The 43,247-nt window shown below is 65.6% G+C and carries 39 protein-coding genes, 1 pseudogene and 1 riboswitch; of the genes and pseudogenes, 7 read left to right on the top strand and 33 right to left on the bottom strand.

The features are described from left to right. The 13 genes from ISS20_RS07625 to ISS20_RS07685 form a co-directional block, all read right to left on the bottom strand. The coding region (locus tag ISS20_RS07625) for a HipA family kinase (RefSeq protein ID WP_291435292.1) at nt 1-573 on the bottom strand (573 nt) is incomplete at its 3' end. Continuing rightward, nucleotides 570-1,649: an aminotransferase class I/II-fold pyridoxal phosphate-dependent enzyme gene (locus ISS20_RS07630; RefSeq protein ID WP_291435294.1), complete on the bottom strand. Its 1,080-nt coding sequence runs from the start codon at nt 1,647-1,649 to the stop codon at nt 570-572. The genes ISS20_RS07630 and ISS20_RS07625, both read right to left, overlap by 4 nt. Beyond that, nucleotides 1,646-2,587, bottom strand: a complete 942-nt coding sequence (gene cbiB / locus ISS20_RS07635) for an adenosylcobinamide-phosphate synthase CbiB (protein ID WP_291435366.1) — start codon at nt 2,585-2,587, stop codon at nt 1,646-1,648. Before cbiB ends, ISS20_RS07630 begins: the two co-directional genes overlap by 4 nt. A gap of 69 nt (nt 2,588-2,656) precedes the next feature. Beyond that, nucleotides 2,657-3,226: a cob(I)yrinic acid a,c-diamide adenosyltransferase gene (gene cobO / locus ISS20_RS07640; RefSeq protein ID WP_056747164.1), complete on the bottom strand. Its 570-nt coding sequence runs from the start codon at nt 3,224-3,226 to the stop codon at nt 2,657-2,659. 29 nt (nt 3,227-3,255) lie between these two features. Continuing rightward, complete coding sequence (gene cobN, locus ISS20_RS07645) at nt 3,256-7,437, bottom strand: cobaltochelatase subunit CobN (RefSeq protein WP_291435299.1); 4,182 nt, start codon at nt 7,435-7,437, stop codon at nt 3,256-3,258. Next, entirely contained in the window at nt 7,434-7,802 is a 369-nt protein-coding gene (locus ISS20_RS07650; RefSeq protein ID WP_291435301.1) for a DUF2149 domain-containing protein, read from the bottom strand. The genes cobN and ISS20_RS07650 overlap by 4 nt, the downstream gene beginning before the upstream one ends. After that, nucleotides 7,799-8,266 (bottom strand): hypothetical protein, encoded by a 468-nt coding sequence (locus ISS20_RS07655; protein ID WP_008906167.1) that lies wholly within the window; start codon nt 8,264-8,266, stop codon nt 7,799-7,801. Before ISS20_RS07655 ends, ISS20_RS07650 begins: the two co-directional genes overlap by 4 nt. Before the next feature lie 29 nt (nt 8,267-8,295). Continuing rightward, the gene (locus tag ISS20_RS07660) at nt 8,296-9,090 is read right to left on the bottom strand and encodes an ABC transporter ATP-binding protein (protein ID WP_146871354.1); all 795 of its coding nucleotides are present in this window, start codon (nt 9,088-9,090) and stop codon (nt 8,296-8,298) included. Continuing rightward, entirely contained in the window at nt 9,087-10,121 is a 1,035-nt protein-coding gene (locus ISS20_RS07665; RefSeq protein ID WP_291435310.1) for an iron ABC transporter permease, read from the bottom strand. The genes ISS20_RS07660 and ISS20_RS07665 overlap by 4 nt, the downstream gene beginning before the upstream one ends. Then, on the bottom strand, nt 10,118-11,020 hold the full coding sequence (locus tag ISS20_RS07670; protein ID WP_291435313.1) for an ABC transporter substrate-binding protein: 903 nt from the start codon (nt 11,018-11,020) through the stop codon (nt 10,118-10,120). The genes ISS20_RS07665 and ISS20_RS07670 overlap by 4 nt, the downstream gene beginning before the upstream one ends. Further along, nucleotides 11,020-11,622, bottom strand: coding sequence for a bifunctional adenosylcobinamide kinase/adenosylcobinamide-phosphate guanylyltransferase (locus ISS20_RS07675; RefSeq protein ID WP_291435315.1), 603 nt, complete (start codon nt 11,620-11,622; stop codon nt 11,020-11,022). The genes ISS20_RS07670 and ISS20_RS07675 overlap by 1 nt, the downstream gene beginning before the upstream one ends. After that, nucleotides 11,619-12,980, bottom strand: a complete 1,362-nt coding sequence (locus ISS20_RS07680) for a cobyrinate a,c-diamide synthase (protein ID WP_291435318.1) — start codon at nt 12,978-12,980, stop codon at nt 11,619-11,621. The genes ISS20_RS07675 and ISS20_RS07680 overlap by 4 nt, the downstream gene beginning before the upstream one ends. Nucleotides 12,981-13,122: 142 nt before the next feature. After that, nucleotides 13,123-15,006 (bottom strand): TonB-dependent receptor, encoded by a 1,884-nt coding sequence (locus ISS20_RS07685; RefSeq protein WP_291435320.1) that lies wholly within the window; start codon nt 15,004-15,006, stop codon nt 13,123-13,125. A gap of 81 nt (nt 15,007-15,087) precedes the next feature. Beyond that, nucleotides 15,088-15,327, bottom strand: a riboswitch (cobalamin riboswitch). Between the two features lie 157 nt (nt 15,328-15,484). On the opposite strand from ISS20_RS07685, the gene ISS20_RS07690 reads away from it, so the two are divergent. The 3 genes from ISS20_RS07690 (at nt 15,485) to ISS20_RS07700 (ending at nt 17,285) form a co-directional block, all read left to right on the top strand. Next, nucleotides 15,485-15,709 carry a hypothetical protein gene (locus ISS20_RS07690; RefSeq protein WP_015014799.1) on the top strand — a complete coding sequence of 75 codons (225 nt, stop codon included), beginning with the start codon at nt 15,485-15,487 and terminating at the stop codon, nt 15,707-15,709. Continuing rightward, the gene (locus ISS20_RS07695; RefSeq protein WP_291435325.1) at nt 15,706-16,077 is read left to right on the top strand and encodes a cell division protein ZapA; all 372 of its coding nucleotides are present in this window, start codon (nt 15,706-15,708) and stop codon (nt 16,075-16,077) included. Before ISS20_RS07690 ends, ISS20_RS07695 begins: the two co-directional genes overlap by 4 nt. Nucleotides 16,078-16,469: 392 nt before the next feature. Beyond that, on the top strand, nt 16,470-17,285 hold the full coding sequence (locus ISS20_RS07700; RefSeq protein ID WP_291435327.1) for a sulfite exporter TauE/SafE family protein: 816 nt from the start codon (nt 16,470-16,472) through the stop codon (nt 17,283-17,285). A gap of 69 nt (nt 17,286-17,354) precedes the next feature. Here ISS20_RS07700 and ISS20_RS07705 read toward each other — a convergent pair whose 3' ends face one another. From ISS20_RS07705 to hemN, 4 genes are all read right to left on the bottom strand, one after another. Continuing rightward, nucleotides 17,355-19,799 (bottom strand): EAL domain-containing protein, encoded by a 2,445-nt coding sequence (locus ISS20_RS07705; RefSeq protein ID WP_291435329.1) that lies wholly within the window; start codon nt 19,797-19,799, stop codon nt 17,355-17,357. Further along, nucleotides 19,796-21,118, bottom strand: a complete 1,323-nt coding sequence (locus ISS20_RS07710) for an HD-GYP domain-containing protein (RefSeq protein ID WP_291435367.1) — start codon at nt 21,116-21,118, stop codon at nt 19,796-19,798. Before ISS20_RS07710 ends, ISS20_RS07705 begins: the two co-directional genes overlap by 4 nt. Before the next feature lie 203 nt (nt 21,119-21,321). Beyond that, the gene (locus ISS20_RS07715) at nt 21,322-22,047 is read right to left on the bottom strand and encodes a sulfite exporter TauE/SafE family protein (protein ID WP_291435331.1); all 726 of its coding nucleotides are present in this window, start codon (nt 22,045-22,047) and stop codon (nt 21,322-21,324) included. Between the two features lie 5 nt (nt 22,048-22,052). Beyond that, nucleotides 22,053-23,435: an oxygen-independent coproporphyrinogen III oxidase gene (gene hemN / locus ISS20_RS07720; RefSeq protein ID WP_291435333.1), complete on the bottom strand. Its 1,383-nt coding sequence runs from the start codon at nt 23,433-23,435 to the stop codon at nt 22,053-22,055. A gap of 189 nt (nt 23,436-23,624) precedes the next feature. Here hemN and fnr point away from each other — a divergent pair, with 189 nt between their 5' ends. Then, nucleotides 23,625-24,347 (top strand): fumarate/nitrate reduction transcriptional regulator Fnr, encoded by a 723-nt coding sequence (gene fnr / locus ISS20_RS07725; RefSeq protein ID WP_015014806.1) that lies wholly within the window; start codon nt 23,625-23,627, stop codon nt 24,345-24,347. A gap of 110 nt (nt 24,348-24,457) precedes the next feature. Here fnr and ISS20_RS07730 read toward each other — a convergent pair whose 3' ends face one another. From ISS20_RS07730 to ISS20_RS07770, 9 genes are all read right to left on the bottom strand, one after another. Further along, nucleotides 24,458-24,751: a hypothetical protein gene (locus ISS20_RS07730; RefSeq protein ID WP_056064380.1), complete on the bottom strand. Its 294-nt coding sequence runs from the start codon at nt 24,749-24,751 to the stop codon at nt 24,458-24,460. Nucleotides 24,752-24,808: 57 nt separating this feature from the next. After that, on the bottom strand, nt 24,809-25,087 hold the full coding sequence (locus tag ISS20_RS07735; RefSeq protein ID WP_056064383.1) for a FixH family protein: 279 nt from the start codon (nt 25,085-25,087) through the stop codon (nt 24,809-24,811). Between the two features lie 64 nt (nt 25,088-25,151). Then, entirely contained in the window at nt 25,152-26,597 is a 1,446-nt protein-coding gene (ccoG, locus tag ISS20_RS07740; protein ID WP_291435339.1) for a cytochrome c oxidase accessory protein CcoG, read from the bottom strand. Nucleotides 26,598-26,678: 81 nt separating this feature from the next. Then, entirely contained in the window at nt 26,679-27,593 is a 915-nt protein-coding gene (ccoP, locus tag ISS20_RS07745) for a cytochrome-c oxidase, cbb3-type subunit III (protein WP_291435341.1), read from the bottom strand. Nucleotides 27,594-27,617: 24 nt separating this feature from the next. After that, nucleotides 27,618-27,755: a CcoQ/FixQ family Cbb3-type cytochrome c oxidase assembly chaperone gene (locus ISS20_RS07750; RefSeq protein ID WP_015014811.1), complete on the bottom strand. Its 138-nt coding sequence runs from the start codon at nt 27,753-27,755 to the stop codon at nt 27,618-27,620. Nucleotides 27,756-27,771: 16 nt separating this feature from the next. Then, entirely contained in the window at nt 27,772-28,404 is a 633-nt protein-coding gene (gene ccoO, locus ISS20_RS07755) for a cytochrome-c oxidase, cbb3-type subunit II (RefSeq protein WP_056747154.1), read from the bottom strand. Between the two features lie 18 nt (nt 28,405-28,422). Next, nucleotides 28,423-29,862 (bottom strand): cytochrome-c oxidase, cbb3-type subunit I, encoded by a 1,440-nt coding sequence (ccoN, locus tag ISS20_RS07760; RefSeq protein ID WP_056747153.1) that lies wholly within the window; start codon nt 29,860-29,862, stop codon nt 28,423-28,425. 64 nt (nt 29,863-29,926) lie between these two features. After that, a complete protein-coding gene (ccoS, locus tag ISS20_RS07765) occupies nt 29,927-30,064 on the bottom strand; it encodes a cbb3-type cytochrome oxidase assembly protein CcoS (RefSeq protein WP_010460651.1) in 138 nt (45 codons plus the stop codon). After that, the gene (locus tag ISS20_RS07770) at nt 30,064-32,571 is read right to left on the bottom strand and encodes a cation-translocating P-type ATPase (protein ID WP_291435369.1); all 2,508 of its coding nucleotides are present in this window, start codon (nt 32,569-32,571) and stop codon (nt 30,064-30,066) included. The genes ccoS and ISS20_RS07770 overlap by 1 nt, the downstream gene beginning before the upstream one ends. Nucleotides 32,572-32,679: 108 nt before the next feature. Between ISS20_RS07770 and ISS20_RS07775 the strand changes: the two genes are divergently transcribed. Then, the gene (locus ISS20_RS07775; protein ID WP_291435351.1) at nt 32,680-33,123 is read left to right on the top strand and encodes a universal stress protein; all 444 of its coding nucleotides are present in this window, start codon (nt 32,680-32,682) and stop codon (nt 33,121-33,123) included. 63 nt (nt 33,124-33,186) lie between these two features. On the opposite strand, the gene ISS20_RS07780 is transcribed toward ISS20_RS07775, so the two are convergent. Beyond that, a complete protein-coding gene (locus ISS20_RS07780) occupies nt 33,187-34,143 on the bottom strand; it encodes a LysR family transcriptional regulator (RefSeq protein ID WP_291435353.1) in 957 nt (318 codons plus the stop codon). Between the two features lie 67 nt (nt 34,144-34,210). On the opposite strand from ISS20_RS07780, the gene ISS20_RS07785 reads away from it, so the two are divergent. Next, nucleotides 34,211-35,752: an MFS transporter gene (locus ISS20_RS07785; protein ID WP_291435355.1), complete on the top strand. Its 1,542-nt coding sequence runs from the start codon at nt 34,211-34,213 to the stop codon at nt 35,750-35,752. Nucleotides 35,753-35,820: 68 nt separating this feature from the next. On the opposite strand, the gene ISS20_RS07790 is transcribed toward ISS20_RS07785, so the two are convergent. From ISS20_RS07790 to ISS20_RS07815, 6 genes are all read right to left on the bottom strand, one after another. Further along, nucleotides 35,821-37,395, bottom strand: coding sequence for a malonyl-CoA synthase (locus tag ISS20_RS07790; protein WP_291435357.1), 1,575 nt, complete (start codon nt 37,393-37,395; stop codon nt 35,821-35,823). 84 nt (nt 37,396-37,479) lie between these two features. Next, on the bottom strand, nt 37,480-38,283 hold the full coding sequence (locus ISS20_RS07795; RefSeq protein WP_291435371.1) for an enoyl-CoA hydratase/isomerase family protein: 804 nt from the start codon (nt 38,281-38,283) through the stop codon (nt 37,480-37,482). Between the two features lie 139 nt (nt 38,284-38,422). Continuing rightward, nucleotides 38,423-39,412: a tripartite tricarboxylate transporter substrate binding protein gene (locus ISS20_RS07800; RefSeq protein WP_056064424.1), complete on the bottom strand. Its 990-nt coding sequence runs from the start codon at nt 39,410-39,412 to the stop codon at nt 38,423-38,425. Nucleotides 39,413-39,479: 67 nt separating this feature from the next. Further along, nucleotides 39,480-40,979, bottom strand: coding sequence for a malonyl-CoA decarboxylase (locus ISS20_RS07805; protein ID WP_082522477.1), 1,500 nt, complete (start codon nt 40,977-40,979; stop codon nt 39,480-39,482). Next, the gene (locus ISS20_RS07810; RefSeq protein ID WP_291435362.1) at nt 40,976-41,644 is read right to left on the bottom strand and encodes a GntR family transcriptional regulator; all 669 of its coding nucleotides are present in this window, start codon (nt 41,642-41,644) and stop codon (nt 40,976-40,978) included. Before ISS20_RS07810 ends, ISS20_RS07805 begins: the two co-directional genes overlap by 4 nt. 376 nt (nt 41,645-42,020) lie before the next feature. After that, entirely contained in the window at nt 42,021-42,938 is a 918-nt protein-coding gene (locus tag ISS20_RS07815) for a LysR family transcriptional regulator (protein WP_291435364.1), read from the bottom strand. A 118-nt stretch (nt 42,939-43,056) separates the two neighbouring features. Between ISS20_RS07815 and ISS20_RS07820 the strand changes: the two are divergent. Continuing rightward, a pseudogene (locus tag ISS20_RS07820) lies at nt 43,057-43,247 on the top strand (EamA family transporter); the annotation flags it as partial.

Consider the following 43,247-nt stretch of genomic DNA (forward strand, 5'->3'; position numbering starts at 1 on the left):
CACCTGCGCGAGCAGCGTGGCCCGGGCCAGCAGCACATGGTCGGCAATGGGCGTAAAAGGTTTGGCGGGCAGGGCCACCGTGCCGTTCCAGGCGTGGTGAAAGGTCAGCGCCGCACCATGGTCGATGAGCCAGGGCTGGCGGTGCCACATCAGCAGATTGGTGTTGCGCGCAGTGCGGTCCACATTGCCCACCAGGGCATCGAACCACACGAGGCGCGAGGCAAAATCATCCGACACCACATCCACCGCCGGGTCGAAATTGAGCGCGCCCGAGAGGTAATCCAGCCCCACGTTCAGGCCACCGCTGGCGCGCACCAGGTCCTGGATTTCGGGGTCGGGCTCGGTCTGCGCCAGGGCGGGGTCGAGCTGGGCCAGCACGATCTCGGGCACGGGCAGGCCCAGCGCACGGGCGATGCCGCCCGCAATGATCTCGGCCAGCAGTGCGCGCACGCCCTGCCCTGCGCCACGGAACTTGAGCACGTAGGTGCCTAGGTCGTCGCCCTCGACGATGGCGGGCATGGAGCCACCTTCACGCAGCGGCGTGACGTAGCGATTGACGGTGATGGTTCTCACAAGGTCTCCCTCGATCCGATGGAATGCGGGATGGTACGGCCCGCAGGGCCCAAGATGGCCTGCCATGCAGCCTGCAGCGCATCTTGTGCGGCGGGCGCCAGCACCCCCAGGCGCACGGTGCCGGGCAGGCCGAATGACGCCGCATCGCGCAGCTTGATGCCGCCGGCGCGCAGCGCAGCCAGATCGCTCTGCAACGTGTGGGTAGCAGGCTGCACGCAGAAATAGTTGGCCAGGCTGCCCGCGTGCACAGCCCAGCCCAGATCGGTGCACAGCGTCTGCTGGCGCGCCTTCCAATCGCCCAGGGTGCGCAGGCTGTGCACCAGCCATTGCTGCACGGTGGCCTGCGTCCACGCCTGCAGCAGTGCCACGCCGTGGGCACCCACGGGCCAGGAAGACGCCAGGGCCGTCAGCCCCAGTGCCTGCTCTTCACAGTCTGGCGGCGCAATCGCATAGGCGGCACGTACACCCGTCAGCCCCAGGGCCTTGTTGGGGGTCCAGAGCTGCCAGCAGGCCGAGGGCATGAGTGGCGACGGCGCACCAACCCATGCGCCCTCCGCGCCGAGCCTCAGGGGGACATACGCGCAGTCGAGCACACGCCAGGCAACGTCGGCATCGCTTTGTCGCCAACCGCGCAACGAGGGATCTTCCACACCCAGAGGGCTGGAGGGCTCGCATGCCCATTGCAGGCCCGCTGCGGCGCCGCCGCCCCGCAGCACCTCCAGCCCGCGCACCTGCGCGGCCTGGGCGTAGTCGCCATAGCTGTGTGGCGGCACGGCCACCTGCACCGCGCCCTGCTGTGCGGCCAGCGCGGTGATGCGGTGGATGAACTCGCTGGCACTGGCCGCCAGCACGATGCGCCCTGGCGATACGCCGTGGAAGGCGCCCAGGGCCTCGCGCAGCGCCGTGTAGGCCGGGTCGGGGTAGCGCGTGGCGTCGGCCGCCTGCACGGCGTGCAGCGCCTCGGGGCATGGCCCGCAGGCGTTGCTGTTGGTCGAGAAATCAAACACCGGAACGCCCGCGGCGTCCGGGCCACCGTGCAACGGCGTGGGCGCAGAGAAACGACGCGGCGAGCTCATGCATGCGCCCAAGCAAACACCACCAGCACCAGCAACTGCAGGCCCGCCACCACGGGCACCATGGCCAGCACCACCTGCGTGCCCAGGCGTGCAGCGCGCCGCGTATCGAGCGGCCCCGCCCGGCGGCCCTTGCTGTGCAGCGTGTACACCCCGGGCTTGGCCAGGCGCACGTTCAACGCCAGTGCCATGGCCGCCATGGGCCAGCCGCTGTTGGGCGATGGCGTCTTGCGCGCCTGGCGGGCCAGCGTGGAAAACGGCAGTCCCCTGGCGACCACCGCCAGCAACAAGGCGGTGATGCGGGCCGGCACCCAAGACAGCACATCGTCCGCCCGCGCCGCCCACTTGCCCGCCCATTGCCAGTAGCGCCCGCTGCGCATGCCGGGGTAGCCCCACATGGCGTCGGCCGTATTGGCCATGCGGTACAGCGCAGCCCCCGGCAGACCCAGCAGCGCAAACCAGAACAGCGGCGCCACCACGGAATCGTTGAGGTTCTCGGCCAGCGACTCGATGGCCGACTCGCGCACCTGCACGGCGGTGAGAGCGCTCACGTCCCGGCTCACCAAGCGAGCCAGCTGCGCGCGCCCGGCGGGCAGCGACTGGCCCAGCGCCACCTCCACCGCCAGCACCTCGTCGTGCAGCATGCGCCAGGCCAGCAGGGGCTTGAGCAGCAGCGCCAGCATGCCGAGGGCAAGCCAACCCATCAGCGTCAACGCCAGGTGCTGCAACCACCAGGAAACTATCAAAACAATAGCAGCCAAGGCAATCCACACTATCGCCCCCAGCCAAAAACGCCGAAAGTCCTGTGCCACAGGCGTCAGCGGGGCCACCCGCTCGCCTCCCCAGTGCAAGGCCGTGCCCATCCACACCACCGGGTGCCAGCGGGCGGGCGGCTCCCCCAACCACCAGTCAATGGCCAGTGCCAGCAGCGGCACGCCCATCCACACCGCTGCCGCAGGCCAGCCCAGGCCAGGGAGCAGTAGCAAGGACCAGTGCTCGGACACAGTGGCTCAGTCTTCGATGCCGCGCTGCGCGGGAATGCCCGCCTTGAACGCGTGCTTGATCAGCTGCATCTCGGTCACGGTGTCGGCCAGCTCGATGATCTCGGGGGGGCAGCGGCGGCCGGTGAGGCACACGTGCACGTCCTTGGGCCGATCGCGCAGGGTCTGCAACACGCCGTCGAGCGGCAGCCAGCCGTAGATCAGCGGGTAGGTGATCTCGTCCAGCACCACCAGGAAATGCTCGCCCGACAGGATGGCGGCGCGCGCCTTTTCCCAGCCGTCGCGCGCGAGCTGGGCCGAGTGCTCCAGGTCCTTGCTCTTCCAGCTGAAGCCGTCGCCCAGGCCTTCGATGGGCAGGCCTATCTGCTCGAACATGCGGTGCTCGCCAAATCGCGCCGTGGGCACTTTCATGAACTGGAAGATCTTCACGGCCTTGCCCCGGCCATGGGCGCGGAGCGCCAGGCCAAAGGCGGCCGTGCTTTTGCCCTTGCCGTCGCCGGTGTTGACGATGACAAGGCCCCGGCGTTCGCCCTCGGGCTTTTCGTAGCGTTTTTCGGTGGGCGGGGTTTCGATCTGCATGGTGTCGATTCTTTCAGAGAGACCGGGCATCACACGCCGGCCGGTTGCAGCGGGGAAGACAACGAGGACGGACGGCGCGCCTGCCACGCGGCGCCCGCCATCGCCACCAGGGCCATGACCAGCAGGGCCACGATGCCGGCCATGCGCTCCACGGGGCTGGGCTCTTTGACGGCGTCGGGGGCTTTGCGCTCGGGCTGCCGCTCCAGTAACACGCCCATGGTAGGCACGGCGGGCGCGGAGGGTGGTGCTTCTGCCTGGGCGGGCGGCGCGGGCAGGTCAGCGGCGGGGGGCGCAGGCTGTGGCGCTGCCAGGGCTGGCGACTGCGGCGCCGCAATGGCCATACCTGCAGGCGGGGTCAGCTCTACGGACTCACCACGAGCCGCTCGCTCCACCCAGCGGCGCACGCTGGGCAGCTCGGCCGCCAGCGGCGCGGCACGCGTCAGCTCCTGGTACATCTGCGCCAGTTGTTTTTGCGTGTCGGCATCGGCCTGCCAATAGCCCTGGCGCTGCGCCTGCACCAGGCGCTCCAGCGACTGGGCATAAGCCTGCGGATGCTCTTTGAGCCACTCGGGCAGGCCCAGCTGGTGCTTGTCGCGCACCAGCACGTCGTAGAAGCTCTGCCAATGGTCGCTGCGCACCGTGTCGGGCGCGACGGCCTGCCAGCCCCAGGCGAACTGCACGGCCTTGAGCACCTGCAGCGTGCCCGAATAGCCCTCGGCCTTCTGCGCCTGGAGCCAGCCCGGGTGCAGGTAGCGCGACTGCATCTCCAGCGCAATGGCGCGCTGCGCGGTCTCGGTAGTGGGCTCGCCTGCATCCTGCAGCTGGGCCACATGCAGCTCCAGCCCCTGCGCTCGCCCCGCCACGCGGGCTGCGGCCGACAGGCCGCCCAGGTACTGGAACGGATCGTCCGAGCTGACCATGGCATACAGGTGCGAGCTGCGCGACAGGATGGCGGCATCGGCGCGGCGCAGGTGGGCACCCAATGCCTGAGCCGCCACACCGCCCGCCACGCCGGTCACCGGCTCGCCCGCCAGATAAGGCTGGCTCATGCGTTCGAGGAACATCTGGCCCAGGCGCGCATCGTTGGTTTGCAGCCCGTCGCTTTGCACCGCGTCCGACAGGCCGGTGCCGTAGTCGCCCACCGCATTGCCGAACGAGCGCACGCGCGCCAGTTGCTCGGCCTGCGCGCGGGGCACGCCCTGCTTGCGCAGTTCCTGGTCGATCTGCGCGGTATTGCGAGCGATCACGTTGCCGGGCTCGGCCGTGGCGGCCTGGGCCACCGCACGGTCCAGCAGCGCCATCAGCCCGGGGAACTGGTCACGGTACGAGCCGGTGATGCTCATGAGCACATCGACGCGCGGGCGTTTCAGCTCATCGGCGGGGATGGTCTCGACCCGCGCCGGGCGGCCCGAGTCGTCCCACACCGGGCGCATGCCCAGCGCCACGAGCGCCTGCGCTTCCATGATGCCCTGGTGGCGCAGCGTTTCGCCCGCCCACAGCGACAACGCCAACCGCTGCGGCGCCTGGCCACCATGGCGCGCCTGGTAGTCCTTGAACCAGTCGTTGAACAGCGTCTGCGCCACGGCATAGGCCTGGCGCGTGGGCAGGCGGCTCGGGTCCAGCCCCGTGAGGTTGCGGCCTGTGGGCAGGCTGTCGGGGTTGCGGATGGGGTCGCCACCGTACGCAGCGGGCAGGTAGCGCCCTTCCAGCGCAGCCAGCAAGCCGGGTAGCTCGCCTTCCGTGGCCAGCAGGCGCTCCAGCTCTTGCGCGCGCTGTGCCAGTTGCAGCAGCGCGGGCGTATCGATGGGTTGGCGCGCTGCGCGGTTGGGCACATGGTCTTGGGCGCGCACCAAGCCGTCCTGTGCTGGCGGTGCATCGGGCAGCGCGGGGCGCAGGTCCAGCACGCTGGCTGCCTGCGCATCGGTCAGCGCCACTTCGAGCCAGCGCGCGGGGCGTGCAGCCAGCACCGCATCGTGCTTGATCAGGAAGGCTTCGTCGATGTCTTCGCCCAGCGCCTCGATCAGCGGCTTGCGCAGCGCCTGCAGGACGGTCTCGCGCCGCTGCTCGGGCGCGGGTACGCGGCCGAACACGGCCAGGCCCTTGGGCTGCGAGCTTTGCGCGAGCTGGTCCAGGTAGGGGTGCAGGATTTCAAGAAAGCCGTGGAAGTCGGCCGCGATGCGCTCGGCGCTCCAGCCCAGGTCGTGGTGCAGCTGGTGCTCCACAAACTGCGCCACCAGCTGCTTTTCGAGCGCGCGGCGCGTGGGGCCTTCGTCCACGGTTTCCCATTCGTGCATCACCTCGTGCATGTGTGCCATGCGCGCCTCGAAGCCGGCCGGAGCGAACACGGGCGTGCGGTGGCTCACCAGCACAGCGCGGCCCCGGCGCTTGGCCGTGAGGGCCTCACCCAGGTTGTCCACGATGTAGGGATAGACCACGGGCAGGTCACCGAGCGGCAGCAGCGCGTCGTCGTGCACATCCAGCGCACGGGCTTTGCCACCGGCCCATTCCTGCGTGCCGTGGGTGCCGAAGTGGATGAGCGCATCGGCCTCCAGCTGCGCCCACAGGTACACGGCCAGGTAGTGGTGCGACAGCGGCGCCTTGGACTTGTGCATGAACGGGTTCTGGCCCAGGCGCAGGGTTTCTTCGCGCGGGGGCTGGGGCAGCACCGAAAGGTGACCCACCTGCAGGCGTGGGATGGCGAACACCTTTTCGCCCTGCCAATTGACCACGTAGCGGCTCCTTTCGGGAGTGCCCCAGTGCGCGTTCATGCGCTCGCGCACGGCCTTGGGCAAGGTGGCCAGATGCTGCTCATAGCGCGCCAGCGGCAGCGCGGCGGCCTGTCCGTTTTGCAGCAGCGCGCGCACATCGGCGCCGGGGTAATACGCGGCGAGCAGCGGCTTGAGCCCATCGATCCAGCCCTGCTCGGGCACCTGCTGCGTGCGGTAGCCTGCCTGGGCCAAGCCGCCAGAGACCTGCTCCAGGCTGCGCGGCACGTTGAGGAACGAGGCGCCAAAGTTGGTGCCGCCCGGGGGGTAGTTGTAGACCATGGCCACCAGGCGCTTGTCGGCGGCAGGTTGGGTCTGCAGCGCGATCAGGCGCCGTGCCTTGGCGACCACGGCCTGGGCCTGGCGTTCGATGAGGCGGAAGTCTTGCCCCTCGGCGCCGTGGGCAGCGACCAGGACCGGGTCGATGGCACCCGCCGCCTCAGGCTGCGCCAGATAGAACGGAACATCGGACAGCGACAGGCCCGTGTCGCTGACCTCCCACGCGGCGGCATCGCCTGCGCGGTAGGGCTGCGTGCCGAGCAGCGGCACGCCCCAGCGGGCCAGCAGCGGCTGCAGCGCGGCGGCCTGGGGCACGAGCTGGTGCAGCACCAGGACAGAGGCGTGCAGGCGGCCGGGTCCGGTGCCGCTCTCGGGGGGCAGCTCCAGCACCTCGGCCAGCGTCTGCGCCGTGACCTGCTGCCCAAAGGCGGCATAGGCGAACAGGCCTTGCTGGCGGAAGGTGCGCAGCCAGGCATCGAGCCATTCGGTACTGCCATCCACAAAATGGTGGCGGTGCACCAGCACGGCCACGGCGGGCAGGCTGCGCAGCGCGGGCTGGCCCTGGCGCCAGGCCTCCAGCGCGGCGGCGTTGGGGAGCAGGCGGGGCGCGTCGGGGTGGTAGATACCCCGGGGGGGCAGGATGTCGGGCGCGGGCAAGGCAGGCATGGCAGCACCCGCCACGGTGGCACGCGCCAGGGCAATGGCGTTCTTCAGGTTGCGCGGGCCACCGGCCTGCAGGTAGGCCACCATACGGGCGGGCGCATCCAGCGCAGACAGGTCGACGGCGGGCGTGCCCGCAGGCACCCAGACCACGCGGCCAGGGGTGCGCACAGCACGCGCATCGAGTTGCGGCCCCGCCATGCGGCGCAAGCGCGCCTCCACGCTGGCATGCGGTGCATCCACCCACACCATGGCGGCGCCTGCCAGTGCGCGCTCCAGCTTCTGGGCCTGGGCCGCGTCGAGCACCGCCGGGCCGGCCAGCGGGTAATCGATGTGCACAAAGCCCAGGCCCGCGTCGGAGGCCAGGCGCTGCACCATGGCCGTGCGTGGGGCGGTGGTGATGTCAGAGGTTAGCCAGAGCAACACGGGCGCAGACTGCGCGGCCTGCACCAGCGGCGCAGCCAGCAGCAGGCACCACAGTGCCGTGCGCAGGATCAGCGCCTTCATGGCTTGGCGGGGTCGGCCGCGCCAGCGCCCGCGTCTGCAGGCGCCACACCGGTTTCGGGGATGTAGACGATGTTACCGTCTTCGAGCTTGTAGGCAACGCCCGCACGCACGCCCTGCCCTTGCGCTGCGCTGCCAGCGCCCTTGAAGCGCACTTCCTTGCCCTGCTCGCGCACGACCACTTCCATGTCGGGCTGGCCGGGGTTGCGGATGATGGTGACGCTCTCATGAGCGCTGGTCTGGGTCTGCACGGCCACGGCCGTGAGCAACGCCACGACCAGCACCAGGAACACGTCCACCAGGTTCACGGCGGACAGCATCGGATCGTCGTCGTCCTCGGCCAAGACGTTCAAGTGGCGCAAGCTCATTGCGCCACCCCGCGCTCCTTGCGCACCACCAGCAGCTCGGCCAGCAGCCAGCGGCGGCGCACCGAGTACACCACCAGGCCCACCGACGCGGCGGCCAGCGCCAGCACCACACCCGCAAAGGCGCCGCTGAACACCGCCAGCGCCTGCTGGCCGTTGCCCGCCGCCACGCTCTGCAGCGCAGGGCCCAGCGGGATCATCGTGGCGATCAGCCCCAGCATGGGCGACAGGCGGCTGAGCAAGCGCACGGGCTCCACCTGGCGCACCAGTTGCAGCTCCAGCTCTTCCATCGACAAACCCGGCGCCACGCGCAGCGAACGGTACTGCGGCTGGCGCCAGCGCTGCCACGCCTCCATGAGCGTGGCGCCGCCCGACCACAGCGCGTAGACAAACGCCAGCCCCACCAGCACCAGCACCGGCCACAGCAACGACTGCGCGACCTGCGAAAAACCCGATTCGATGTTCATGCTTCCACTCCCTCAATCCATGTGTTGTTTCATTGGCTGTGCTTGCGCTGCATCGATGGCAGCGCCATCCACATGCCATCCAGATGCCGCACGTGGATGCGGTGGTCAAACACGCTCTCCAGCGCCGCGTGCGTGGCGGGTGCATCGCAGGCGCCCTGGTGCAGCACGCGGCCCTGTGCCATCACCACCATGTCGTCGGACTGCAGTGCCAGCGACACCTCGTGCAGCACGCTGACCACCGTGCCCCCCGCATCGACCAATGCACGCATGGTGTGCAGCCAGTCGGTCTGGTGCGGCGGGTCGAGGTTGGCCAGGGGCTCGTCCATCAGCAGCACCTGCGCCTGCACCGCCAGGGCGCGGGCCAGCAGCACGCGCTGGCGTTCGCCGCCCGACAGCTGCGACAGCGGGCGGTGGCGCCAGTCCCAGGCCTGCGTGGTGCGCAGCGCCTGCTCCACCGCTGCGTGGTCGGCCGCACCCGGCGGTGCCAGCCAGGCCTGGTGCGGCAGCCGGCCGAGCATGGCCACGTCATAACTGGTCAGGTCGTCAGCCGAGCCTTCGTTCTGCCCCAGCCAGGCGAGCTGGCGGGCGCGTTCGCGCGCAGGAATCTGCGCCAGCGGGCGGCCGAGCAACAACACGTCGCCCTGCACCGCCACACGCGGCAGCAGGCCCGCCAGCACCTTGAGCAGGGTGGACTTGCCCGCTCCGTTGGGGCCGACGATGCTCGTCCAGCGCCCGGCGGGCAATTGCAGGTCAATGCCCTGCAATATCGAGCGATTCCCGATGCTGGCGCTTATCCCATTTGCACTGATAGCTATTGATTTCATAGTGCGCCCCCGTGCGAGGTGCGCCGGTGCATGAGCCACAGCAGGTAGGTGCCGCCCAGCGCCGCCGTGAGCACGCCCACGGGCAGCTCCTGCGGCGCCAGCAGCCAGCGCGCCAGGATGTCGGCCGCCATGAGCAGCACCGCGCCCATCAGGCTGGAGAGCACGATGTGCCGTTCGTGTGTCACGCGCACGATGGAGCGCACCAGGTGCGGAGCCGCCAGCCCCACAAAGGCGATGAGCCCCGTCTGCGCCACCGCCGTGCCCGTGGCCAGCGCCATGGCAGCCACCAGCCCCACACGCATGGGCATGAGTGGCAGGCCCAGGCTGGCGGCCGTGGCCTCGCCCAGCGTGAGGCCGTCCAGCGCACGTGCCAGCATCCAGGCGACCACCGAGCACAGCGCCCAGGCCACGGCCATGAGCAAGCAGGCCGCCCAGCCCACAAAAGCAGTGCTGCCCAGCGTGAAGGCCTGCATGGCCTGCAGGATGTCGGGCGAGGCCAGTTCCACCAGGTCACGCAGCGCACCCAGCACCACGCCCACAATCACCCCCGCCAGCAACAAGCGCAGCGTGTGCTGCACGCCCTTGGCGAGCAGCAGCGTGAGCACCACCGCCCCCGCCGCGCCCAAAAATGCCATGCCCGTGATGCCGATGCGGGCCATCCACTGCGCCGCCACCGGCGACACCCCGAAGAGCGCCATGGCCACCGCCCCGCCCAGCGCTGCGCCCGAGGCACTGCCCAGGAGGTACGGGTCGGCCAGCGGGTTGCGAAACAACCCCTGCGCCACCGCGCCCGACAGGCCCAGCAGCGCCCCCGCCAGCCACGCACCCGCCGTGCGTGGCATGCGGATGTCCCACACGATCTGCCAGGCCACAGGGTCACCGTGCATGCGCAGCACGCTGTCAAAGCCCGTGCTGCCCACGCTGGCGCCACACACCGCCAGCAACGCGCTGGCGAGCAACAGCCAGGCGGCACACCATGCGGCGCGGCGGCTGGCGGAACCCGTGGGCAAGTCGATCGGAATGCTGGTCATGACGCTTTGTCCACCAGACACCGCGCCATGATGCGGGCCGCCTCGGCCATGCGCGGCCCAGGGCGCACCACCACATCGGAATCGCCGGGGCCAAACACGCACAGCCGGTTCTCGCGGATGGCACGCATGGAAGCCCAGCCGGGGTACGGCACCATGGCCTGCATGCTGCGGTTGCCGATCATGATGATGTCGGGGTTGGCGCGCACCACGAACTCGGGGTTCAGGCGCGGAAACGGCCCCAGCGACGCCGGCACCACGTTGCGCACGCCCAGCCGGGTGAGCGATTCGCCAATGAACGACGCCTCGCCCGCTGCATAGGGCCCACGGCTCACCTCGAAGTACACACGCACATTTTTGGCCTTGGGCGGCAGGGACTGTGCAGCCGCCAGCACGCCCGCGTCGATCACACGCCAGAGGCGGTCGGAGCCTTGCGCGCGGGGCACGCCCAGCAGGTCGCTCACCGTGCCCAGCACGCGGCGCACGTCGGCATGCGTCTTGGGCTCCAGCTGCACCACGGTGAGGCCGAGCGCCTCCAGCCGGTCACTGGCGCGCGAGCTGACGGACATCAGCACCACATCGGGCTTGAGTGCCACGACGGCCTCGATGCTCGGGTCCAGCCCGCCGCCCACCTTGGGCAACTTGCCAATTACCGCTTCTGGCCAGTTGGAATAGCGGTCCACACCCACCAACCGGTGACATTGCTCCAGCTCGCACACGCTTTCGGTCAACGAGGGCAGCAGGCTGACGATGCGCTGCGGCGGACGGGGCAGCGAGACCTCGCGGCCCTTGTCGTCCTTGATGTGCACGGGCTGCGCACGCGCCAAGCCGGCCATGAGCAGGCCCAGCGCAATCACGATGGCGATCACCCAGAGGATGCGGCGCACGGGGGTGGGTTTCATCAGCGAGGTTCTTTCAAGGTAAGCGGCAGGCCAGCCGCCATGAGCGTCACGCGGGGGCACACCTGCGCCACCTGCTGGTTGAGCGTGCCGAGTGCATCCACAAAGACGCGCACCTCGCGCCCCATCGGGATGACCCCCAGGCCAATTTCGTTGCCCACCAGAACAACGGGCCCGGGGGACTGTCCAATTGCTACCAAAAACATAGCCTTCTGCGCTTTCCAATCAAGCGCTAGCGCCTGTTTTTGTTCCAAATTCATGCTTTCCACGCCCATGGGCATGGTCCAGTGGGTGAGCCACAGCGTGAGGCAGTCCACCACCACCAGGGTGTGCGGCGTGCTGAGCCGCGTGAGGGCTGCGGCCACGTCGTGCGGCTCTTCCACGGTTTGCAGGCCAGGCACCCGTTCGGCGCGGTCACGTTGGTGGCGGGCGATGCGTTCGCGCATTTCGTCGTCCCAGGCCCGGCCCGTGGCGATCAGCACGGCGCGGTGGTCGCTGGACTGCGCCAGCCAGTCGCGTGCCAGCAGTTCGGCGCGGCGGGATTTGCCGCTTTTCTGCCCCCCCAGGATGAGTTCGGTGGTGATGGAAAGCGAGACGGAATTCATGCTTTGCTCTCACCGCCCAGCAGATGCGCCACCGCCTCGGGACTCGAAGGGAACCACGCATGGAAGTAGCTCGCGTGGATGCTGCCTTGCTCGTACAGCGCCTCGCCCGCATCCGGCGCAACCGCCTTGTTCGGGCGCGCCGTGCGGGCCACCACGGGGGCGCTGCTGTCGCTGGTCGAATAGTGGAAGGTGTGGCCGCGCAACGTGTGTCCTGCCACGGTCAGTTGCTGCGGCCCCAGCGCTGCTAGGCGCTTTTGCATGGTCACGCGGCCCGGCAGCAGGCCCCACAGCGGAGCCGCGCTGCCATCGGTCAGCGTGATGGAATCGAACAGCGCCATCATGCCGCCGCACTCGGCCCACATGGGTTTGCCCGCGGCCACATGGGCGCGCAGGCTGGCCAACATGCCGGTGTTGGCCGCGATCTGCGCGGTGTGCAGCTCGGGGTAACCGCCGGGCAGCCACACGGCATCGCAGTCCGGCAACGCCGTGTCTTGCAGGGGCGAGAAGAACGCCACGCGGGCGCCCATCTGTTCCAGGCATTGCACATTAGCGGCGTAGGTAAAACAGAACGCCGCGTCACGCCCCACGGCCACGGTGCGGCCCGCGAGCAGCGATGGCGCAGCAATCTTCGAGGCGGGCGCCGGAAAGTCCACGGCCCAGCGCTGCATATCCTCCAGCGTCATCTGGCCCAGGGGTGTAGCGGCCAGGGCATCGGCCGCTGCGTCCAGCCGCTGCAGGCTGTCGTCCAGCTCGTGCGCAGCCACCAGGCCCAGGTGGCGCTCGGGCAGCAGCGCCGCACCGGCCTTGGCGGCTAAAGGCGCATTGCCTGTCTGCACCCGCATCAGCGCGCCCATCCAGTCGTCGGCATCTTGCAAGCCGTCACGCAACATGTCGGCATGGCGGGCACTGCCTACACGGTTGGCCAGCACACCGGCCCAGGGCAGGCCCGGGCGGTAGTGGCGCAGGCCATAGGCCAGCGCGCCAAACGTGCCCGCCATGGCGGAGGCATCGACCACCGCCAGCACCGGCACCGCAAAGTACCGGGCTAGGTCGGCTGCGCTGGGGTTGCCGTCAAACAGACCCATCACGCCTTCGATGAGGATCAGGTCCGACTCGCGCGCAGCGTCGTGCAGCCGCTGCGCGCAGTCGGCCTCACCGTTCATCCACAAATCGAGCTGGTGCACCGGCGCACCACTGGCCAGTTGGTGCCAGTGCGGGTCCAGGAAATCCGGCCCGCACTTGAACACCCGCACCCGCCGGCCCTGGCTCGCATGCAGGCGCGCCAGGGCGGCAGTGACGGTGGTCTTGCCCTGCCCGGAAGCCGGGGCTGCAATCAGCAACGCGGGACAGCGTGTCACACCTCACCCCCAGTGCGGTACTCACCCAGCGGCCGACGAAACTGGCGCGCCCCAAGCCAGTGCCACCGTGGAACTGGCTCCGCCAGGCCACGGGTGGCGTCCCCCCTCCGGGGGGAAGGCGCGCAGCGACTCAGGGGGGGCTTCATTGAGGTGCCCACTTCACACCGACGTAGACCGCGCGCCCTGCAGTGGCGTAAGTGCGGGCCAGCTGATAGCCCTTGTCGGCCAGGTTGTCGATGCGGGCCAGCAGCGTGTAGTCGCGCGCAATGCGGGTGCTGGCGTACAGGTTGACCAGCGCATAGCCGCCCAGCACGTTGGTGTTTGCCACGGTGTCGAAACGGCGGCCTGATGCCTGCACTTCGGCGCCCACGGTCCAGCCCGCCAGGCGGGTGTCGGCGCCAAAGGTGGCGTGCTGCTTGGCGCGGCGTGCCAGCTGCTTGCCGGTATCCAGGTCACGCGGGCGCTGCAGGTCGATGGAGCCGTGCAATTGCACGTCACCCACGCGGTGCGAACCCGCGAACGTCACGCCCTTGTATTCGGCGCGGGCCGTGTTGGCGTAGCAGCCAAAGTCCGACAGGCAGGTGCCGGGGCCAGAGAACGAAATCAGGTTGCTCACACGGTTGCGAAACAGCGTGGCCGAAAACGTGCTGCTGCCCTGGGCGTATCGCAGTGCCACTTCGGCATTGCGGCTGCTTTCGGGGCGCAGCGTGGCCACGCCGTATTCGCTGAAGCGGTGGTACAGCGTGGGCGCACGGAAGGCCGTGCCCACGGACGCCGTGGCGCGCCACTGCGGGGTGATGGCGTAGCCGTAGGCCACGCTGCCAGTGCTCTTGCCACCAAACTCGCTGTCGGAATCATGGCGCAGATTGAGCTGCACGGTATGGCCTGCAGCGTTGTAGCCGTAGCCCAGCGCCAGCGCGTCTTGCGAGCGTTTGGCGTCGATGGGCTTGTTCTCCAGCCGATCCTCACGGCGCTCCAGGGCCGCCGTGACCAGGTGCGCGCCCTGGCGCCATTCGTTCTGGAAGTAGTAGCCGCGCAGGCGCGTGTCGCTCAGATACGGCGAGGGGCGGGTTTCGTATTCGTCGCGCGAGTCGGTGATGGAAAAGCGCGTCTTGTAGGCACTGCTCCACTGAGCAATCCAGTTGAGGCCCAGTGCGTGCATGGTGTGCAGGTTGCGGTCGTCCTTTCCCATGCCGCTGTCGTAGCCGCTGTTGGTGTCGTTCTGCATCAGGGTGCCTTCGAGGCGATGCACTGCGTTCACCTGCAGGCCTACCCGCGCGTGGCCCGCCGTGCTGCGGTAGCCGTCACGGTCGGGGTTCTGTCCAGCGATGGGGCGCGCGTTGAAGCCCTTGCTGTCATCACGCGCCAGCCCCAGTGCGTAGTCCAGCGTGCCGCTGGCACCGCTGATCCCGGCCTCCACCTTGGTGGTGTTATTGCTGCCAACGCCCACGCCCACATAGGGCGCCGTGCCGTTTTCACCGCGCTTGGTGAAAATCTGCACCACGCCGCCCAGGGCGTCCGAGCCATAGACGGCGCCCGCTGGGCCGCGCAGCACTTCAATGCGATCGATGAGGCCCAGAGGAATGCTCTCCCAGGGAGCACCACCGGTGGATTGCGAGTCGATGCGCACCCCATCGATGTACACCGCAGTAAAGCGCGATTCCGCGCCGCGCAGAAACACGCCAGTGGTGGTGCCAGGGCCACCGTTGCGCGAGAACTCCACACCGGGCAGACGGGCCAGCAAGTCGGCCAGACCGGTGGCGCCACTGCTTTCGATGGTTTCGCGGTCCACAATGGAGATGTCGGCCACCAGGTCGGCCAGCGGCTGCGGGGTGCGCGTGGCCGCCACCACCGTTTCAGACAACGACGGTGCGCGCAGGTTTTGCGCCAGCAGCTCGCCGGTGGCCGGGGCGGTCTGTGCGAAAGCGCCGCAGGCGCTGCCAGCCAACAATGACAGCAGTGCCAGGCGTGGGGCGGGCAGGCGCAACGACGCCACAGGGCGCGCACGAAGGGTACGGATTTTCATGGGGATCAAGGTCAACAAACAACCCGGGCCGGCCTCCCGCCAGCGTATGGGTGATACAGCCGCGCAGCGCCAAAAAAGGGCGCACGCAGCCACCGTGTTGGCCGGTATCCGGGCTGGCGGAACACCCCCCCAATGCCTTCCCAGGCGCTTGTTCAAGGCGCCCAGTGGCTTATGGATGGAGAGAGAATCAGGTGATTCGTCCGCTGACCGTTGCGGGGGCAGCGCAGGCTGGGCGGGTACCGGTGGTACGGCGCCTCCCTGCTTCCCGTTGAACTGCGGCATGTGAACCACACCGCGAGCACCAACGTCGGGATTTTACGACCGTTTACAAGCTGCTCCCAGAGCGCCAGATCAAGCGGGCAGCTCCGCATGGCACCCACGCGGCCGACAATGCACTTGTATCTGTTGCGCATTGCACACCACTGCAGCTTGGGGCCAGGGACCGCTCGGTGTCACACCGCCTACAATCCAAGGCTGTATGGCAATACCGTCCCCCACCGACCAGATCGCCGAGCGCGTGGAGCGCCTGCTGTTGCGACATGCGGAGTTGCAGCGCACCAATGCCCTGCTGGCTGATCAAGTTGCGGCACTGACGCAGGAGCGCGACTCGCTCAAATCCCGTTTGAGCGCAGCACGCGCCCGGGTGGATGCCCTGCTCGAACGCCTGCCCGCCGCCGCGCCGCTCACGAAAGAAGCCGAATGAAGCAAATCGAGGTGCAGATCCTGCAGCAAAGCTATCTGCTGACCTGCCCCGAGGGCCACGAAAGCCGCCTGCTGGATGCCGTGGAGCGTGTGGACACTGCCATGACGCGCATCCGCGATGCGGGCAAGGTCCGAGCTCGAGAACGCATCGCGGTACTGGCCGCCCTGAACCTGGCTTTCGAGATCGCCGACCGCGAAGCGGCAGACCTTGCAGCCGCAGCCCAGCCCGTGGCAAATCCATCTGCCAGCGCCAGCGCACCGTTGGCGGGGCACCAGGAAAGCCTGCTGGCTGATACCGATCATCAGCGCCTGCAAAGCCTGGTCCAGCGTCTGGACGACGCCTTGGGCGACGACGGGCGCCTGCTCTAGTCCTTGGCGGGCTGTAGCAGACCGTTCTCTCCCCCGTCCGTCACAGCCGCTTGCGGGCTTTACATGACCCCGAGCGCGCAGCGCCCGCTGGCAGCACCTACAATTGACAGGTCTGCGAAGCTGTCGGGCTTTATATTTCCTTGAACCAATGCTCATTGAGCTCGGGCTTGGTACATCGTCCGGTGAGCGTGATCATCTCGCGTCAGATGAACCCAACGCCAGGCTGCCCTCGCCCACCTGAACCCCCGGTTCAGGATGAGGGTCCGGTGGCATTCGCAGACACCCTCTTCCCCATGCCCTGTCATAGCAAGCACCCGCTGCTGCGTCCGTGACAGGGCATTTTTCGCGGCTCTCCGCGTGCTCTGTTGTTCTTTGTTGCCTGATATCCAGCCATGCTCGATCCCCTGCTGATTGTTGAACTCGGTGTGCTCGGCCTGGCCACAGGCTTCCTGGCGGGGCTCTTGGGCATTGGGGGCGGCATGCTGCTGGTGCCGTTCCTGACCTATATCCTGGGCGCTCGGCAGGTAGCGCCCGACTTGGCGGTGAAGATGGCGATTGCCACGTCGATGGCCACCATCATGTTCACGTCCATTTCCAGCGTGCGAGCCCATCACAAGCGCGGCGCCGTCCGTTGGGACATCGTCAAGCGCCTGGCACCTGGCATTGTGCTGGGCGGATTCGTTGCCAGTCTGGGGGTGTTTGCACTGCTCAAGGGCTCGTTCCTGGCGATCTTCTTCGCACTGTTCGTGAGCTTCTCGGCCACGCAGATGTTCCTGGACAAAAAACCTGCGCCCACGCGCCAGATGCCGGGCGGCGCAGGCCAGGTGGCGGCGGGCGGCGTCATCGGTTTTCTGTCCGGTCTGGTCGGCGCGGGCGGAGGCTTTGTCAGTGTGCCCTTCATGACCTGGTGCAATGTGCCCATCCACAATGCAGTGGCCACCAGTGCCGCGTTGGGGTTTCCGATTGCGCTGGCGAACGTGATTGGCTACGTCCTTGGCGGGCAGAACGTGAGCGGCTTGCCGTCCGCGTCTCTGGGCTACATCTGGCTGCCTGCACTGGGGGTGATTGCCACCTGCAGCGTGCTGACGGCCCCGCTGGGTGCCAAGGCGGCGCACAACCTTCCCGTCAAGCAGCTCAAGCGCGTGTTTGCATCGCTGCTGTTTGGCCTGGCGGCCTACATGCTGTGGAAAGGCGTTTCGGCCGCATAAGGCCGACAGAAAGACGGATTGGACGGCCGACCCACCGGCCGCACGGCTTGGTCGCTACGCTCCAGACCTTCAGGTGCTCAAAGGCCGGTGACGCCCCTGGGCCTTCAGCGGCAAGGGTTTGCTCAGCATAGCGCGGAACTGTTCCGCTGGCAGACCAGGTGCACACAAAAAACCCTGGTAGTGTTCGCACTGCATTTGCTGCAGCACAGCCTGCTGAATTTCGGTTTCCACCCCCTCGGCCACCACCTCGATGTGCATGGCGCGGCCCATGCTGATGATGGCGCTGACGATGGCACGGTCGCCGTCGTCGTCGGGCAAGCCACGCACAAAAGACTGGTCGATCTTGAGCTTGTGAATGGGAAGTTTCTTGAGATAGGCCAGGCTCGAATAGCCCGTACCAAAATCGTCGATCGCCAAGCCAATGCCCAGCTCAGCCAGCACCCGCAAACGCTGCTCCATCTCCTGCGCATCCTGCAGCAGGATGGTTTCCGTCAGTTCCAGCTCCAGCAACGTGGGTGGCAACTGGTGCACCGCCAGCAGGCGTGTGATGCGATCCACAAAGTCAGGCTGGCGGAACTCCAGCGCTGACACGTTCACTGAAATCATGATGGGCGTGCCGCTGTGCATCCACAGGGCAGCCTCTCGCACCGCCTGCTCCATCACCCAGGCGCCCAAGGTCACGATATAACCTGATTCTTCAGCCAAGGGGATGAACACGGCGGGCGACACCGCGCCAAACTCAGCATCCGTCCAGCGCAACAGCGCCTCGGCCCCGGTGATGCGCCCGGTCGCCATATTGACCTGGGGCTGATAGTGCACGGCCATGCGCTGCAGGCCCAGCGCCTGGCGCATCGCATGCTCCATCTGCATGCGCGCGAGCAGGTTGGCGTTCATCTGCGGCTGGTAGAAGCCATAACTGCCGCGCCCACGCTCCTTGACGCGGTACATCGCGGTGTCCGACTGCTTGATGAGGTCGTCCAGCGTTGCGCCGTCTTGCGGGTACAGCGCAATGCCGATACTGCACTGAATCGAAAAGCCCATGCTGTCGAGCATGAAGGGCTTGAGCATGTCGTCCAGAATCCGGCGCGCCACGCTCTCGGCCACCGATGCATCACCACCGTGCAGATAGATGACAAACTCATCGCCTCCCAGCCGGCACAGCATGTCGGTTTGCCGCAAGCAGGTCTGCAGGCGCTCGGCCACCAATTGCAGCACCCGGTCCCCAAAGGGATGACCCAGAGAGTCATTGATGATCTTGAATCGGTCCATGTCCAGGAATAGGATCGCAAAGCCGGTGTCACTCTGGCGTGCCCCCTGGATGGCGGTGTCCACGCGCTGCGACAGAAGCAAGCGGTTGGGCAGACCCGTGAGGGCATCGCTGTAGGCCAGTTCCTCGATGCGCTTTTGCGCGGCATGCTGAAGCGTGAGATCGCGCATGAAGCCGATGCTTTGCACCAGCCGCCCTTCATCATCACGCAGGGCCACCCACGACAACTGGACTGCACAATACGCACCGTTGTCCCGGGGCAGCCACAACTCGCCTTCCCAGAATCCATCCTGGGCCCAGCCCTGCAGCACCTGCTCCATGAACGCGGCATCCGAGCCACCGCCAAAGAGCGAGGCAGCCACACAGCCTTCAAAACCCTTGGCGGTTGGCCCCACCAGCCGCTCACACCCTGGGTTCATGCGCATGATGCGGTGCTGGCTGTCTGCGATGAAGATCGCATCCAGACTGGACTCAAACACGCGCGCCGCCAGACGCAGGCTCGCCTGGGTCTCCGTCTGGCGGGTGATGTCACGGAACGAATACACACGCCCCACCGCGCAGCCCTGGCTGAACTGCGGCACCGTGCGCATCTCCAGCACCACGCCATTGCGCAGCTCGACGATGTCAGTGCTCTCCTGCATCGGCTCGCGATCGATGGCTGCCAAGCGTTCGGCATACAAACGGGAGTCTGCCACCTGGTCCGCCATGAAGGCGTACACCGCCGCATCGTCACGCTCCAGCAACAGCTGGCGAGGCAGGTTCCACAGCTGCGCCAGGCGCTGATTGAAGGCGCGCACCCGGCGGTCCAACCCACACACCAGCATGCCGTCGGCGGCGGAGTCCAGGGTGGCGCGCAGCTCAGAAAGTAACGTCTCCAGCTCGCGTTCGGTGGCCTCCTGGCGGCTGCGGTCTAGCATGGTCAGCAGCAAAGCGCTGCCACCACCATCCCCCCAGGGTACGCGTCTGACACAACGCTGCACCGGCACCAAGGTGCCATCGGGACGCAGCAAACTGGTGTGTGCGGGAACGCCTTGGGCAATCACTGCAGCGGGCTCAGACCAAAAGGCCAGCTCTTGGGGCGTGCTGGCCAGATCCAGCACAGACCGCCCCCGCATGGCGGCGGCAGACAGTCCCATAAGACGTTCGGCGCCTGCGTTGGCTTGCAAAATGTGCTGGCTCGCCTCATCCAGCAGCCACACGGCCTCCTGCAGGCCATCCAGCCATCCGAACGATTGCAGATCGCTCACGCCGCAGCCTCGTCAGGGCCGGGATTGACCGCTCGCTCAAAAAAGTAACAGATCCGCTGCCGGGGCGACAGGTAGTCCAGCGCATCACGCGGTAGCTGTGCGGGCTTGAGGCTGCGCCGTATGCCCAGTTCAGGTACAGTTTCCAAGTCTAGGATCGGTGCCTCGTCCTTGGGAACGCGCGGGTCGTGCACGATGACCTTGGGCCTCAGGGGCCGGGACGAATTGACGGAGGCCACAATGGCGTACCGGTCGTTGACCAACTGCACGATGGAGCCGGGCGGGTACACACCCATCATGCGAATGAAAGCGCCCAGAACCACAGAATCGAACCGCGCCTTGAGCTGGGCAAAGATGACAGAGAGCGCTTCATGCGGCGTGAGCGCCGTCACACCCATGGCCGGATTGCACATCCGGTCGTATTGGTTGACCAGGGCCAGGACCTGACTCATGCGCCCCAGATCAGGCCCCTTCAGACGCTGGGGAAAACCACTGCCGTCACACATCTCATGGTGCCGGGCAACTGCGGTCAGCACCGCGTCGGTAAAACCCATGCGTTTGGCCAAGGCCACGGACTCTGCCACATGGGTCTCGTAGCGTGTGCGCTCCATGGGGATCATGGAGGGCGTCGGCTGGCGCAGGTTGGGTGGCAGCTTGAGTTTGCCGATGTCGTGAATCAGCGCAGCGACGCCCAAATCGTGCAGCTCCTCACTTTTCATGCCCAGGGATCGCCCCAGCAACAGTGAGATCACCATCACATTGATCGGATGCAGACCGTTGCGCTCGCCCACACCTTCGGACAGCAGCCGGATGACGGAGTCACCGTTTTCCAGCAGCTCCGTGACACACCCGGAAACCAAGGCCTCCCCCTTTACCTTGGCCTGGTCCGGATGTTCAGAGACCGTACGCTCCATGGACTGGTATTGCCGGGTAGCCTCTGAGAAACGCTGATTGCAAGCGGACAAGGCCCGGTTTTGCGCTTCCAGCAATTCGCGACGCCGCTGCGCCTCGGGGTCTACGACCACGGTCGCCCCCGGTCCGGGAGCATCCAGGCCATTGGGCGCAGGGGCAGACATTTCGGGCACGCTCCAGGCCGCAGGCACCAGCTCCTGCAGTTCAGGATCGCTCTTTTTGGGGACGTACCGCACCTCAGTCAGCCCGAGCTCACGCAAAGTGGCGATCTGCTCAGACGATGCCACCCGGAAACTGCTGGTCGGGAACGGATGGTGCATCCAGCCCACATCGAGCTGAATGTACATGCCGACACGCAATTGGCTGATGTCGATGAGGATGGATGAGTTCACGTCAGGCGCACGATACATGGCGACATCAATGCCACCAATAGTTACGCAGATTATCACCAGTTCCAGTGACGTGGCGAAGAACCGGCAGGCCGCGCGGCGATCCGGCAACACTTGACTGAAAGCGGGCCTTGCTGGACCACCCCTGTACCCTCGGCAGAAGCATCTTCCAGCTTCCACCCACCGTTCGGTTGGGGTGATGTGGACGAGTCAGCGCCGCGCGCTCAGCGGCACCAGAGCGACGGCTTGTAAATGAGATCCATCCACAATGCCCAGGCGGCAACCCCGCACAGCATGGCACCTGCGGCCCGCGTGCCCCACTGCCCCCTCGCTAGATTCAGGCGGTTGCGAAGGCTGCTCCAAGCCCAAGGGCCGCCCACCAGCCACACCCCGCTGCCCAGGGCAAACAGAGCCATGGTGAGGGCGCCCTCCAGCGCTCCGCCACTGAGCGCCGCAACCAACAAGGCCGAGTAGAGCAGTCCACAAGGCATCAGGGCCCACAAGACTCCAGCCACCATCACTCCGCCCGGAGCCCCGACCAGCGGGCGAACACGCGCCCACACGGAGCGGCCAGCCTGCTCCACCCAGGCAGGCTGGCGCGACTGCACCATCATCATGAGCCCCCAGGCCATCACCGCCACATGCATGAGTGTCCAGGCGGGGCGCAGCGCCGTGGTCTGCTGGGTGAGCCATGCCAGACTGTCCATGGCCAAGGCTGCCATTGCACCGACGCCGGCATACCCCACAAGGCGTCCCGCATGAAAGGCCATGGTCCGCTGCAGCGTACCGCCACGCGGCGCCCAACGCACCACCTGCTCTGCACCCCCGTCCGACTGTGGCATGCCGCCCTGCCCCACCAATGCCCCGCAGGGCGCGGAGCACATAGCCAGGCAGTGGGACCCACCGGCGAGCCCCATGAGCAAAGCAGTCCAGCCAACCGTTGCAAGCATAGGTGTCAGATGATGCGCGAAAACCGGGCGCGGTTGCGGTCAGCCTGCAGATAACGGTCAAAAACCATGGCGATACCGCGCACGAAGAACCACCCGGTGGCGGTCACTTCAATGCCCTCAGGCCCCACCCTTACCAACCCCTGCTCCTGCATACCCTCCAGCTGCGCCAACTCTGCTGCGAAGTACTGACGGAAATCGATCAACCACGCCTGCTCCATCGGCTCGAACAGCAGCTCGCCCTGGCACATCAGGGCCATGATGGCCGCGCGGCGCACCAGGTCGTCGCGGGTCAGGGCCAGCCCGCGGACCACAGGCAGCCGCCCTTGGTCCAGGAAGTCGTAGTACTCGTCCAGCGTCTTGGAGTTCTGGCTGTAAGTCGCCCCTACCCGGCCGATGGCCGATACGCCCAGTCCAATCAGGTCGCAGTCTGGCTGCGTGCTGTAGCCCTGGAAGTTGCGGTGCAAGCGTCCCTGGCGCTTGGCCACAGCCAGTGCGTCGGTAGGCAGAGCAAAGTGGTCCATGCCCACATAGAGATACCCAGCGTCCATGAACGCATCGAGTGAGCGCGAGAGCATGGACAGCTTGCTCGCGCCTGTGGGCAATTCGGCGGAGATGATGCGACGCTGTGGTTTGAAACGCTCCGGCAAGTGTGCATAGGCATACAACGCAATGCGGTCAGGCCGCAGCTGCGCCACCTGCGCCAGCGTGCGGTCAAAAGACTCTGGCGTCTGGCGCGGCAGGCCGTAGATCAGGTCCACGTTCACCGAATCAAAGCCCAGCGAGCGGGCGGACTCCACCAGCGCAAAAACCTGCTCTGCAGGCTGAATGCGGTGCACAGCCTTTTGCACTTCGGCATCAAAGTCCTGCACGCCAAAACTCAGGCGGTTAAAACCCAATTCAGCCAGGAGCGCCAGACGCTCGGAGTTGACCGTGCGCGGATCCACTTCGATCGAGTATTCGCCCCCGGGCGCCAGCGTGAAGCTGCGCTTGAGCATGGCCATCAGCTCCCGCAAGCCCGCATCTGAGAGGAAGGTGGGCGTGCCACCGCCCAGGTGCAATTGACTCACCACCTGTCCTACGCCACAGTGCGCGGTGTGCAGGTCGATCTCGCGGCTCAGGTAGCGCAAGTAGACCTCGGCGCGGTCATGGTGTTTGGTGATGATCTTGTTGCAGGCGCAGTAGTAGCACAGGGATTCGCAAAACGGGATGTGCACGTACAGGGACAGCGGCATGGCCTTGGCCAGCGTGCCCGAACGGCGCTGTTGCAGCGCCAGCACATAATCTTCCTGACCGAAGGCCTCCACAAATCGGTCAGCCGTTGGATAGGACGTATAACGGGGCCCTGGCACGTCAAAGCGGCGCAGAAGATCTGGCGAAACAGCAGTCATGGGGAAATTTCCTTGCGTACACCTTGACTGTGCCGTAGGCTCCGGGACATGTCCTTGACCTGCATCAAGTGAACCAACAAGCGATACGGCGACAATTTGATGAAGGTCAGCCGCTCGCCCGCGCCCTGTATTCAGGTTCGTGTACGGCAAGCACGATATGCTCGACCAACAACCCAAGTCCATGTGCCTATGAACCCGCTCACCATCAAAGTCGCCTGCTCCAACTGCAACCTCCGCGAGCTGTGCATGCCCGTGGGCTTGAACGAAGAGCAGCTCCAGCGCATTGACGAGGTGGTTGCCGTCCGTCGCAAAGTCAAACGCGGAGGCACGCTGTTTCGCAATGGCGAGTCCTTCACGTCCCTGTATGCCATCCGCACCGGGTTCTTCAAGACCTGCGTGGCCACGGAAGACGGTCGCGACCAGGTCACGGGCTTTCAGATGGCGGGCGAGATCATCGGGCTCGACGGCATCGTCAATGACCACCATACCTGTGATGCGGTGGCACTTGAAGACGCCGAAGTGTGTGTCATGCCCTTCGACCGCATTGAAGAGCTGTCACGCGAAGTCACAGCCCTGCAGCACCACGTGCACAAAATCATGAGTCGCGAGATCGTGCGCGAGCACGGCGTGATGTTGCTGCTGGGCAGCATGCGTGCCGAGGAACGCCTGGCCGCCTTTTTGCTGAACCTGGTGCAGCGCCTGCATGCACGGGGCTTCTCGCAGTCGGAACTGGTGTTGCGCATGACGCGCGAAGAAATCGGCAGCTACCTCGGCCTCAAACTCGAAACGGTCAGCCGGACCTTCTCCAAGTTTGTGGAAGAAGGGATCGTGGAAGTCAAACAGCGCCATGTGCGCATTCTCGACACCGATGCCCTGCGACGCATTGTGAACAGCCAGCAGACCTGCCACTGACGACACTGACACTGAGCCACTTCCACGCAGAGGGTCGGTTCCGCACAAAGTACAACCATCTCTTGCGAAACGGCATGCATTGCATGCCCAGACAAGCAGGCGAAAAGGGCTCAGGGGCAGGACGATGTCTTGCGGCAATCGTCGGGGCGCTCCCCATCGGGCACCGGGCACCGGTTGACCTCGAACGGAGACATGGACAGCAGTGTCGTCAATGCGCTCGTGGCCATGGTGATGGCCCAAAACACAAAAAATGCGAGGGTGTACACCCCTTGCCGTGACAGCGCCAGGGGCTGGCCGAACCAGTGCAGGTCCTGGGGGTCCACCATGGCAAAAACCAGCATCTCCAGCACGCCCGCCATCAAGAAGGCGGGCCATGCAATCCACATCAGGCGTTGCGTCCACATATCGGTTCTGTCTCCTGGTGCTGCCTGGGGTCGCTGGGGGCAGCGACCGGCGGGTTGTCAGCGTGGTTGGTCTTGCACGGGGGTGGCCGCATGGTTGCGGGCCTTGAGTGCCGGTGCCAGGCTTTTCTCCGGCGCCACCAAGGTCTTGTTGATCTCAATGCCCTGTCGGTAGTAATCCTCGGCCACCACCGGGTCAGGCCGAGAAATCGCCAGCCACAGCGTCACAAAGCCAGCCACGATCACGATGGCAGGCCCGGCAATCACCAGCCACACATGGCCGAACTTCCACCAGGGCACGGGAACTGCCGGTGTCGCGATGGCAGGGTTTGAAGACATGGTGCTCTACTCCTCAACAATATCGGTCAAAGTGCGGCCCTGAAAGGCCCCACCGGGATGCCGCTCAACGCGGCACAAGAAACACGGATTTTTCCGTCACATGGGCAGCTGCCCCTACGGCCTGCACGTCAAACTGAACCGCATGCGAGCCCGACGTGGCGGAACCGTACGGAATCTGCAAACGCACGGCCACCCAGCGCGACTCTGCTGCGCCAATGTCCACTTCGGCCTCGGAGGCCACCTCCAGCCCCTCCAGTCCACGCGCACTGATGCGGTAGCGCTGTTCGCCCTCCGTGGCATTCATGATCTGCAGCCGATAAATATTCTCCAGTTTGCCCCCCGCCACAATGCGCGAGAGCGCGGCCCGGTCACGCACGACATCCACCTTCAGCGGCGTGCGCACCACCAGGCTGGCCAGCATGGCAACGCACAGTGCTACCAGCACGGCGGTGTAGATCAGCACACGGGGACGCAACACGCGACGCAGCATCTGGGACTGCGTCCAGCGCTTGGCCACGCCGTTCTGGGTGGAATAGCGGATCAGACCACGCGGGTACTGCATCTTGTCCATCACCGTATTGCAGGCGTCCACACACAACCCGCAACCAATGCATTCATATTGCAAACCCTTGCGGATATCGATGCCCACAGGACAGACCTGCACACACAGCGAACAGTCAATGCAGTCGCCCAGCCCCTGGGCCTTGTAGTCAATGTTCTTCTTGCGCGGGCCGCGCTGCTCGCCACGCTCAGGGTCGTAGGTGACGATCAGCGTGTCTTTGTCAAACATCGCGCTCTGAAAGCGCGCATAGGGGCACATGTATTTGCAGACCTGCTCGCGCATGAAGCCTGCGTTGCCGTAGGTGGCAAAACCGTAGAAAAGCACCCAGAAAATCTGCCAGCCACCCTCAAACGCCAGCAGCTCGCTGCCTAATTCACGGATGGGCACGAAGTACCCTACGAAGGTGAAGCCGGTCCACAGGGCCACGGCAATCCATACCACCTGCTTGAGAAACTTTTTACGGATCTTCTCGAACGTCCAGGGACCGTTGTCCAGACGGAGGCGGGCACTGCGATCGCCTTCGATCTTGTGCTCGATCCACATGAACATTTCGGTGTACACCGTCTGCGGGCAGGCAAAGCCACACCACAGGCGCCCCGCCACGGCGGTGAACAGGAACAGCGACAGCGCCGAAATGATCAGAAGGCCGGTGAGGTAGATGAAATCCTGCGGATACAGCACCAGACCAAAGATGTAGAACCTGCGGGCCCCCAGATCAAACAGCACCATCTGGCGCTGGCCCCATTCAAACCACGGCAGCCCATAAAACACCAGCTGTGTCAGAAACACCATGCCCCAGCGCCAGCGCGCAAACAAGCCGCTGATGGAGCGCGGGTAGATCTTCTTTTGCGCTTCGTACAGCGAGATGATCTCGCCCGCAGAAGAGGCATCGGCGGCGACTGGCGTGATCGGAATGACCTTGCGAGCAGGCTCGCTGGGTGTACTCATGGTGTCGCTTTATGAACGGATAAGGGGCGCGCTTTGAAAAGAAAACCCGGGCAGTGCTTCAAACATCGCCCGGCGGACATGTCAACGTGCAGCCACCTGCTTGTTCGACAAACCCCACACATAGGCAGAGAGTACGCCGATCTGCGCCTCGGTCAACTTCTCGGCCTGTGCTGGCATCTGGTTGACCTTGCCGTTGTTGATCATGGCCGTGATGGCGGCCTCGCCCCAGCCATGCAGCCAGATATCGTCGGTCAGGTTGGGCGCACCCAGAGCCTGGTTGCCCTTGCCATCCATGCCGTGGCAGGCCGCGCATGCCGCAAACTTGGGCTTGCCCAGGGACGCACGCAGCGAGTCATGCGGGCTGCCCGACAGGCTCAGTACATAGTGCGACAAGTTGCGCACATCTTCTGGAGTGCCCACGGCTGCTGCCATGGGGGGCATATTGCCAATGCGGCCCTTCTCCAGCGTCTCGCGGATCTTCTCGGGTGTGCCGCCATGGAGCCAGTCGCTGTCCGTCAGGTTCGGGAAGCCCTTGCTGCCGCGTGCATCCGAGCCGTGGCACTGCGCGCAGTTGTTCATGAACAAGCGCTCGCCAATGGCATGGGCCTGCGGGTCCTTGGCCACGTCTTCGGGCTTCATGGATGCAAAGCGGGCGTACAGCGGCTCCAACTCCGTCTTGGCCTTGGCCATTTCGGCTTCGTACTCGCCCTTTTGCGTCCAGTTGAGCTTGCCAGTGAAGCTGCCCAGACCTGGGTAGGCAGCCAGGTAGCCCAGGCCAAAGATGATGGTGATGACGAACAGCCACACCCACCAGCGCGGCAGGGGGTTGTTCATTTCGACCAGGTCCTCGTCCCAGACGTGGCCGGTGGTGTTGTCGGAGGTGGCAACCACCTTCTTGCGGCCTGCCATCCAAAGCAGGATGCCGCAGGCGATGATGCCGACCAGGGTCAGCGTGGTCACAAAGACCGACCAGAAATTGCTGGTGAAGTCACTCATGGGGTGTTCTCGTTCTGGTGAAGGTCAATCTGTCTCGAAAGGCAGCTGGGCTGCCTCGTCGAACCGGGCCTTGTTGCGGCCGCGGTAGGCCCAGACCCAGATGCCAATGAAGCAGGCCATCGATGCCAGGGTGGCGACGATGCGCATGGTGGTGATGTCCATGGGATATCTCCTTTGCTTACTTGAGCGCACGGCCCATGACTTGCAGGTAGGCGATGAGCGCGTCCTGCTCCGTCTTGCCCTTGACCTCGCCCGCCGCAGCAGTGATCTGCTCGTCGGTGTAAGGCACGCCCACGGTGCGCAGGGCCTTCATGCGGGGAGCCATCACTGCGGGGTCCACCTGGTTCTTTTCAAGCCAGGGGTATGCGGGCATGTTGGACTCGGGCACCACATCGCGGGGGTTGTTCAGGTGGATGCGATGCCATTCGTCGCTGTACTTGCCACCCACGCGGTGCAGGTCAGGCCCCGTGCGCTTGCTGCCCCACTGGAAGGGATGGTCATACACAAACTCGCCCGCCACCGAGTAGTGGCCGTAGCGCAGCGTCTCGGCGCGGAAGGGGCGGATCATCTGCGAATGGCAGTTGTAGCAACCCTCGCGGATGTAGATGTCGCGGCCCGCCAGCTGCAGGGCGTTGTAGGGCTCCACACCCTTGACCGCCTCGGTCGTTGACTTCTGGAAGAACAGGGGCACGATCTCGACCAGACCACCAATGGCGATCACGATCAGGATGAGCACGATCATCAGAAAGTTGTTGGTCTCCACCTTTTCATGGGAGAAACCGGTCGAAGCAGATGTGTTGTTGTTGGACATGAATGATCTCCTTCGGACTCAAGCGTGGGCCGCGTTCACAGCAGGAATGGCCACCTTGACCGAACGGCCCGAGATGGCAGTCAGCCACACGTTCCAGGCCATGACCAGCATGCCGCCCAGGTACAGCAAGCCACCCGCCACACGGATCACATAGAAGGGATAGGTGGCCTTCACGCTTTCCACGAAGGTGTAGGTCAGCGTACCGTCGGGGTTGACCGCGCGCCACATCAGGCCCTGCATCACGCCGGCAATCCACATCGCTGCGATGTACAGCACGATGCCGATGGTGGCCATCCAGAAGTGCAGCTCGATCGCTTTGACGGAGTGCATCTTGTCCTTGCCGAACAGGCGCGGCACCAGGTAGTACAGCGAACCCATCGAGATCAGACCCACCCAGCCCAGGGCGCCGGAGTGCACGTGGCCAATGGTCCAGTCGGTGTAGTGGCTCAGGGCATTGACGGTCTTGATGGACATCATCGGGCCCTCGAACGTGGACATGCCGTAGAACGACAGCGACACGATCAGGAAGCGCAGGATGGGGTCGTCACGCAGCTTGTGCCATGCACCCGACAGGGTCATGATGCCGTTGATCATGCCGCCCCAGCTGGGGGCCAGCAGGATGAGCGAGAACACCATGCCCACCGATTGCGTCCAGTCGGGCAGCGCGGTGTAGTGCAGGTGGTGTGGGCCGGCCCACATGTAGGTGAAGATCAGCGCCCAGAAGTGGACGATCGACAGGCGGTAGCTGTACACCGGACGGCCCGCCTGCTTGGGGATGAAGTAGTACATCATGCCCAGGAAGCCAGCGGTCAGGAAGAAGCCCACCGCATTGTGGCCGTACCACCATTGCACCATGGCGTCCTGCACACCGGCATAGGCCGAGTAGCTCTTCATCATGCCCGCAGGGATGGCTGCACTGTTCACCAAGTGCAGCAGCGCCACGGCCAGGATGAACGCACCAAAGAACCAGTTGGCCACATAGATGTGCTTGACCTTGCGGGTGCCAATGGTTCCGAAGAACACGATGGCATAGGACACCCAGACCAGCGTGATCAAGATGTCAATGGGCCATTCAAGTTCAGCATATTCCTTGCCTTGGGTGTAACCCATGGGCAGGCTGACGACCGCTGCCGCAATGACCAGCACCCAGCCCCAGAAGGTGAATGCGGCCAGGGGACCGGCAAAAAGCCGGACCTGGCAGGTGCGCTGCACCACGTAGTAGCTGGTAGCAAACAGCGCGCTGCCGCCAAAACCAAAGATCACCGCATTGGTGTGCAAAGGTCGCAAGCGGCCATAACTCAGCCACGGAATGCCAAAGTTGAGTTCTGGCCAAGCCAACTGGGCGGCGATGATGACGCCCACCAGCATGCCGACCACCCCCACCACCACGGCCAGGATAGAGAACTGCCGCACTACCGTATCGTTGTAGTGCGCAGCATTTGTTTTTGGAAAATCCATCGGGCACCTCTTTGTATTGCAGTAAGAGTTTGTTGCAGTCGCGGCTATCGGGCATTGACACAAGTCAACCGTCTCGGAGAATGCGCTCCCCCTCTTGTTCGACGCTCTCGAACTGGCCGTGGTACACGGCCCACCACAGGCCTCCCAGAATCAGAAGCACCAGCATCACGGACAGAGGAATCAGCAAATAAAGGATGTCCATCAGACAAGCTCCAGCGGGGTCTTGGAAAGATCAAGGGGCGGCTGCTGCGCGCTGCCAGCCATGAGGTCAGGTCGTGCAGGCAACGCCACCGTTGGCAATGGCGCACTGTGCGAGCCAGGCAAGGAAGGCAGGTCGCGCGCGAGGCGCGCTGCGTTGAGCACCACCAGCAGCGAACTCAGCGCCATGCCCAGCCCGGCCAGCCAAGCGGGCATCCAGCCCAGCACCGCTAGCGGCACGCACAGCGCGTTGTAGGCCGCAGCCCACCACAGGTTCTGGCGCACCACGCGCAGGGTGCGGCGCGCCAGCAGCACCGTTTGCGGCACCAGCACAAGGCTGTCGCCCAGCACTACAAAGTCCGCCCGAGACTGCGCCAGTGGCACGGCACGGCCGAAAGCAAAAGAGACATGGGCCCCCGCAAGCACTGGGCCATCATTGAGGCCATCACCCACCATGGCCACGTGGTGTCCTTCCGACTGCAGTGCCCGTAGCGCTGCCAGCTTGCCCTGCGGAGTGCACTCGCCCTGGGCATGGGCAATACCAGCCTGCGTGGCCACCCGCTGCACTGCACCCCGGCGGTCACCCGACAGCAATTGCACAGCCACACCGTCCTGCTGCAAGGCGTGCACCACGGCGGAGGCCTCAGCCCGCAGGTCTTCCACCAGATCAAAGCGGGCCAGTTCGCGCAAGGCTCCATCTGCCGATTGCTCAGAGAGCACGACCTGCAGCGCAGCACCGTTGGCATCGTTGGCAACGCCCGCATGGCGGGCAGAGCCCAGGCGGATCGTCCGAGCCGCGGCGCCCCCTGTAGCGTCTTCCACGGTGGCGGTCAGCCCCTGTCCTGCATCCTCCTGCAGGCCCATCACCTGCCAACGCCCCAACGGCAGCTGCTGTGCAGAAGCCGCCGCAGCCAAGGCCCGCGAAGCCGGGTGCATGGACTGGCGCGCGAGCGCTGCGGCCAAGTCCAGCGCCTCTTCTGCGCTGCAACTGCCCGCAGGATGCACCGCTTGCAGCGCCATGCCGTCGCGTGTCAGCGTACCGGTCTTGTCGAATACCATGGTGTCCACCTGGGCCAGCGCCTCCAGCCCCTGTAGATTGCGCACCAGCACGCCGTGGCGCGCCAGCGTACCCGCCGCCGTGAGCATGGCGACAGGGGTGGCCAGTGACAACGCGCACGGGCAGGTGACGATGAGCACCGCCACCGCCACCATCAACGCATGCCCGGGGTCCGACGGCCACCAGTAGGCAGCCGCCAGCGCCGCCGCCAGCAACACGGCGACCAGGAAAGGCCGCGCAATGCGGTCCGCCAGCTGCGCCAGCCGTGGCTTTTGCAGCGATGCGCTCTCCATCAGTGCCACGATCTGCGCAAAGCGGGTTTGCCCGCCCGTGCCCTCCACCTGCACCTCGACCGGCGCCTGCAGGTTGTAGCTGCCCGCTGTGACGGTGCTGCCCACAGGGCGTGCCACGGGTGTGGACTCACCCGTCAGCAAGGCCTCGTCTGAATATGTATTGCCCACCGTGATGCGTCCATCGGCCGGGAAGGCCTCACCCGGCAGCACGCGGATGGTGTCCCCCACCACAATGCGCCGCGTGGCAACGCGGGCGAAACTACCATCCGCCGCGCGCCGCTCCACACTGTCGGGCAGGCGGTTCATCACAGCCTCCAGTGCGCCCGCCGTGCGATCACGCAGGCGCAACTCCAGCCAGCGGCCTGTGAGCAGGAAGAACACAAACATGGTCAAGGAGTCGTAGTACACCTCCTTGCCGAAGATGCCAGAAGGGTCAAAGGTGCCAGCCGTGCTGACCACAAAGGTGATCGCCATGCCCAGCGCCACGGGCAGGTCCATGCTGACCCGGCGCAGGCGGATATCGCGCAACGCGCTGGTAAAAAATGGACCACAAGAAAACACCACCATGGGCAGCGTGATGACCCATGAAGCCCAGCGCAACAGCTGCTCCATCTCGCCCGACAGATCGCCCGGCTGCGCCACGTAGGCGGGCCATGCGTACATCATCACCTGCATCATACAAAAGCCTGCCACCAGCCAGCGCCACAACGCACGGCGGCTCTCGCGCAGGCGCTGGTCGCGCGCAAACGCATCCATCGCGGGCATAGCACGGTAGCCCGCGCGGCGCACGGCATCCATCCATTGCGAAGGCAACACCTGGCCCGGTTGCCACACGACGCGGGCCCGGCGGGTAGCGGCGCTGACATCGGCCTGCAGCACGCCCGGTACTGCCCGCAGGGCATCTTCAATGGTCAGGGCGCAGGTAGCGCAATGCATACCGTCCAGTACCACATGGGAGTCCCAGGCCGTGGCACTCGGGTCGGGCGAAACGGCATCCACGGATCCACCAGCCAATGGGCTACCCGCCACAGAGCAAGGCCGGCCAAACGCCAGCCACTCCTGGGGGTCGTCCAGCAGTTCGTCCCGCTGCTGCGGCGGCGGGCCTGCCACACTGTCAGGCGGGAGTGCCGGGGATGATGCCGGCGCACCGGGTCGAAACATGGACATGGGTCAAGCCTATCTGCGGGGCATCGCCAGTACATTGACCTGGATCAAGCCCCGGAACATGATTCATCCTAAGCTTGTTCCATCACTTTGAGGAGCCCTTTTATGTACAAACGCATCCTGATCGCTACAGACGGATCCCCCCTGTCGGACAAAGCGGTGGAACATGGCTTGTCGCTGGCCGCACTGACGGGCGCCACAGCGGTCGCCCTCAAGGTGGTGCCTCGCTACCCTCGCAGCTACTTTGAAGGCGGCATGCCAGTCGACATGAACGACGTCAAACGCATCGAATCCCAGTGGGGCGATGCAGCACAAGCCATGGTCGATGGGGTGAAAGCCCAGGGCGGCGCGCAAGGCGTGACCGTGAAGGCGGTGGTCGCCAAGTCCGACCTGGTGGCCGAAGCCGTGATTGCTGTCGCCAAGAAGCACAAGTGCGACCTGATCGTGATGGCATCGCACGGCCGCAAGGGTCTCAAGCGCCTGCTGCTGGGCAGCGAAACGCAGCATGTTCTGACGCATTCGCATATACCGGTACTGGTGCTGCGCTGAAGGCGGCTTGGCATCCGCAGTCAAGCCTCAGGCCTCAGGTCATGAGGCCGCGGCCGGGCCGGACTAGGGCCGCGCAGATTTCTTGCGACTGCCCACCGAGGCAAGCACAGCCGGCCCCTTGAGTGCAGGATCGTCCAGCACGCGCACCAGACAGTCGCGCAACCATCGGTGCGCTGCATCTGCGTTGTAGCGGGGATGCCAGGCCATGCGCGTCACGTCAGGTGGTACCGGCAAAGGCAGGGCAAACACCTCCAGCTTCAGCGAGGATGCCATGCCCCGTGCCACGCGCTCGGGAACGCAGGCAACCAGATCAGAGCGTGACGCCGCTATCAGTGCTGCAAAGGCGCTGGGCACCTGGAGCGCCACCATGCGTTCCAGTCCTCTTTCCGCCAGCACCTCGTCCAGCGCACTAGGTTCCCCGGGCCGTAGCGTGACGCCCACATGGCGTGCAGCAGCCAGCCTCTTTGGGGTCATGGACTGCCCCAGCAAGCTGTGGCCCAACCGCACAGCGCCCACCATGTTCTGGTGTGACACCTCGACCCACTCGGTCTCCGGGTCGCGGCTGCGAAACACCCCCACATCCAGGTCCACACGCCCCTCCCGCAGCGCACCAGGGTCGTTGTGGCTTTCTGGCAAAAATTGCAGGCTGGCCAGGGGCATTTGACTGGCCAGCGCTTCCGACAAAGCAGCGCCATAGACCACCGCCATGCCTTCGGGGGCGCGCACCACAAAGTGCCTTCGCACCAAGGCGAGCCCCGGCCCTTGTTCCGGCGACTGCAATGCCTGAGCCTGTGCCAGCAGTGCGCGTACAGGCTCCGCGAGCGCCAATGCACGCGGCGTGGGCACCAGCTTGCGCCCCGCCCGCACCAGGATGTCATCGCCAAAGGCCTCCCGAATACGTGCCAGGGTGTGGCTCATCGCAGGGGTGCTCAGGTGCATGCGCGCGGCAGCCGCTGTGACGCTGCCAGTAGAGAGCAAAGCATCCAGCGCCACCAGCAGGTTGAGATCATATGATTTCATTTAGTGCAACTATATGTTTACATCATTGCACTGTACAAAATTTATCGGAAGCGAAACACTTCCGGCCATGAACACGCCCCCTCCCCTTGCCACGCCCCCAGCGGCGACAGCGCGTCGCACGACTGCGTTTTCGCTGGCCGCGTTGATGCTGATGCTCGTTCTGGCCGCCCTGGACCAGACCATTCTCTCTACCGCCCTCCCCTCCATGGGGCGCGACCTGCCGGGCACCGTCCCACCCGCCTGGGCCTTTTCGGCCTATCTGCTGGCGGCAACCGTAGTGATTGCGCTGTATGGCCGCCTTGCGGACATGTACGGACAAAAGCCTGTATTGCTGGTGTCAGTGGGCCTGTTCTTGGTGGGATCGCTGGCCTGCGCGACGAGCCAGACCATGCTGCAGTTGGTGCTGGCCAGAGCGCTGCAAGGCGCTGGCGGAGGCGGGCTGATGACCCTAACCATGCTGACCGTGGCCGCAATGCTCCCCTTGCAGGAACGCGGCCGTTACCAGGCGCTACTGGGCGGGGTGTATGGCGTGGCCACGATGTTCGGGCCATTGATGGGCGGCTGGCTCACGGAGCATCTTTCCTGGCGCTGGGCATTCGGTCTCAACGTGCCCCTGGCGGTGGTGGCGTTCGCTGTGCTGGTTGCCACACTGCCGCGACTACAGGCAGCCACCGCGCCTCAAGGCCATCACCGGTCCGGGCAGCCGAGTGCTCCCATCGACATTGCAGGCGCCTTGCTGCTGGCCGGTGCGCTGAGCAGCACGCTGTTGCTGACACAGGCAGAACGCCTGCAACTTCCCACCTGGCTATCGACCGGCCTGCTGGCCAGCGTGGCCGCACTGAGCGCGGCGGGCTTCGTGCTGTGGCAACGGTACACCGTCCATCCACTGGTTCCACTGACACTTTTCGTCACGCCTGCATACACGGCCGCTGCGACCATAGGACTGGTCACCGGGGTGGCACTGTATGCGGCTGTGGTGTTCACGCCAGCCTATCTGCAAACCGCCCTGCACCTCGCTCCTACCGCGGCGGCGTGGCACCTGTTGCCCTTGATGGCAAGGCTGACAGCAGCCGCCATGGTCAGCGGCCGGTTGTTGCGGGCGCGCATGCCTGCAAAGCGGCTTGGGGGCGCCGCGTCGCTGCTCGTGTGGGCGGGCTTTGCCCTGCTGGCACTGGCCATGGAGTTCACCCCGACACAACCGCTGGTGCTTTCCGCCTGCCTGCTGCCACTGGGCGTGGGTATGGGCCTGCTGTTTCCCATCATCACCATGGTGTCCCAGCGCGCAGCGCCCGCAGCGTGGATGGGCATTGCTACCGCCGTGCCGGTGATGCTGCGCAGCCTGGGGGGAGCGGTGGGTGTGGCCTTGCTCGCCATGCTGCTCAGCCACTGGCTGCACGCCGCGATGGCACAGCCGCATGCCAACCCCAGCGCGGCAGGCGCGCACGCCCTGCAGATGGTGTGGGTATGCGCAGCGGGTACGGCACTGCTGGGCATACTGGCTTGCCGGTGGCTGCCTGCCACACCGATGGCTTTGCCCACTAATACGGTGCCACCAGAGCCAGGCAACCCACACCCAGCTGGTACAGCAGGCCTTGTGGGTCCCCGCTGACTCAAGAAAAAGGGCCTGTACAGGCCCTTTCGTGTCGTTTCAATGCCGATGGCGGTCGCAACCCCCTGTCAGACAAACAAGCCCTTGTGCTGATCGCGCAACAGGTTCTTCTGCACCTTGCCCATGGCGTTGCGCGGCAATTCGGGCACCACAAAACACTTCTTCGGGATCTTGAAGTTGGCCAGCTGCGACTTGAGCCCCGCCACGATGGCATCGGGGTTGAGCTGCGCGCCGGGCTTGGCAATCACCACGGCCACGCCCACCTCGCCAAAGTCGGGGTGGGGCACACCCACCAGCGCGCTTTCGGCCACGCCGGGCATCTCGTTGATGTAGCCCTCGATCTCGGCGGGGTACACGTTGTAGCCGCCGCTGATGATCAGGTCTTTGCTGCGGCCCACGATGCTAACGTAGTCGCGATCATCCACCTTGCCCACGTCACCGGTCTTGAACCAGCCGTCTTGCGTGAACTCTTCGGCGGTCTTTTCAGGCATGCGCCAGTAGCCCTTGAACACATTGGGGCCTTTGACCTGGATGTTGCCGATCTCGCCCACGGGCAGGGGCTTGTTGGCGTCGTCCACCACACGCAAGCCCACGTCAGGCAGCGGGAAACCCACTGTGGCGCCACGGCGCTCGCTCTGCCCGTTGTGGCGTGCATCGGCTGCGTAGGGGTTGGAGGTGAGCATGATGGTCTCGCTCATGCCGTAGCGCTCCAGGATGGTGTGGCCGGTGCGTTGCTGCCACTCGGCGAAGGTCTCGATCAGCAGCGGGGCCGAACCTGCAATGAACAGCCGCATGTTTCGGGTGGCCTCCTTGTTCAAGCCGGGCTCGGCCAGCAGGCGCACGTACAGCGTGGGCACGCCCATGAACACCGTGGCGCGCGGCATGGCGGCGAGCACGGCCTTGGGGTCGAACTTGGCGAACCAGATCATCTTGCTGCCGTTGATGAGCGCGCCATGAATGGCCACGAACAGGCCGTGCACGTGGAAGATGGGCAGTGCGTGGATCAGCACATCACCACGACCATCAGGCCCTCCGGTCGCCGTCCAGCCCCAGTAGTCCTTGAGCACCTGGGCGTTCGACAGCAGGTTGCCGTGCGTGAGCATGGCGCCCTTGCTACGGCCCGTGGTGCCGCTGGTGTACAGGATGGCGGCCAGGTCATCAGCACTGCGGAACACGGCCTGGTGCTCGTCGCTGTGGTGGGCGGCACGCTCCAGCAGGCTGCCTGTGCGGTCGTCACCCAAGGTGAACACATGCTGCGTGCCCAGCGTGAACGCGATCTTGCTGACCCAGCCGAAGTTGCCGGGGCTGCACACCACCACGGCGGGCTCGGCATTGCCGATGAAGTATTCGATCTCGGCGCTCTGATAGGCCGTGTTGAGTGGCAAGAAAACATAGCCCGCGCGCAGCGTGGCCAGGTACAGCACCATCGCCTCCACCGACTTTTCGACCTGTACGGCCACGCGGCTGCCCTCGGGCAGCTTCAGCGACGCCAGCAGGTTGGCCATGCGCGCACTGGCGCGGTCCAGGTCGGACCAGGTGTAGAACAGCGGCTTGCCGTCAGGCGCCGTGGTCTCCACGGCCGTGCTGGCAAGGTCGGCAGGAAAGGCTGCGCGCAGGGCGCTGAAGAGGTTGTGTTGGCTCATGGCTCAGACTTCGATGGGCTGGGTGGCTGGGTTGAGACTTGGGACTGACTGATTGGGAGAAAGCTGGAACAGGAGCGGTGTCGGTCAAAACACTGGCGCGCGTTTTTCCAGAAACGCTGAAATCCCTTCGCGGTGCTCGGCGCTGGCGGCGTAGGCATAGGGGTCGGCAGGGCCATTTACTATGTTTTCAATAGCAGACAAGGCATGATTTTGTAGCGCTACAGGCGCTTTCAGCGCCCGAAACGTCTGTTTGTTCATGCGGGCGGCCTGGGGCGCCAGCGCGGAGATGCGCTGGGCACTGCCCAGGGCTTCGGTGGCCACCATGTCATCGGCCACCACCCGGCTCAAAAAGCCGCGTGCCAGCATGTCGGGGGCGCTGAAGGTGGCGGCCTCCAGCAGCATCTGGCGTGCGGTCACGTCACCCACTGCACCTGCCACCAGCTGCGCCTCGCGCGGGGCCATCGGAAAACCCAGCTTGGCAATCGGTGCGCCAAAACGCGCGCCATTGCCCGCCACCCGGATGTCGCAGCAGCTGGCAATCTCCACGCCGGCGCCCATGCAGGCGCCGCTGATCTGGGCCACGATGGGCACGTCGCACTGCAGCATGGCATTGAGCCCGCCCCACACGTCGTTTTCATGAAAATCGCGCAGGGCCACCGCGTCAAAACGGAAGCCGGGGTACTCCGAAATGTCTCCGCCCGCACAAAACGCCCCGCCCTCGCCCGCGATGAGCACACAGCGCGCATCGGCAGAACGCTGCACGTCTTCAAACACCGCACGCAACTGCCGCCACATGGGCCGCGACATGGCGTTCAGCCGCCCAGTGTGGCGCAGGGTGACATGCACCACCCCGCCATCACCGATATTCATCAACACTTCACCCGACATCCTGGTATCCATTTCCTTCACATACCGCCCACGACCTTTGCACCCCGCCATGCCATCGCCATCGCCAGCGTAGAACTGGCTTTGCCAGGCCACGGGTGGCGTCCCCCTTCAGGGGGAAGGCGCAAAGCGCCATAGGGGGTTAGTCAAGCTTTGCGCCAGAGGCCTTCACCACTGCCGCCCAGCGCTTGACCTCGCTGCTGACAAACGCGCCAAACTGCTGCTGCGTCATGCCGCCGTAGTCCGCGCCGTTGCTGGCCCACACCGCCTTGAGTTCATCGGCGGTGCCCAGGCGCTTGATCTCGTCCACGATGCGGGCCTGCACGTCGGCCGGTGTGCCTTTGGGCGCCCACAGGCCGTACCAGGTGGTCACGGTGTAGTCGGGCAGGCCCACTTCGGAGGCGCAGGGTACGTCAGGGAATGCGGGGTTGCGCTTGGCGCCGGACACCATCAGCGCCTTGATACGGCCGCTCTTGATGTGATTGGCTGACGAGCCCAGGCCGTCGAACATCATGTCCACGTTGCCGCCAATGAGATCCTGCAACGCGGGGCCCGCGCCCCGGTAGGGGATGTGGGTGATGAAGGTGCCCGTCTGCTGTTTGAACAGCTCGCCTGCCAGATGGTGCGAGGTGCCCGCTCCGGCCGAACCGTAGTTGAGCTTGGCAGGGTTGCGCTTGATGTAGTCCAGAAACTGCTTGAAGTTGGTGGACGGCGTCTTGGGGTTGACCACCAGCACCTGGGGCACGTTGGCCAGCAGCGCCAGGGGAATGAAGTCCTTCTCGATGTCGTAGTCGAGCTTGGGGTACATCGCAGGGGCAATCGCGTGGTGCACGGCGCCCATGAACAGCGTGTAGCCATCGGGCGCCGCCTTGGACGCAATGCTGGCACCCAGCGTGCCCCCGGCGCCACCCCGGTTGTCGATCACCAGCGTCTTGCCCGTGCTTTTGGAAAACTGCGCAGCCAGCGGCCTGGCAAACGCATCGGTGCCGCCACCGGCGGGGAACGGCACCACCACCGTCACGGGCTTGCTGGGCCAGGTGCTTTGGGCCCAGCTGTTGCTGCTGGCCAGGCCCAGGCCTGCAGCCGCTGCGCCGAGCAATACACCCCGGCGTTGGATTCGCAAATCAGTCATTCCTTGTCTCCTGTCGTTGTAAAAATACGCGGTCACTGGTCCGCCCGGCATCTTGCCGACCGCCCCGTCAGTCGCGGCAAAGGCTGTCGATGTCCCCCGACACTGGCACCTTGCCCTGCGCAAGCAAGCTGCGATGCTTGTCGATGCGCTTCAAGTCGTACAGGTAGTTCACCATGAGCCCGTACGATTGTTTCTGCCCCTTGCTGGATGGGTCACCCGCCCAGTTCAGGCGCTCTACCCGCGCGCCGTTGCCCAGGTGGAAGCGGGCCACGGGATCTGCCGGTTTGCCCTCTTGCAGCTCGCGGCCCAGATAGTACGCGGCGCATTCCAGCAGCATCTGGCGCACGGGGGATTTGGCGTCCAGCTCCAGCGCCTTGTCCACCGCCCCGAGCAAATGCGTGGCCTGCGGCGGCTCGAAGCCCACCGCGCGGCCCAGCTCGCTGCGGCGCTTGTCGTCCAGGCGGTCCAGCATGGCCCCTGCATGTTTGCCCAGCCAAGCGCGGAAACCCGGAATGGGCGACAGCGTGGCAAAGGTGCGCAGGCGCGGGAACTCGGCCGTGAGCGTTTCCACCACATGCTTGATGAGCGAGTCGCCAAAGCTCACGCCGCGCAGCCCCGTTTGCGTGTTGCTGATGGAATAGAAGATGGCCGTGGTCGCCCGTGTGATGTCCACGGGCGCAGCGGCCTCGTCCAGCAGCGGCGTGATGCTGGCCGAGATCTTGTCCACCAGCGCCACCTCCACAAAGATCAGCGGCTCGTTGGGCAGGCGTGGATGGAAGAAGCCATAGCAGCGGCGGTCGCTGTCCAGGCGGTTCTTCAGGTCGGCCCAGCTGCGGATGTCGTGCACGGCCTCATACTTGATGAGCTTTTCGAGCAGCGAGGCGGGCGAGTCCCACGACAGCCGGCGCAGCTCCAGAAAGGCCACGTCGAACCAGGTCGAAAACAGGTGCTCCAGCTCGGCATCGAGCGGCAGCAGGCGCTTGTCGGCCTTGAGCAGCGGCAGGATTTCTGCGCGCATGTCCACGAGAAAACGCATGCCCTCGGGGAACGCCGAAAACCGCTGCAGCAGCCGCGTGCGGGGCGATACCAGCGCACGGCGCAGGCTGATCTCGGCCTGCCCTTCTTCGGCCGTGCCCGCCGCCGCTTCGTAACGCTGGCGGGCCGACTTGAAGCGCGTGGCATCCGGTGCGAACTGCTCGCACATCAGCAGCCACATGTCGCGCCTTTCCTCGGGCTCGGCCTTCGCATACCAGTCGGCCACGGCCTGGGCGCGGCGGCCGCCTTCGATCTCGCTCACCTGGGGCGCCACCACCTCCTGCAGGTCGGCCAGCAGACGGCGCAATGCGCGGGGCGACAACGCCTCCTGGCCGCGCCGCAGAGTGGCCTGCAGACGCTCGTTGGTAGAACGCGGCACCGCGACCTTGGCGACCACATCGGTCACGGTTTTGTCGAGTGAGGCCTTGGCAGACTTGTCGGCGGTCTTGTCCCCCGCCTTGTCGGCGGCAGGCGCGGCAGTGCGCAGGCGTGAGACGCTGCGGGTGATCCATTCGGGAGTGCTGTTGATCATGGGGTCAACCTCGATGGCTGGTTGCGGGCTACATCGCGCAGCGCATCGCGCTGGCGCAACAGATGGGTGCGCATGGCCTCCTCGGCCGCGTCGCAGTCGCGCGCCTTGAGCGCGGCAAACACGGCCAGATGCTCTGCCAGGCTTTGCTGCATGCGCCCGGGGGCATGCAGCGTCTTGTGGCGTGCCAGCCGCAGGATCTTGCGCAGGTCGCCAATCACCTGGGCCAGCCAGCGGTTGTCCGCCAGCGTGATGAAGGCCTCGTGGATGGCGTAGTTGGCTTCGTAGTAGTCGGTCATGCGCCCGTCGGCCGCGCACTGTTGCAGTCGCTCGTGCAGCAGCTCCAGCGCGGCAATGTCGGCCGCCACGGCCTTGCGCGTGGCCTCGTGTGCGGCACGCCCCTCCAGCAACGCGATGACGGGAAAGATGTTGTCCAGATCGCTCTCGGTGACCTCGGCCACAAAACAACCCCGGCGCGGCTCATGGCGCAGCAGCCCCTCGGCCACCAGCACCTTGAGCGCTTCGCGCAGCGGGGTGCGCGAGATCTCCAGCCGCTCGCACAAGGCAGCCTCGTCCAGAAAGCTGCCGGGCGGCAAGGCGCCCGCAAAAATCTGCTCCCGCAGCCGGGAGGCGACTTCGTCGTGCAGTGAATTCGGGACAGGACGCATGTAAAACAAGGCTCCAGGACACCAACCCGCGAGGCATCGGCTGTCAGCGGCTGAAGCAAGGCGCAGGCCGAATGCCTGCAACACACCCCTAACAGCTGACAACAGAGGCGATTGCCTCGCCATGTGTGTAATTTCTCATAATTACGCAAAATAACAAGGTGTAAACCCTGACTTGCAGACTTTGGTTACACAAAAGACGGCGGCTGCGGTGGTTGCGCAACGCTGCGTGCCAAATAGCAGCAAGGGCGGCGAACTTTTCTGCTGGCCCCAAGGAACCGTCGTTGGATGATCAGCCCCGGACCAGATGAGCTGCCGAGAGTGCAACACCCGCCGCGCCCACCGCACGGTCGCCCTGCCCTCACGCCCCTCCCCCGCTTCACTCCACGCCCGCAAAACCTTCCACCAGGTGGTCGATCCACACCCGCAGCTTGGCCGGCAGAAACCGGTGGGACGGGTACAGCACCCAGGCCGTGCCCCCGTACGAGGTCTTGTGCTCCCAGTCGGGCAGCACGGTCACCAGGTCACCCCGCGCCAACGCAGCGCGCGCGGTAAAGCCCGGCAGGCTGGCAATGCCCAGGTGGCTCAGCGCGGCCTCCAGCCGCACCTCGCTGTGGTTGGCCACATAGCGTCCGCGCACAGCCACCGTGGCGGATTCGCCTGCGCGCTCGAAGCGCCAGTGCCGGTCGCGCTCGTCCTCTCCAAGGGTGATGCAGGCGTGGTGCTCCAGGTCGCGCGGGTGCTGGGGGTGGCCCCGCTCAGCCAGGTAATGCGGGCTGGCGCAGGCCAGGTGGCGCAGGGTCGCCAGCGGCCGCCCGGCCAGGCCCGGGGGTGGCGTGTCGGTCACGCGCAGGGCCAGGTCGATGGGCTCCTCGAACAGGTCCACCGTGCGGTCGGTGATGAGCAGTTGCACATCGACCTCGGGGTATTTCTGCAAAAACGGCAGCACCAGGGGGTGAACGAGTTGGCGCCCCACCGCCTTGGCCATGCTCATGCGCACCATGCCCGATGGCGCGGCAGAGTGGGTGTCGCTCAGCGCCCACACCTCGCGCGCGGCAGACACCATGTCCTGGCAGCGGCTGTAGACGGCCGTGCCCGCATCGGTCAGCCGCAGCTTGCGGGTGGTGCGCTCCAGCAGGCGCACGCGCAGCGCCCCTTCCAGCCGAGCCACCTGACGGCTGACCGCCGACGGGGTGATGCCCAGCTGCCGCGCGGCTGCAGAGAAGCTGCCCGCATCCACTACACGCGCAAACACCGCCATGTCGGGGAGGCTGTCCAGGGGTTGATTGATGCGCATGAGGAACAAGTGCAGTTCTTTCGCAGCGATTATCAATGCATGGACGCAAATTGATAATTTCCCCAGCCCATCGCCGCCACGTGCGGTGCCCCACTGCCTCCACCCCAGTCTGCGTCCCATGTCACACACCCTGCCCCTGTCCGCCCCTTCCATGCTGGCCCCGCGCCTTTCTGACCTGGCCTTGCTGCTGGTCGCCGTGGTGTGGGGCACCAGCTATGGCGTAGCTAAGGGGGCCCTGGTGTTCTACGCGGTTCTGGGCTTTTTGGCCGTGCGCTTCATCCTGACCTTTGCCGTGCTGCTCCCGGCCCT

The sequence above is a fragment of the Acidovorax sp. genome, assembly GCF_016783915.1.
Lineage (GTDB): Bacteria > Pseudomonadota > Gammaproteobacteria > Burkholderiales > Burkholderiaceae_C > Acidovorax.

Excerpts from the sequence above, each read along its gene's own strand:
- ISS20_RS07630 (WP_291435294.1), bottom strand. The coding sequence starts at position 1,649 with ATGAGCTCGCCGCGTCGTTTCTCTGCGCCCACGCCGTTGCACGGTGGC.
- cbiB (WP_291435366.1), bottom strand. The coding sequence starts at position 2,587 with ATGGGCGTGCCGCTGCTGGCACTGGCCATTGACTGGTGGTTGGGGGAG.
- cobO (WP_056747164.1), bottom strand. The coding sequence starts at position 3,226 with ATGCAGATCGAAACCCCGCCCACCGAAAAACGCTACGAAAAGCCCGAG.
- cobN (WP_291435299.1), bottom strand. The coding sequence starts at position 7,437 with ATGAAGGCGCTGATCCTGCGCACGGCACTGTGGTGCCTGCTGCTGGCT.
- ISS20_RS07650 (WP_291435301.1), bottom strand. The coding sequence starts at position 7,802 with ATGAGCTTGCGCCACTTGAACGTCTTGGCCGAGGACGACGACGATCCG.
- ISS20_RS07655 (WP_008906167.1), bottom strand. The coding sequence starts at position 8,266 with ATGAACATCGAATCGGGTTTTTCGCAGGTCGCGCAGTCGTTGCTGTGG.
- ISS20_RS07660 (WP_146871354.1), bottom strand. The coding sequence starts at position 9,090 with ATGAAATCAATAGCTATCAGTGCAAATGGGATAAGCGCCAGCATCGGG.
- ISS20_RS07665 (WP_291435310.1), bottom strand. The coding sequence starts at position 10,121 with ATGACCAGCATTCCGATCGACTTGCCCACGGGTTCCGCCAGCCGCCGC.
- ISS20_RS07670 (WP_291435313.1), bottom strand. The coding sequence starts at position 11,020 with ATGAAACCCACCCCCGTGCGCCGCATCCTCTGGGTGATCGCCATCGTG.
- ISS20_RS07675 (WP_291435315.1), bottom strand. The coding sequence starts at position 11,622 with ATGAATTCCGTCTCGCTTTCCATCACCACCGAACTCATCCTGGGGGGG.
- ISS20_RS07685 (WP_291435320.1), bottom strand. The coding sequence starts at position 15,006 with ATGAAAATCCGTACCCTTCGTGCGCGCCCTGTGGCGTCGTTGCGCCTG.
- ISS20_RS07690 (WP_015014799.1), top strand. The coding sequence starts at position 15,485 with ATGGCAATACCGTCCCCCACCGACCAGATCGCCGAGCGCGTGGAGCGC.
- ISS20_RS07695 (WP_291435325.1), top strand. The coding sequence starts at position 15,706 with ATGAAGCAAATCGAGGTGCAGATCCTGCAGCAAAGCTATCTGCTGACC.
- ISS20_RS07700 (WP_291435327.1), top strand. The coding sequence starts at position 16,470 with ATGCTCGATCCCCTGCTGATTGTTGAACTCGGTGTGCTCGGCCTGGCC.
- ISS20_RS07710 (WP_291435367.1), bottom strand. The coding sequence starts at position 21,118 with ATGTATCGTGCGCCTGACGTGAACTCATCCATCCTCATCGACATCAGC.
- ISS20_RS07715 (WP_291435331.1), bottom strand. The coding sequence starts at position 22,047 with ATGCTTGCAACGGTTGGCTGGACTGCTTTGCTCATGGGGCTCGCCGGT.
- hemN (WP_291435333.1), bottom strand. The coding sequence starts at position 23,435 with ATGACTGCTGTTTCGCCAGATCTTCTGCGCCGCTTTGACGTGCCAGGG.
- fnr (WP_015014806.1), top strand. The coding sequence starts at position 23,625 with ATGAACCCGCTCACCATCAAAGTCGCCTGCTCCAACTGCAACCTCCGC.
- ISS20_RS07730 (WP_056064380.1), bottom strand. The coding sequence starts at position 24,751 with ATGTGGACGCAACGCCTGATGTGGATTGCATGGCCCGCCTTCTTGATG.
- ISS20_RS07735 (WP_056064383.1), bottom strand. The coding sequence starts at position 25,087 with ATGTCTTCAAACCCTGCCATCGCGACACCGGCAGTTCCCGTGCCCTGG.
- ccoG (WP_291435339.1), bottom strand. The coding sequence starts at position 26,597 with ATGAGTACACCCAGCGAGCCTGCTCGCAAGGTCATTCCGATCACGCCA.
- ccoP (WP_291435341.1), bottom strand. The coding sequence starts at position 27,593 with ATGAGTGACTTCACCAGCAATTTCTGGTCGGTCTTTGTGACCACGCTG.
- ISS20_RS07750 (WP_015014811.1), bottom strand. The coding sequence starts at position 27,755 with ATGGACATCACCACCATGCGCATCGTCGCCACCCTGGCATCGATGGCC.
- ccoO (WP_056747154.1), bottom strand. The coding sequence starts at position 28,404 with ATGTCCAACAACAACACATCTGCTTCGACCGGTTTCTCCCATGAAAAG.
- ccoN (WP_056747153.1), bottom strand. The coding sequence starts at position 29,862 with ATGGATTTTCCAAAAACAAATGCTGCGCACTACAACGATACGGTAGTG.
- ccoS (WP_010460651.1), bottom strand. The coding sequence starts at position 30,064 with ATGGACATCCTTTATTTGCTGATTCCTCTGTCCGTGATGCTGGTGCTT.
- ISS20_RS07770 (WP_291435369.1), bottom strand. The coding sequence starts at position 32,571 with ATGTTTCGACCCGGTGCGCCGGCATCATCCCCGGCACTCCCGCCTGAC.
- ISS20_RS07775 (WP_291435351.1), top strand. The coding sequence starts at position 32,680 with ATGTACAAACGCATCCTGATCGCTACAGACGGATCCCCCCTGTCGGAC.
- ISS20_RS07780 (WP_291435353.1), bottom strand. The coding sequence starts at position 34,143 with ATGAAATCATATGATCTCAACCTGCTGGTGGCGCTGGATGCTTTGCTC.
- ISS20_RS07785 (WP_291435355.1), top strand. The coding sequence starts at position 34,211 with ATGAACACGCCCCCTCCCCTTGCCACGCCCCCAGCGGCGACAGCGCGT.
- ISS20_RS07790 (WP_291435357.1), bottom strand. The coding sequence starts at position 37,395 with ATGAGCCAACACAACCTCTTCAGCGCCCTGCGCGCAGCCTTTCCTGCC.
- ISS20_RS07795 (WP_291435371.1), bottom strand. The coding sequence starts at position 38,283 with ATGTCGGGTGAAGTGTTGATGAATATCGGTGATGGCGGGGTGGTGCAT.
- ISS20_RS07800 (WP_056064424.1), bottom strand. The coding sequence starts at position 39,412 with ATGACTGATTTGCGAATCCAACGCCGGGGTGTATTGCTCGGCGCAGCG.
- ISS20_RS07805 (WP_082522477.1), bottom strand. The coding sequence starts at position 40,979 with ATGATCAACAGCACTCCCGAATGGATCACCCGCAGCGTCTCACGCCTG.
- ISS20_RS07810 (WP_291435362.1), bottom strand. The coding sequence starts at position 41,644 with ATGCGTCCTGTCCCGAATTCACTGCACGACGAAGTCGCCTCCCGGCTG.
- ISS20_RS07815 (WP_291435364.1), bottom strand. The coding sequence starts at position 42,938 with ATGCGCATCAATCAACCCCTGGACAGCCTCCCCGACATGGCGGTGTTT.